This is a genomic window from Streptomyces sp. NPDC002787, from assembly GCF_053592095.1.
The window spans coordinates 56,621-97,504 of sequence record NZ_JBSFVC010000033.1 but is presented as its reverse complement, the minus strand read 5'-3'; the positions used below and the strand labels follow the sequence as shown (position 1 = coordinate 97,504).

The window sequence follows — 40,884 nt, the reverse complement described above, 5'->3', positions numbered from 1 at the left end:
GGGGCGCGCGGGCCCCCCCCCCCCCCCGCGGGCGGCCCGGCGCCCCCCCCCCCCCCCGGGGGGGGACCCCCGAAGGGTCCCGCCGCGGCGGCTCACTGCTGTCCGGGAAGGCTCCGACAGAAATTCACCTGCGCTTTTCGCCCCTCCCTTAATCACATACCGGCCCCCTTTCCCGCTCCCTAGCATCAATTCTTGTCGGAGCTCTTCGGATTACCCGGACAGGGGACACGCATGCTCAACAGAATCGTCATTGTCGGTGGGGGTACGGCGGGCTGGATGACGGCCTCGTACCTCAAGGCCGCATTCGGTGACCGAGTAGACGTCACGCTGGTGGAATCCGGAAACGTCGGCACGGTCGGCGTGGGCGAGGCGACCTTCAGCGACATCCGGCACTTCTTCGAGTTCCTGGGACTCAAGGAGAAGGACTGGATGCCGGCCTGCAATGCCACGTACAAGCTGGCGGTGCGTTTCGAGAACTGGCGCGAGAAGGGCCACTACTTCTACCACCCCTTCGAGCAGATGCGGTCGGTCAACGGCTTCCCGCTGACGGACTGGTGGCTCCAGGAGGGCCCCACGGACCGGTTCGACAAGGACTGCTTCGTGATGAGCTCCGTCATCGACGCCGGGCTCAGCCCGCGCACCCTTGGGGGCACCCTGATCGACCAGCCCTTCGACGAGGGCGCGGACGAGATGCAGGGCCTGACCATGTCGGAGCACCAGGGCAAGACCCAGTTCCCGTACGCGTACCAGTTCGAGGCGGCGCTGCTCGCCAAGTACCTCACCCGGTACTCCGTCGAGCGTGGCGTCAAGCACCTGGTCGACGACGTCCAGCACGTCTCGCTCGACCAGCGCGGCTGGATCTCGGGGGTCACGACCGCCGAGCACGGTGAGATCACCGGCGACCTGTTCGTCGACTGCACCGGCTTCCGCGGAGTGCTGCTGAACAAGGCGCTCGAGGAGCCGTTCGTCTCGTACCAGGACATGCTGCCCAACGACAGCGCGGTCGCCCTGCAGGTGCCGATGGACATGGAGAAGCGCGGCATCCTCCCCTGCACCACGGCCACCGCGCAGGACGCCGGCTGGATCTGGACGATTCCGCTGATGGGCCGTGTCGGCACCGGATACGTCTACGCCAAGGACTACCTCTCGCCCGAGGAGGCCGAGCGCACCCTGCGCGAGTTCGTCGGCCCGGCCGCGGCGGACGTGAACGCCAACCACATCAAGATGCGGATCGGCCGCAGCCGCAATTCGTGGGCGAAGAACTGTGTCGCGATCGGCCTGTCCAGCGGATTCGTCGAGCCGCTGGAGTCCACCGGTATCTTCTTCATCCACCACGCCATCGAACAGCTCGTCAAGAACTTCCCCGACGCGAGCTGGGACCCCACCCACCGGGACCGTTACAACGACGCCGTCGCCCATGTCATGGACGGGGTACGGGAATTCCTGGTGCTGCACTACGTGGCCGCGAAGCGGAATGACACGCAGTACTGGCGGGACGCCAAGAAGAGGACGCTTCCGGACGGGCTCGCGGAGCGTCTGGAGAAATGGCGGACACAACTGCCGGACAGCGAGACGGTTTTCCCGTACTACCACGGGCTGCCGCCGTACTCGTACATGTGCATCCTGCTGGGCATGGGCGGCATCGAACTCAAGCCGTCGCCGGCGCTCAGGCTGTCCGACAACGGTGCCGCGCGGCGCGAGTTCGATGCCATCCGGGAGAAGGGCCGAAGGCTCGCCGAGACACTCCCGAAGGCGTACGACTACTTCTCCTCGCTGCGCTGATGATGTACGCGTTGCACACGGCCGCGGCGCTCGCCGCGGTCTTGTCCCTCGCCGTCCTGGGGCGGGCGGCCGCCCGGCTGCTGCGGCAGCCGGAGGTCGTCGGGGAAGTCGTGGCGGGGCTGCTGGCCGGCCCCGCCGCGCTGGCCCTGCTGGACCGTGACGGCTTCGACGCGCTCCTGCCCGGTCCGGTGCTCGGGGCGCTGAAACTGGTGGCGGAGGCCGCCCTGGTCCTGTTCCTCGTCGGGCTCGCCCACGAACTGGGCGTCGCCGGGCGGGCGGACGGCACCGGCTCCGCTCCGGGCGGAGTCCCCGACCGGACCACGGCCGGCCTTCGCAGGGGTGGCCCGGGGCAGGAGCACCCGACCGGGACGCGGGCGGACGCGAGCCGGGTGACCCGGCGGGCGGCCGCCTGGGTCGCCGCCGGCGGACTCCTGCTGCCGTTGGTCACCGGAGGGCTGCTGACCGGCTGGGTGGTGGCGTACGGGGATCCGGCGGTGCGCGGCGACGCGCCGCTGCCGGCGTTCACGCTCATGCTCGCGGTCGCCCTGTCCGTCACCGCCGTACCCGTCCTCGCCCGGATCCTCACCGACCGCGGCATGGAGAGCACCCGGGCCGGACGGCTCGCGCTCGGTGCCGCCCTGGTGATCGACGCGGTGGGCTGGCTGCTGCTGACCGCCGCCCTGGCGCTCGCCTCGGGCAGCGCCACCGGAATCCTGAACGCGGGCGGCGCGCTCGCCGTCGGTGTGCTGTGCGCCCTGGGCGTACGGTACGGGCTGCGCGCGCATGTGTCGCTGCTGCTCCTGCGGCGCGCTCCCGCGGTCGCCGCCTGTCTGATCGCCGCGACGGCCCTGGTGACCGCGTTCACGATGGAGCACCTCGGCATGACGGCGATTCTGGGTGCCGCCATGGTCGGCCTCGCGATCCCCGGCGACCGGTCCGCCTCCTGGGCGCCGGCCGTCTCCCGGGTCGCGGGGGCCGGCCGGGCACTGGTCCCGTCGTTCTTCGTGGTCGCCGGCGTGACGGTGCTCGCCCAGACGTCGGTGGCGGTCTCCTGGACGCTGATCGGGCTCGTGCTCGTCCTCGGCGTGCTCGGCAAGGTGCTCGGCGGCTACGCGGGCACCCGGCTGGCCGGCGGCAGCCGGCGCGAGGCCGCCCAGGTCGGGGTGCTGCTCAACACCCGGGGACTGACCGAACTCATCATCATCCAGGTGGGGTTCACCGCCGGGTTGCTCACCGCTCCGCTGCTGCTCGCCCTGATCGTGATGACGCTGGTCACCACCGCGGCGACCGGCCCCCTGCTGCGACTTCTCGACCGCACGGCCACACGTGCCCCGAGCCCTGACCCGACGACGGCCACACCGGCCCCGAGCCCTGACCCGACGACGGCCACGGCGGTGCCCGTGCCCCTCTCCACAGAAAGCGGAGTGCGATGACCGACTCGGCCATACGAACGCCGGCGACCGTGCCCCCCGACGAGTTCCGCACCCTGATGAGCGGCTTCCCCACCGGGGTCGCCGTCATCTCGGCGACGGACCACGAGGGCGCGCCGCGCGGCATGACCTGCTCGTCGGTGTGCAGTGTGTCGCTGGAGCCGCCTGTCCTGCTGGTCTGCCTGCGGGACGAGAGCCCCACCCTCGACGCCGTGCTGCGCTCGGGAGCCTTCGCGGTGAACCTGCTGCACGCCGGGGCCCGCGAGAGCGCCGAACTGTTCGCCTCGGGCAACCCGCACCGGTTCAAGCTGGTGCCGTGGGAGTGCGACGCCCAGGCGGCGGGCCCGCACCTGGTGGCGGACGCGCACACGGTCGCCGACTGCGAGGTCGTCCTCACCCAGCGGATGGGCGACCACGTGACGGTCTACGGGGAGGCCCGCCGGGTGACCCGCAAGGCCGAGCCGGAGCCGCTGATGTACGGGCTGCGGCGGTTCCACTCGTGGCCGCCGCCGGAGGAGGAGCGGACCGCGCACCGATGACTCGGCGTCAGCGCGCGGCGGACTCCATCGGGAGGCCCGCCGCGCGCTCGGCCATGAGGTCCTCGGAGATCGCGAGCCGGCCGCTGAGCAGCGCCATACCGAGCGGGGTCACCGTGTGGACGACCTTGTTGCGCATCCTGCGGGTGGTGATCAGACCGGACTCCCGCAGCACCGCCGTGTGCTGGCTGGCGCCGGCGGACGAGATGCCCAGCCGGTCCGCCAACTGGCCGGTGGAGCAGGCCGCGGTCAGCTCCCGCAGTACGGCGGCCCGGGTCTGGCCCACCAGCGCGCTCAGTGCCTGGACGCTCGTGTCGGAGCCGCCCCACAGTTCTGCCGGGCGGGTCGTGGCCGCGGGCGCGGGGAACACCAGGGCGGCCATGCCGGTCTCCCGTTCGCACTCCACGACGAGGCCGGCGCGGCCGGGCAGGAACACGGTCGGGCACAGCAGCAGACCGCGCCCGTCGAGCCGCACCGTACGCTCGGGGCCCTGGCTGTCGTGGACTTCGAGGACGGGTGCCCGCCAGGTGATCCGCGGGTGCAAGGTGGCAAGGAGCCGCTCGACTCCCCCGGTCATGGAGATGCGGCCGCGTGCCTCGCACTCGGCCCGCAGGCGCTCGGCGATGCGGTCCCAGTACGGCGCGACACCGGCCCGCCACACCTCCAGCGCGAGGCGGCCGGCCTCGGGGCTGGGCAGGGCGGGCGCCCCGACCGCGCGCTCGGCGGCGGACGTCCGTTCGAGCAGGTACAGCAGGCCGTCCGGCGCCCCGGTCGACCGCAGCTGCTGCGGCAGCGGTGCCCCGCCGGGAGCCGGCCGGCCGCGCAGCCGCCCCAGGACCTCGCTGCGCCAGCGCGCGTAGTCGGCGTGGCCCGACCGTGCCAGGACGCCCAGCGCGAGGACACCCTCGGCGACGGGGCCGAGGGTGCTACGCAGGCGGGTACGGGCAAGGTCGGACGTGGTGAGGTGAATACTGATCATGGCTTGCTCCCCCGCTGATGGATGAGGTCCGGGACCGGACCGACCGCCCCCTGGGTCCTGTCGTCGGCTCCCGCCCGCCGGCGGCGCCGCGGCGCGGACTCCCCCGCTCGACCGCGCCCGCGCGGGGCACCCTCAGCGAGGGCGCTCCAGCGCCTCGCGATCGCGCGCTCCCCGCGCTCGGACGAACTCGTGCGGGGGTGCCCCATCGCTGCCGCCGGGCCCGCCCCTCGGGCGGACGGCGGGAGTCCGGCGAAAGAGCCTCACGTGCCGGTCGTGGTCCCGGTGAGGTGGAGGAAGACGTCGTCGAGCGTCGGCCGGCGCAGCCCGAACTCGCCGACACCGATACCGGCGTCGCGCAGCGCGGCGGCCGCACCGGCGACGTCGTCCAGGCCGTCGACGACCCGGAGCGTGACGGCGCCACGCTCCTCGTCGACCCGGGGTTCGTCGGCGGTGACCGGCGCCAGGGCGGCGAGGGCGTCCGGCAGCCGCATGGGGTCGGCGAGTGTGAACTCCAGCCGGGCGGCCTGCCCGACCTTGCTCTTGAGCTGGTCGGCGGTGCCCTCGGCGAGGACGGCGCCGTCGGCGATGACCACGATCCGGTCGGCCAGCTGGTCGGCCTCCTCCAGGTACTGGGTGGTCAGCAGGACGGTGACGCCGTCGGCGACGAGGCCGCGCACCGCTTTCCACAGCAGGATGCGGCTGGCCGGGTCGAGACCCGTGGTGGGCTCGTCGAGGAACAGCACGGCGGGCCGTACGACCAGACAGCTCGCCAGGTCCAGGCGGCGCCGCATGCCGCCCGAGTAGGTGCGCACGGGCCGGTCGGCGGCGTCCTGGAGGGCGTACTGGGCGAGCAGCTCGTCGGCGCGGCGCCGGGAGGCCGCCCGGCCGAGGTGCAACATCCTGCCGATGAGGACCAGGTTCTGACGCCCGGTCAGCAGTTCGTCGACGGCGGCGTACTGGCCGGCCAGCGCGATCCGGGCGCGCACCTGCCGCGGATCGCGCACCACGTCGTACCCCGCCACCCGCGCACTGCCCCCGTCCGGGGGCAGCAGCGTGGACAGCACGCGCACGGTGGTGGTCTTGCCGGCACCGTTGGGGCCGAGGAGGCCGAGAACGGTGCCGGCGGGCACGGCCAGGTCGAGGCCGTCGAGTGTCGTCCTGCCCTTGTGGTGTTTGCGCAGACCCGTCGCCTCGATCGCCAGTTCGACACTCATGGGGTCAGCGGCTCGGGCCGGCGGCGCTCTGCTCGCGCAGGCTGAGCGGGCGCAGGTCGGTCCAGTTGTTCTCCACGAACGCCACCGCGGCGTCCCTGGTGCCGGCCTCCATGGCGACCGTCCAGCCGTCGGGTACGGCGGCGAAGGCGGGCCAGATGCTGTGCTGGCCCTCGGTGTTCACCAGGACGAGGAAGAAGCCGTCCTGGTCGTCGAAGGGGTTGCTCATGGCGCACTCTCCGTTTCCGGGGTGGGTGTCGGTGAGTCCGGGCGTGACGCGCCCGCGGCAGCGTCACGGCGGTACGTACAGATGCTGTACCGGAGTGCTGACCTGCGGCTGACGGCTGCCTGATGGAACGCTCGGCCCCGGCTCGTACGGCGGTGCCGCTCCGGACTCTTCACCCGCCCCGGGGCGGCGTGCGGACAGGTCGGAGCCCGGCCGCCAGGGGGGATGTGTGGCGGCCGGGCTCCGGGTACGGGGATGCCGGGCGGGAGAGGCGGTCTACCGGTACGGCGTCACAGGCCCGCGGTGCGGTAGCGGCGCAGGGCCAGGGGGCAGGCGAGCAGGAACACCGCGCCGAGGGTCAGCGCGACCACGGCCACGGGGTGGTCGGCCGCGAACCCCCCGCCGGTCGCCACGGGGTTGCCCCACAGCTCGCGGCAGGACTGGGCCACGGCGCTGACCGGGTTCCACTCGGCGATCGTGCGCAGGCCGGCCGGCAGGTTCCCGGGGGCCAGGAAGGCGCTGGACAGGAACGGCAGGACGGTCACGACCAGGGGCGTGAGCGAGCTGATGCTCTCCAGGCTCCGCGAGGCCAGCCCCAGCAGCACGCCCACCCACAGCATCACGTACGAGAAGGCGGCGAGCAGCGCGAAGCCCGCGGCGACCTGGGCCGCCCCGGTGTGCGGCCGCCAGCCCAGCAGCAGCCCGAACAGGACGACCGGTACCAGGCCGGCGAGGCCGACCAGCCAGTCGGCCATGGTGTGCCCGAAGAGAACCGCGCCCCGGGACACCGGCATGGAGCGGAACCGGTCGATGACACCGCCGCGCATGTCCCCGGCGACGGCGATCGCGGTCGGTCCGATCCCGGCCAGGGAGGCCTGCACCGCCGCACCCGCGAACAGGTACTCCTGGTAGTCGCCCCCGCCGGGGACGGTCAGCGACCGCTCCAGCAGGAAGCCCAGGACCAGCATGGTCAGCAGCGGGTTGAGGGTGATGCCGAGGAACCGGCCCGGTGCCGTGCGCAGATGGCGCAGGCGCCGGCCGGCCACCGCCGACGTCTCCGCGACGACGGCGGCGAGGCCGGTGGTGCCGGAACCGGCCGGCGGGGTGGTGGCCGCCGTGGCGGTGGTCATGCCGCGCCCCCCGCGGGTGCGGACATGGACGCGGCCAGGTGGAGCCGCTGGAGTTCGGCGGCGACGGCGGTGCCGATCAGGGCCAGCGCGTCCGGATGCATCATGTAGTCGTGCGCGCAGGGCACCCGGTGGAGGTCGATGCCGCCGGTGACGTGCGGCTCCCAGACGGCGCCGCGTGCGGCGATCTCGTCCTCCGTCAGACTGGCCGAGGCCACGAAGAGCTGCATCCGGCCGTGGAAGGTGCGCGGCTCCCAGCCGCTCAGCACCTTTCCGTTGTTGCGCATGGTCTCCAGCATCGCGAGGACGCGCTTCTCGCCGAGCGCCGCCATCGGGCTGTTGCCGCGCTGGAGTACGTCCACGACGTCGGCGGCCGTCAGCTCGCGGCCGGCGAACTCGCTCTTGTCGTGGCCGACCAGCTCCACGACCCAGCCGAGCAGCGTCTGGTCGTCGCCGACCTCCTCCTGCGGGGTGCGGGGGTAGGAGTCCAGATCGGCGACGAGACCGACCTCGTCGCCGCCCTCCTCCAGCCGCACGGCGATCGCGTGGGCGAGGGAGCCGCCGAAGGACCAGCCCAGCAGGTGGTACGGCCCGTGCGGGCGCACCTGCTTGATGAGCTTCACATAGGCGGCCGCCATCTCCTCGACGCTCGTGTGCAGCGGGGCGAGTTCGGTGATGCTGGGTGCCTGGATGCCGTAGATCGGGTAGTCGTCGCCGACATGCCGGGCGATCCCGACGTACGGCAGGGCGAAGCCGACGCCGCTGTGCAGGCAGAACAGCGGGGGCCGGGTGCCGGTGGGCTTCAGGGCCACGACGGTCCCGAACGGGTCGTTCTCGCCGGGCGAGTCGGGGGAGCCGAGCTGGGCGAAGACCTCGTCGATGACCGAGCCGCGCGGCGGGTCCTGCCGGGCGGGTGCCTCCCGCCGGTCGATCTCGGCGGCGAGGGCGGCGACGGTCTGGTGGGCGAAGACGTCCGCGATGGTGATGTCGACCCCGGCCTTGCGAGCCCGGCTGACGACCTGCATGGAGCGGATGGAGTCCATGCCGTTGTCGAAGAAGTTGTCATCGACGCCGAACGCGGCGCGGCGCAGGACCTCGGCGACGACCCGGGCCAGCACCTCCTCGCGGCGGGTGCGGGGCGTGGTGCCGGCGTCGGCCTCCGGTGCCGCCGCGCTCCGCGTGGTCTTCTCCCCCTCCTCCTTCTCCGGCTCGGGCCGCGGTCGCAGGGCGGTCGGCTCGGCGGGGACGAGGGTGCCGTCCTCGCTCCAGCGCATCCGCTCGCCGGTACGGACCATCCGGGCGCCGGCCGGGCCGAACGGGGCGGCCACGAAGTGCGCGGCTGTCTGCCCCGGGCGGCCGAGGTAGCCGCGGGCCAGGAGCCCGCCCGCGAGGTACAGCTCGCCGATTCCGCCGGGCGGCACCGGTGCCAGCCGCTCGTCCAGGACGTACGCCCACGTCGGCCCCGCGGGGCGTCCGCCGTCGAAGGCACCGGCCGGGGCGCGATCGTCCGGCTCGACGGCGGGCGCGCCGTCGACGAGGGCCAGGTGCCGTCCGCCGGAGGCGCCCCGCGCAGCGTCCGGTGCGTCCAGCCGGACCGCCCGGCCCGAGACGAGTGGGGCGAACAAACCCGCGACGAGCCCGGTGAAGCTCAGCGGCGCGGGCAGAACGGCCGGCGCGTCGCCGTCCGCCGGACCGGCGGACGCCCGGGTGACATGACCGGCCAGCGCGCCGTGCTCGACGACGGTGCCGAGGAGCCGGCCGTCGGCGTCCGCGGCGTACACGACGGCGGCCTGGTGGCCGGGCAGGGGCTTTTCGGTGCGGAGCAGCGCCTCCGGCTCCTCGTCGTCGGCCGGTGAGCCGAGCACGAGCCGGGGCGTGCCCGGCGGTGTCTTCCCGGCGGCCGCGGCCGTGGTGACGACGGCGACAGGGCGGGACTGCGCGGCGAGTGCCTCGATGCGGCCCGCCGGGAGCTCCGGGTCGAACAGGGTGTAGGCGGCGCCCGAGCTGAGGGTGGCGAGGAGGGCGACGACGAGTTCGGGGCCGCGGGGCAGCGCGAGCGCCACGATCCGCTCGGGGCCGGCGCCGAGGGCGCACAGCCTGCCGGCCAGGCGGTCGGCCCGGTCGGCCAGCTCCCGGTAGCTGAGGGTGGAGTCGGCGGTCACCAGGGCCGGGGCGTCGGGGGTGCGCCGTACAGCGGCCTCGAAGAGCTCCGGCAGGGTGTCCGTCACCGTGTCGGCTTCCGTGGGATTCCAGTCGGTCAGCACGCGCTGCCGTTCCTTTCCGTCGATGAGGTCGATGGCCGAGAGCCGTACGCAGGGGTCGGCGGCCACGGTCCGGAGCACTTTCAGCAGGCGGTCGGCGAGGCCTTCGGCCGTGGACCGCTCGAACAGGTCGGTGGCGTACTCCAGGACTCCGCGCAGCCGCCCGACCCCGGTGGCGTCCGGGTGCTCCTCGTCGGGCTCGTCGAACTGGAGCCGCAGGTCGAACTTGGTCATGCGCTGCGGCACCGGTTCGGGGGACAGCTCCAGGCCGGGCAGTTCGGGCCGTGGGCCGGAGTCCGTGTTCTGGAGCACCAGCATCACCTGGAAGAGCGGGTGCCGGGCCAGGGAGCGGGCCGGCCGCAGTGCGTCCACGATCTGCTCGAAGGGCAGGTCCTGGTGGGCGTACGCGGCCAGGTTCGTCTCGCGCACCCGGTCGAGGAGCTCGCGGAACGCGGGATCGCCGGAGGTGTCGGTGCGCAGCACGAGTGTGTTGATGAAGGTGCCGATCAACTCGGTGAGGTCCTCGTCGGTACGGCCCGCGACGGGGCTGCCGAGCGGGATGTCGGTGCCGGAGCCGAGCCGGGTGAGGACGGTGGCGAAGGCGGCCTGGAGCACCATGAACAGGGTGGCGCCGGAGTCCCGGGCGAGGCCGGTGAGGGCGGCGTGGGTCGCGGGTTCCAGGTGGAACTCGACGCCGCCACCGCTGTGGTCGGCGATCTGCGGGCGGGCGTGGTCGCGTGGGAGCGGAAGCTCCTCCGGCAGGTCGGCCAGGACGCGGGTCCAGTGCTCGAGCTGGCGGGCAAGCAGCGAGTCGGGGTCGTCGGCGGAGCCGAGCAGGTCCCGGTGCCAGTGGGCGTAGTCGGCGTACTGCACGGGCAGCGGCTGCCAGGCGGGCTCCCGCCCGGTGGCGCGTGCGCGGTAGGCGCCGGTGAGGTCGCGCAGCAGCGGGCCGATGGACCAGCCGTCGAAGGCGATGTGGTGGAAGACGAGCAGCAGGACGTACGTCCCGTCCTCCTGCGCGGTGGTGAACAACCGTGCCCGCAGGGGCGGTTCGAGGGTGAGGTCGAAGCCGCGCTCGGCCTCGTCGGCGAGCGCCTGCGGCAGCCGGCCCGACCCCACCTGACGTACCGTCAGCACGGGGTTGCCGGCCGGGGCGGCCAGGACGTGCTGGTGGGGCAGGTCGTCCGGGGCGGCGAACACGGACCTGAGCACCTCATGCCGGTCCACCAGGTCGTTCAGGGCGGCCTGGAGGGCCTCCACGTCGAGGGCGCCGGTGAGGCGGAGGGCGAAGGGCACGTTGTAGGTGCCCCGCTTGCCGTTGCCCTGCTCCAGGCGGTTGGCGAACCAGAGCCGCTGCTGGGCGTGGGACAGCGGGGCCACGTCGCCGGTGCGGTCCCGCGGCGCGAGAGCCGGTGCGCCGCGCCCGCCGGCCGCCGCCTCGGCGACCCGCTCGGCGAGCCCCGCGACGGTACGGGCCTCGAACAGGGCCCGGATCGGCAGGTCCACCCCGAGCAGGGCGCGGGCGCGACTCACCACGCGGGTGGCGAGGAGCGAGTGCCCTCCCGCCGCGAAGAAGTCCTCGTCCGTACCGATGTGCTCGACGCCCAGGATCTCGGTGAAGAGCCCGGCGATGATCTCCTCGGCGGGCGTGCGGGGCGCCCGCCCGCCCCCGGCCCGGCCCATGCCCTCGGGCACGGGCAGCGCCCTGCGGTCCACCTTGCCCTGCGCGGTCAGCGGCAGCGCGTCCAGCACGACGAACGCGGACGGCACCATGTGCTGCGGAAGAACCCCGGCGACGTGCTCGCGCACGGCGTGCACCAGCGTGGGCGACGCGGGGTCCGCGACCAGGTGGGCCACCAGGCGCTTGTCGCCGGGGCTCGGTTCGTGGACGGTGACGACCGCGGCGGTGACGTCCGGATGGGTGGTCAGGGCCGCCTCGATCTCGCCGAGTTCGACGCGGTAGCCGCGCAGCTGGATCTGGTCGTCGCCGCGGCCCGTGTAGTCCAGCTGGCCGTCCGGCAGCCAGCGCACCAGATCGCCGGTGCGGTACATGCGGCTGCCGGGCGGGCCGTACGGGTCGGCGACGAAGCGGCCGGCCGTCAGACCGGGGCGGTCGAGATAGCCGCGGGCGAGGCCCCCGGCGACATACAGCTCGCCGAGGACACCGACGGGCACGGGCCGCAGGTCGCGGTCGAGGACGTACACGCGGTGGGCGTCCGTCGGGCGGCCGATCGGCGGGCGGTCGCCGGTGGTCAGCGGGCCGCCGACGGTGGAGGCGACGACCGCCTCCGTCGGGCCGTAGCCGTTGAACATCCGCACTCGGGACGACCAGCGGGCCACCACCTCGGGCGGGCAGGCCTCGCCGGCGACCGCCAGGGTCAGCCCGGCCGGCAGGGCCGCGCCCTCGGGCAGGGCGCCCGCGACGACCGGGGGCAACCCGGCGAGGGTCACCCCGCAGCCGTTGATGAGGTCCACCAGTGGCTGCCCGGGGTCACGGCACTCGTCATCGGCGATGACCAGCGCGCCGCCGTTGAAGAGGGCGAGGCCCAGCTCCCAGGCGGAGGCGTCGAAGCTGAACGACGCGAACTGCAGGACCCTGGTCTGCCGGCCGAGCCCGAACCGTTCGGTCAGCGCGGCCACCATCGCCGCGAACCCGGCGTGGTCCACCACGACACCCTTGGGGCGGCCGGTCGAGCCCGAGGTGTAGATGGTGTACGCGGCGTTCCGCGGGCTCAGCGGTGAGGTGCGCTCGGCGTCGGTGAGGTCGTCGGCGGGCAGCTCCGCCAGGGCGCCGGTCGTGGTGTCGCCGTCGAGGACGATGACGTCGGTACCGCCGGAGGGCAGGTCCAGGGCCAGCTCCGCGACCGTGACCAGGGCCGCCGGGCGGGCGTCGGCCAGCATGTAGGCGATGCGGTCGGCGGGGTAGGCGGCGTCGATCGGCAGGTACGCCGCGCCCGCCTTCAGCACCGCCAGGGCGCCGACCACCATGTCCGGGGTGCGCGGCAGAGCGAGCGCCACCAGGTGCTCGGGGCCGATGCCGCGGCCCGCCAGCAGCCGGGCCAGCCGGTTGGCGCGGGCGTTGACCTCCGCGTAGGGGATCTCCTCGCCGTCGTACAGCACGGCCGGCGCCCCGGGCGTCCGGGAGGCCCAGTCCTCGAAGAGGGCGGTGGCCGTGGTGTGCGGCACCGCTGTGGCGTGGCCCGCCCAGTCGTCGAGGAGGGTGCGCCGCTCGTCCCCGGTGAGCACGTCGAGCCGGCCGACCGGCTGCTCGGGTTGCTCCACGACGGTGCGCAGCAGCCGTACGAAGCGGGCCGTGATCTCCTCGGCCCGGCTCCGGTCGACCACGTCGGGGGCGTACTGGACCTGCAGGTGCAGGCAGTCACCGGGGTGGACGGACAGCGCGAACGGGTACTCGGCGACGACCTTGGCGTGGCTGCCGTGGAAGGTGAGCCCGGGCACGAGGCCGTCGAGGGCGCCGACGTCGGCCATCGGGTAGTTGTTGTAGGTGACGACGGTGTCGAACAGCTCCTGGGCGCCGGTCAGGCGCTGCACCTCGGCGAGCCCCAGGTGCTGGTGCTCGGCCAGCGCGAACTGCTGGTCCTGGAGGTCGGCGAGGATCTCCGGGAAGGTGCGGGCGGGGTCCAGGACGACACGTACGGGCAGGGTGTTCAGGAACGAGCCGACCATCGACTCCACGCCCGGGAGGTCGGCGGGGCGGCCGGAGTTGACGGCGCCGAACACGACGTCGCGGCGGCCGGTGAGCCGTCCCAGGAGGACCGCCCAGGCGCCCTGGACGAGGGTGTTGAGGGTCAGTCCGCGTTCCCGCGCCCACGCCGTGAGGCGGGCGGTGAGTTCCTCGTCCACCTCGGTGAGGAGCTCACCCGGGACGGCGTGGCCTTTCGCACGGGCGGGCGCGGCCGACTGGACGAGCCGGGTCGCCTCGTCCACCCCGTCGACCACGGCCTTCCAAGCGGCCCGCGCCTCGCTGTCGTCCCGCCCGGCCAGCCACGCCACATACGTCCGGTACGGGGCGGCCGCGGGCAGCGCCGCGGCGGCGGACGCGTCGTCGGCGCCCTCGGCGTACCGCGCGTACAGCGTGAACAGCTCCTGTGCGAAGACGGCCATGGACCAGCCGTCGACCAGGGCGTGGTGCACGGACCACAGCAGCCGGTGGCTCAGTTCCCCCGTGCGGACGACCGTGAACCGGACGAGCGGGGCGCTGCGGACGTCGAAGCTGCGGGTCAGTTCGGCGTCGGTGACACGGTCCAGCTCGGCGGCCCGCTCGTCGGCGGGCAGCTCGCGCAGGTCCAGCTCCCGCCAGCCGACAGTGGCGTTCTCGGGGACGACCTGCACCCGTTCGCCGCCGCCGGGGCGGTCGGGGAAGCAGGCGCGCAGGTTGGGGTGGCGGCGCAGCAGCGCGTCGACGGCCTGGCGCAGGGCGGACGGGTCGAGCGGGCCCTCGGTGTCCACGCCGATCTGCAGGGTGTACGGGTCGACGCCTTCGGTGTCGTATTCGGCGGAGAACAGCAGGCCCTGCTGGAGCGGGGAGGCGGGCAGGACGTCGGTGAGCGGGCCGAGGGCGCGCTCGAACTCCTCGATCTCCTGCTGGCCGAGGCGGACCAGCGGGAAGTCGGACGGTGTGCGGCCGTGAGCCGCGTCCGTCCCCGCCTCGGCGGCGACGGCCTCCAGGGCGCGGAACCAGCCGCGGGCCAGTTCGGCGGCGTCGTCGTCGCCGAGCAGTTCGCCGGCGTAGGCCCATTCGGCCACCAGGACGGGCCCTTCGGGGCGTTCCTCGGCGACGCAGGACAGTTCCACGACGTGCCGCAACGGCGTGTCGGGGTGGGCGCCGAGGCCGACGACCGCGTCCGAGCCGTCGAGCGACCAGTCGCCGCCCCGCTCCGCGTCCGAGGCGCCGAAGCGGCCTAGGTAGTTGAAGCCGATCTGCGGTACGGGCAGACGGGCGAGGACACCCTGGGTCTGCGGGTTGAGGTGGCGCAGCAGCCCGAATCCGATGCCGTGGCCGGGCAGTTCCCGCAGCCGCTCCTTGACCCGCTTCAGCGCGCCGCCCACGTCGGGACGGCCGGGGCCGGCGGGCGTGCCGGGGTCGAGACGGACGGGGAAGCTGCTGGTGAACCAGCCCACCGTGCGGGACAGGTCCTGCTCGTCGGTGAACTCCTCGCGGCCGTGCCCCTCGATCTCCACGAGCAGCCCGGTGTCGCTGGCCCCGCGACGGCCGCGCCACTCGGCGACGGCCAGGGCGAGGCCGGTGAGCAGCACGTCGTTGACGTCGGCGTGCAGCGCGGCGGGGGCTCCGGTCAGCACCGCGGCCGTCGGCCCGGTCGGCAGTTCGACGCGCAGTCGGCGGGCCGTGGCGTGGGTGTCGCGGACCGGGTCGAGCGGGCGGGCGCCGAGCGCCGGGTCGGTGCCGGTCAACTGGGAGCGCCACAGCGGCAGTTCGCCGACCCGGCGGGTGGTGCGGGCCTGCTCGGACAGCTCCCGGGACCAGCGTCGCAGCGAGGTCGGCACGGGGTCGAGCGCGGGGGTGCGCCCCGCGGCCAGCGCCTCGTACGCGGCCTTCAGGTCCGGGACCAGGACGCGCCAGGACACCCCGTCCACGGCGAGGTGGTGGACGACCAGGAGGAGCCGGCCGGGCAGCGCGGGTCCGCGGTCGAGGTGGACGACGCGCAGGACGGTGCCGTCCTGCGGGGCGAGGAGGGCACGGGCGGCGGTCACGTGGGCGGTGAGCTGCTCGGTGAGCGGCGCGTCGGTCGCGCCGGCACGGACGAACAGGGCGTCGGCGCGCACCTCGCCGGCTGGGCGGACCTCCAGGGTCCACAGACCGGGGACGGGCACGGCGAGCCGCAGCCGCAGGGCGTCGTGCCGGTCGAGCACGGTCTGGAGGGCGGCGGTGAGCAGCTCGGGTGTGGCCCCCGCGGGCACCTGGACGGCGACGTACTGGCTGTACTCGCGGGCGGGCGCGCCGAGCGTGGCGCTGCCGTCCGCCGGGTCGCAGGACCCCAGGTCCTCCCGCAGTTGGTGGGCGACGGGCAGCAGTTCCGTCTCGCCGATGCCGTCGTCGGCGGGCGGGGCCGTGCGGGGCGCCCGCGGCGGAGGCACGGCGGCGGCGATGCCGGCCGGGGTGCGGTGCTCGAAGACGTCGCGGGCCGTGAGGGTGAGTCCCGCACGGCGGGCCCGGGCCACGACCTGGATGGCGCTGATGCTGTCGCCGCCGAGGGAGAAGAAGTTGTCGTCCGGGTCGACCGCGGGGCGGCCCAGCACCTCGGCCATGGCGGAGGTGAGGATCTCCTCGGCGTGGCCGCGCGGCGCGGCGGGCCCCTGCGCGGGCGCCCGGAAGTCCGGTGCGGGCAGCGCCTTGCGGTCCACCTTGCCGTGCGGGGTGAGCGGCAGCACGTCGAGGACGAGGAACCGGGCGGGCACCATGTAGTCGGGCAGCCGCCGCCCCAGCAGCTCGCGCACGGTCTCCGGCCGGGCGTCCGTGTCGCGTCCGACGAGGTAGGCGGTGAGGCTCTTGCGCCCGTGCGGGTCGGTGTGGACGACGACCGCCGCGTCCTGGACGGGGTCGAGGGCGCGCAGGGCGGCCTCGATCTCACCGAGTTCGATGCGGTGGCCCCGCACCTTGACCTGGTGGTCGCGGCGCTCCAGGAACTCGAAGCGGCCGTCGGCGTGCAGGACGACCCGGTCGCCGGTGCGGTACATGCGGGTGCCGGGCGGACCGTAGGGGTCGGCGACGAACACGGCGGCGGTGCGCACCGGGTCGCCGAGGTAGCCGCGGCCGACGCCGGCCCCGGCCACGTACAGCTCGCCGGACGTGCCCTGCCGCACCGGGCGCAGCTCGTCGTCGAGGACGACGAGGCGGGTGTTGCGCACGGTCCGGCCGATGGGCGCGCCGGCGCGGCCCGCGGGCACGTCGCCGGGGCCGAGGACGGCGTGGGTGACGTCGTCGGAGCACTCGGTGGGTCCGTACGCGTTGATCAGCGGGATCTCCGGGAAGCGGGTCGCCCAGCGAGCGCACAGGTCGGCGGGGAGCGCCTCACCGGTGACCATCAGCCAGCGCAGCGTCCCCAGCCGGGGCGTGGCGCCGGTCTCGTCCCACGCGTCGAGAGCGGCCCGCAGCAGCGACGGTACGACCTCCAGGACGGTGACGCCCTCCTCGGCGGCGAGCGGGAACAGCCGCTCGGGGTCGGCGGCGGTGGCCCGGTCGACGACGCGGACACGGCCGCCGACGAGGAGCGGGGCGAGCATCTGCCAGACGGAGATGTCGAAGGAGACGGGCGCGTTCTGGACGAGGGTGTCGGCCTCGGTCAGGTCCAGGTCCTCGATCTTGGCGAGGAGGTGGTTGGCCATGCCCGCGCGGTGCACCATGGCGCCCTTGGGGCGGCCGGTGGAGCCCGAGGTGAAGATCGTGTAGGCGAGGTCGAGGTCGCCGCCGCGTGGCTCGGCGAGGGCGCCCCTCGGGTCCCGCGCACCGTCGAGGACGACGATCCGGGCCCCGGTGCCGGCGCTCTCGGCCACCCGGTGGGCCAGCTCACGGTGGGCGTCGTCGGTGACGAGGGCGGTGGCGCCGCTGTCGTGCAGCAGATCCGTCAGCCGCGCCTCGGGCGCCTGCGGGTCGAGCGGCACCCACGAGCCGCCCGCGCCCAGCGCCGCGAGGACCGCGGTGACGAAGCCGGCGCCGGGGGTGGCCAGGACGGCGGTGGTCCCGCTGTCGAGACGGCGGCTGAGGGCACTGGCCCGGCCGACCAGGTCCCGGTAGGTGAGCGTCCCCTCGTGGTCGAGCACGGCGACGCCGTCGGGGTAGGTGTCGGCGGCGCGGCGGACGCGGGCGACGACGCCTTCGAAGGGCGCGGTGTCGACGGGGCCGGTGCCGGCGGCGAGCAGCGCGCGCAGTTCGTCGGCGCGCAGGGTGCTGATCCGCCCGAGCGGCGTGTCGGAGCCGGCGGCGACGAACGCCTCGACGAACCGGCGCAGTTCGGTGGCGTGCGCACCGAGTTCCTCCGCCGTGTACAGGCCGCGGTTGCCGCTCAGATGGACGGTGGAGCCGCCGTCGGCGGAGTCGACGACGGTGAGTTCGAGGTCGTCGATGAGGCCGGTGGACAGGTTGTTGACGGTCACCTCGCAGGGGCCGATGGCCATGCTGGTCTGCTGCGGCAGGATGTTGACGAGCGGCCCGAACGGCCGCCGGTCGTCGCTGTGCAGGCCCATGGCGCGGCGGATGCGGCTGACCCGGTGGCGCTGGTGCTTCAGGACACGGGTGAACTCCCGGGACGCCTGGGCCAGCAGGTCGCCGCGGGTGGTCCAGGGGGCGATGCGCAGTGCGAGCGGCAGTGTGTTGGCGACCATGCCGGGCACGGCGCGCATGAGGGCGCCGACGCGGGTGGTGACGGGCACGGTGAGCAGGACGTCCCGCTGGCCCGTGCGCCGCTGGGTGTAGGCGGCAACCGCGGCCATGACGACGGTCGGCCAGGTGACGGAGGACCGCTGGGCGAGGTCGCGCAGGGCGCGCGTCGTGGCCTGCGGAAGGGTGAAGGCGTCACGGACGAAACCGGGCAGCGGCTCGGACGCGCCGTCCGAGAGCGTCACCAGCTCGGGCGTGACGGGGAAGCGTGCGTCCCAGTACGCGGCGTCGCGCGCGGCCGGCGCGGAGTCGGCGTACGCCCGCTCGGCGTCCAGCAGGGCGCTCAGTGGTGGCAGCGCACCGGCCCGCGGGTCCTCGCCCGCGAGCAGCGCCGCGTAGATCTCGGCGAGGCGCCGCCAGAAGACGACCTGGCTGTAGCCGTCGCACAGGAAGTGGTGGATGCACATGTAGAACAGCGCGCGCTCGTCGCCGACGTGGATGAGGGCGAGCCGGAACAGGGGGAAGTCGCTGAGGGTGAAGGGCGTGTCGAGGTCGCGCGCCATCCACTCGCGTGCGGCGGCGACGGGATCGCCCGTGTCACCGAGGTCCAGCTCCTGGTACGGCAGCCGGTCCAGCGGCTCGATCCGCTGTCCGGGCCGCCCGTCGTCGACGAACCGGGAGCGCATGCACTGCGCCTCGTCGGCCAGCCGGGCGGCGGCCTGCCGGAACAGGGTGGCGTCCAGCGGTCCGCGGATGTCGAGGTAGCCGGCGGTGTTGTAGGCGAGACCGGCGCCGGAGAGCTGCTCGTCGAACCAGATGTCCGCCTGCCCCGCGGTGAGCGGCAGTTCCTGCGGGAGCTCGGGGCGGTCGGGAGTGTTGGTCATGAGGTTCCCCTGCTCAGTAGGCTCGGGGCGGCGGTGTCCTGCCGGGTACGGTCCAGGACGCCGGCGCCGTAGATCTCCTCGACCCACTGGTCGTTGTAGATGGTGTCCAGGTAGCGGTCGCCGAGGTCGGGGGCGATGGCCACCGCGGTCAGGCCGTCGGCGCCGCCGTGGCGCTCCAGCCAGCTCACAGCACCGCTGACGACGGTCCCGGTGGAGCCGCCGAACAGGAAGCCGCGGTCGGCGAGGCCGCGGCACACCCGCAGGGTGTCCGTCTCGGCGACGTGCACGACGTCGTCGACGTACGACTCGTCGAGGATCCGCGGACGGACGCCGGTGCCCAGGCCCGGGATGGATCGGGGGCCCGGCGGCGTGCCGAAGGTGACGGAGCCGACCGAGTCGATCGCCACGATCCGCACGGACGGCTTGGTGTGGCGCAGGTAGCGGGCGGTGCCCATGAGGGTGCCGGTGGTGCCGGCGCCCACGAACACCACGTCGAGTTCCGGGAAGCTCTTGAGCAGTTCGGGCCCGGTGGTCTGGAAGTGCGCGAGCCAGTTGCCCGGGTTGAGGTACTGGTTGAGCCACACATGGCCGGAGCGGTCGGCGACGAGCCGCTTCACGTGCCGGATGCGGGCGCCGAGCAGGCCGTCCTCGGGGTGCGGCTCGGTGATGACGTGCACCTCGGTGCCGAGGGCCTCCATCAGCCGTCGGGCGCCGAGGGTGCAGCGGCTGTCCGTCACACAGGTGAAGCGGTAGCCCTTGCTACTGGCGAGCAGGCTGATGGCGACGCCCATGTTGCCCGACGAGCTCTCCACGAGCATGTCGCCGGGGTGCAGTTCGCCGTGGCGCTCGGCCCTGGCGATCATCTCTGCCGCTGCCTTGAGTTTGATCGACCCGGCGAAGTTGAAGCCCTCGCACTTGAGGTAGAGCGGACGACCGGAGATCCACTGGAGGTCGACGTAGAGGTCGTCCACGTTGAACTCCTGAGGAGCGGATATGACTGGCACAGGACGACTCCCACCCGCGGCCGCTACGCCGCAGCTCAGCTCTTCCCATAGCGATCGAGTTCATCGAAGAATCCGTCCGTGACCGCGAGTTCGCCGCCTCGGGCGACCTCCTCGTACACGAACCGGCCGACGGCGAGGTCCAGGACACCGAGTCCGAACGGCGAGAACACCAGCGGCCGCCCGCCCTCGGGCCGTACCGCCCCGGTCAGGACGTCGCACAGCGTGCCGCTGAGGAACTCCCGGTTGCCGGTGCGCAGTTCGGCCAGGTGCACGGACGTGTTGGCCTTCAGACAGTGGTCGACGTCGTCCACCACGTTGACGGCGTCGAGCACGACCTCGGGGGCGAGGTCACGCAGCGAGATGTTGAGAACCAGCGGGGCGTGCTCGAACCACGCGGGATCGTTCAGGTACGGGGCACCGGCGACGGTGGCGAGGACGACGAGGTCGCAGGACCGGATCAGGCTCTCCGCGGTGTCGTGCACCACGACGGACGTGCCGCCGTGCGTGCCTCGCCGGAGGTAGCCGCGGAACGCGTCGGCGTGCTCCGCCTTCAGATCGTGCACGCCGATCTCGTCGAACTCCCAGCCGGCGGCGGCGAGATAGGTGTGGATGAACCGGCCGATGAGCCCGGTCCCGATGAACCCGACGCGCCGCGGCCGCTCCTCGCCCCGGGCCCGGCTGAGCGCGTCCGCGGCGAGCGCGGCGGAGGCGGCCGTACGGGAGGCGCTGATGACGGACGACTCCAGGCACGCGTACGGGTACCCGGTGACGGGGTCGTTGAGGATCAGGACGGCGGAGGCGCGGGGCAGCCCGGAGGCGACGTTCGCCGGGAAGCTGGAGATCCACTTGATGCCGTCGACGGCACTGTCGCCCCCGAGCGACGCGGGGAGGGCGATGATCCGCGCGTCCGGGCGGTCGGGGAAGCGCAGGAAGTACGAGTCGGGGTTGACCGTCCCACCGGCCCCGTGCAGCCGGTAGGCCGCTTCCACCAGGTCGATGACCTGCTTCTCCCGCCCGCGCAGGACGGCGTTGACCTGCGTCCCTGGAACCACGGCGAAGGTCGGCCGGGCCACCGGCCCCGGCTCCGAGTGCGTCACCGGCATCTGCTCCACGCTCCCTGACACGGCGATACGGACACCGCACATGCTGGGCAGACCCGCTGACGGCCCGCTGACGCCCAACTGACCCGCACCGGCGGGGACAGGACGGTCAGTCCGGTGTCAGTGGTGGGTCAGCCCGGCTGCCTAGCGTGCGGCGCATGACCTCATTGGTGGCGGTGTCGAGTCATCTGCCGGAGACCGTGCCGGTGGATGCCCTGAAGGAAACCCTGGGTCTCAGCGACCAGCAGGTGCGGCGGTTCACCCGGCTCTACGGGCTGGACCGGATCTGCAAGGAGCCCGACCGGTCGGAGAGCGAGCTGCTGCTCGCCGCGGCCGAGAAGCTGGAGGGGCTGGCCGGGCAGGAGGACCGGGTCCGGTACGTCATCCGGGCCAAGGGACTGCGTACCACTGCTCCTTACCCCGTCAATCCGCTGCGGGAGGTGCGGGACGCGCTGGGGCTGCGCCACGCCCGCACGTTCGCGGTGGCCGACCACGGCTGCGCCACGGGCCTGCTCGCCCTGGACGTGGCCGGCATGCTGCTGGAGGCCGACGGCGACCCGGACGCACTCGCGCTGATCCTCGCCGGGGACAAGACACTCACGCCGTTCTCGCAGTGGGTCGCCGACGTGTCGATCATGAGCGAGGCGACGGCGGCCGTGCTGGTCGGCCCGGGCGGCGACCGCGACCGGATGGTCGGATACGCCGCCCGCATCCGCGGTCGCGAGGACGGGCTCATCGACCTCGTGGGCGACCTCGCCAAGGAGGCCGTCCGCATCTACCAGGACGCCCTGGAAGAGGTCGTCACGGCGGCACTCGACGAGGCCGGCCTCCGCGTCGGCGACCTGGCGCTCGTCCTGCCGCACAACGTCAACCGGGTGTCGTGGACGGTCGCCGCCAAGAACCTCGGCATCCCGGCCGGCGCCATGTACCTGGACAACATCGCGGCCACCGCCCACTGCTTCTGCGCCGATCCGTTCATCAACTACCGCTCCGTGCGCGACCTTGGCCTGCTCAAACCGGGCGACCACTACCTCATGACCTCGGCGGGGCTCGGACAGTCCTTCGCCGCGGCCGTATTCCAGCACTAGCGAGGGCGAGGGACGACGACATGCACGAACTGGTGGCCGGCTTCGGGAGCCGGCTGAAGCGCGCCGTGACCGGCGCCGACGACACGCCCCTGGTGTTCCTGGGCAACTTCGAGGTGGAGGAGGTGTGGGCGCGCGGCGAACACACACTGCCGCGGTTCTCCGCCCTCTCCGGCAACGCGGTGGTCAACCGCATGGACGAGTTCGCGCTGCTGCTCGCGGGCGAGGCCGACCACGTGGTGCTGAAGACCGCGCCCGACCCGGCGTATCTGGCCCACCTCGAACAGCTCGGGCTCGGCCTGCCGACCGTCCATGTCGTGGCCGTCCAGGACTCCCAGCGCAAGGTCACCGAGGACGTCCTCGCCGACCCCGCGCTCCTCGGCACCCTGCGCGGGCTCGCCGCCGACGGCGCCCGGCTCTCTCCGCACGGTGTCTCCGTTCTGGAGGAGGAGCTGTCCTCGGTCACGGGCATGGCGCTCGCCGCCCCCGGGGCCGAGCTGTGCAAGGCGGTCAACAGCAAGATCTACAGCCGCCGCGTCGCCGACGAACTGGGCGTGCGCCAGCCGGCCGGCTGGACCTGCGAGAGCGTCGAGGAGCTGGCCGAGGCCCTGGACCGGGCCCGTGAGCTGCACGCCCAAGGCCGCCGTACGGTCGTCAAGGAGGCCTTCGGGGTCTCGGGCAAGGGCATCGTGGTGCTGGAGAGCGAGCGCTGGATGGACCGGGTGCTGCGCATGGTGCGGCAGCGCGTGGAGCGCTCGGGCCGGCCCCGGATCGCGTTCGTGGTCGAGGAGTGGGTGCCCCACCAGGGCGACCTGAACTACCAGTTCACGGTGGGCCGGGACGGGTCCGTGCACTTCGACTTCGTCAAGCGCGCGGTCACCGAGGGTGGTGTGCACAAGGGGCACCGCTTCCCGGCCCGGCTCTCCCCCGCCCAGGACGCGGTGCTGCGGGAGACCGCGCAGGCGGTGGGCAAGCGGCTGGCCGCCGACGGCTACGCGGGCGTGGTCGGTGTGGACGCGCTGCTCGACGGGGACGACGCGGTGTGGCCGGTGATCGAGATCAACGCCCGCAACAACATGTCCACGTACCAGGTGCGTCTCCAGGAGCGCTTCGTCGGGGACGGACGGCTCGCCCTGGCCCGGCACTACCCGCTGCGCCTGACGCGCCCGCTCGGCTTCACCGAGCTGAGGGACCTGCTCGGCGACCTGCTCCTCACCGAGGCCGGCGGTTCGGGACTGCTGGTCAACAACTTCGCGACCGTCAACGCGGGCGGCCAGGCCGTGGCGCCCGGTGCCTTCGACGGGCGCCTCTACGGAATCGCGGTGGCGTCGTCGGCCGACGAGCTGACCGCACTGGACGAGGGCGTCACCGCCCGGCTGCTGGCAGGAGGAGTGGGCCATGCCCGTTGAACACACCGTGCAGGGCGTCGGGATCACCGAGCTGGCCGAACGGTTCGGGACCCCGCTGTACGTCTACGACGGCAACGGACTGCGCGACCGGATCACCACGATCCGGGAACGGCTGCACCCCCGCCTGGAGGTGTTCTTCTCGCTCAAGTCCAACCCGAACATCGCGGTGTGCGCGCTGCTGCACGCGCACGGCGCGCGCGCCGAGATCTCGTCGATGACGGAGCTGGCCACCGCGCGCCGCGCCGGTGTCGTCCCGCGCGACATCATCTTCCTCGGCCCGGGCAAGAGCCGGGGCGAGCTGGCCGCCTGCCTGGACGAGGGCGTCGCCTTCATCATCTGCGAGTCGTTCGGCGAGCTGGAGCTCATCGACCGGCTGGCGCGCGAGCGGTCGGTGACCGCCCGGGTCGCGCTGCGTGTGAACCCGGAGTTCTCGGTGAAGGGCTCGGGCCTGACGATGGGCGGCAAGCCCCGCCAGTTCGGCATCGACGAGGCGCAGCTGCGCGACCCGGCCGCGCGGCGGCTGCTGGGCGGCCTGACGAACGTGGCGGTGACGGGCGTCCAGGTCTACATGGGCACGCGCATCCTCAGCGAGGACGCCGTCGCCGAGAACACGCGGCGGATCCTGGACCTGGCCGAGAGCCTGTCGGCGGAGCTGGACTTCCCGCTGGAGCTGGTGGACGTCGGCGGCGGCCTCGGTGTGGCGTACTTCGAGAACGAGAAGGACCTCGACTTCGACCGGCTCGCGGAGCTGGTCAACCCGGCGCTGGACGCGTTCGCGCGGCGGCATCCGGCGACCCGGATGGTGATGGAGCTCGGCCGCTATCTGACGGCCCCGTTCGGGACGTACACGACGCGCGTCCGCTACGTGAAGACGTCCATGGGGGAGAACTTCGCGGTGGCGGACGGGGGTACCAACCACCACATGGCGGCGGTCGGCATCGGCTCGTTCGTGAAGCGCAACTTCCCGATGCGGGTCCTCAACCGGCTCGACGAGCCGGCGACCGGCGAGTGGAACGTCACGGGCCCGCTGTGCACCCCGAACGACACGCTCGGCAAGAAGGTGCCGCTGCCGGCCGTCCGGCCGGGCGACCTGATCGGCGTGGCGTGCTCGGGCGCGTACGGGCCGAGCGCGTCGCCGGTGCTGTTCCTCAGCCACGGCCACCCGGCCGAGGTGCTCGTCCTGGACGGGCGGGCGCACCTGGTGCGCGACCGGGACCGGCCCGACGACCTGCTGCGCAACCAGCGGCTGCCGGAGCGGGAGCTGCTGTCCCGGGCCGGCTCGGCCGACTGAACTCCGGGCCCCGCCGGGCCCGCCGACCCTCCCTTCACCCGTTCCGAAAGGACCGTTGTGCCATGACTGACACCGTCTCCCTCGCCCAGAACACCGCCGGCCGTACGCAGGTCGTGGCGGCCGTCTCGGCCGCGCTGGCCGAGGTGCTCGGCCACGAGTTGCCGGAGCTGACCGAGGACTCACGCCTGTTCGACCAGGTCGGCCTGGACTCCAGTGGCGTGTTCGAGCTGCTGATGGGTCTGGAGGACGCGCTCGGCATCGAGCTCGACACCGACCACCTGGAGATGAGCCACTTCGAGTCGGTGCGCACGCTGGCCGACTTCCTGCTCGCCGAGATGGGCGGCTGACCGTGTACCGCACCGCGGCGGTGCCCGCGGCGCACCTGCCCCCGGACGTGCCCGCGCTGCGCCTGGAACGGGTCGCGCACCAGGTCTTCCCGTCCGGTACGAGCCGGATCGACGACGCCTTCTCCGTACGGCACTTCACGGACATCGCCGGGGAGTACGGCCGCGCCTACCGGCCGGACCTGGCCGGGCCGGGCGCGGGCAACACGTTCGCGTCCATGGCCCGGACGCTGGTGGAGTCGCTGGGAACGGACGCGGCGGACGTGGGCGTGGCGGTCGTCGCGCACGCCACACCGGACCTGGACTGCCGGTACGCGGCGACCACGTACCTGTCGGAGGCGTGGCCTCACGGTCCGCTCGCCTTCGGCGTGTCGGAGCAGGGCGGCGTCACGCCGTTCACGGCGCTGCGGGTGGCCACCGGTTACGTCCGGCGGCACGGACTGCGGCAGGCGCTGGTGCTCGTCCTGGACCAGGGGACGCTGCCGTACGACACGGAGCACGCGACGCTCGGCGGGGACGCGGGCGTGGCGTTGCTGCTGTCGGCGGACGACGCTTCGGGGGTGCGGCCGCGGGTGCGGCAGCTGTCCGGCGTGGCGCCCGGCGAGGTGCCGGTCCTGCTGGAGCGGGAGCTTCGCCCCTACGGCGGCGACGTCACGGTGGTGGCGGGCACCGGGATCGAGCCGGCCCGCGATCTGCCGGGCGGCCTGGCGGAGGTGAGGGAGACCGCCAAGGGCTTCCCGTGCTCGGCGCTGTGGGCGCGACTGGCGGACGACCGGCCGGCGGAACGCCCGCTGGTGCTGGCCGAGTACGACCCGGTGGCCGGCGACTTCGGCGTGTGCGTGGTGGAGCCGGAGGGCGCGACCGGGGCCGTGGGGGCCCCGCGGTGAGCGGGGTGGCGGACGCCGGGGGCGGGGCGTTCTGGGAGCGCTGTCACCGCATCGCCCGCGACGAGGGGCTCGCGCCCGCGCTGGAGGCGCTGTGCCGCGAGGTGCTGCCGGGGCTGCTGCCGTGCGGGCCGCACGGGCATGCCGTGGTGACGCCGCGGACTCTGCTGAAGGCGGAGCGCGCCTGGTGCGCGGGGCGGCCCGCGGAGCTGCAGCCGGGCGGTCCCGAGGAGCTGTGGTCGGTGGATCTGCCGGGCGGCGAGGTGGTGATGGTGCGTCAGGAGATCGCCGCCACGGCGGCGTACGGTCCGCCCGACCGGCGGGCCGGCTGGTCGCTGGGGCTCGCGTGGCTGCGCCTGGGCCTGTCGGAGGCGCTGCGCGAGGCCGTGGTGGCGCATCTGCGCGGCCGTACGGCCGGTGATGTGCCGCTGTTGCAGCAGCAACTGGTGAAGGTGGCCGTGGCCGATGCGCTGGTGGAGCATCTGGAGGTCCGTGCGGTCCTGACCGGCGCACGGGAGGGGCAGGTGGCCCCGGCCGTGCTGGAGGACCTGCAGCGGCGGCTGACGGACGCCGACCGGGCGCAGGTCAGACTGCTCGGCGCGAGTGGGTATCTGGCGGACGGTCCCGGCCAAGTGGCCTATGTGTCGGAGCTGTTGGCCGAGGCGTACGCGATGGCCCCGAAGCAGGAGGAGCCGGCGGCGCGCGCCGGCGCGACCGGGGGGAGATGCTGGTAGGCACCGGTTCGGGCAGGACGGCCGGGGTGCGAACGACGCGCCCCGGCCTTTTCTTCGCCCGCTCACCGGAGCGAATACTTCCGGACAGCTTCAACCGACCCCCTTCCTACAGTTGACTACCCGAGACAACACCTGTCAGATTTGACTTACACCTCAAAGCGCGGCCTGTCAGGGCCGCAGGTGCAGGTCACCGGAAGAGCTCGAAGAGCCGGCCCCGGGGCCGACCCGAAGCGCCCACCCGAACCCCGAACCCGGAAATGGGGAGTCTGCGATGGAACAGCGGTTAACGGTCCGGACGGCGATGTGGAGCGCCCGCCACCCATGGCGGGCGCTGGCCTGCTGGCTGGTGCTCGTCGTCGCGTGCCTGGCACTCGGAGCCCAGGCCGGGACCCGGTCCGCCGACAGCGTCGACTACCGGGTCGGCGAGGCCGGCCGCGCCGAGGAGATCGCCGACCGGGGCGGCATCCTCGACCCGCTGGAGGAGAAGGTCCTGATCACCGCCCGCGAGGGCGAGAAGCTGGACCGCGACGCGGCCACCGCCGCCGCGCGGGACGTCGTCCGCCGGATGACCGGCGCACCCTCCGTCGCCAAGGTCGGTGACCCGGTGTGGGCCCCGAGCGGCCAGGCCGTCCTGGTGCCGCTGGAGACGGCCGGCGAGGACGCCGAGATCTCCGACGACATCCCCGCCCTGCTGGAGCGCACCGCCGCCGTCCAGAAGGCGCACCCCGGCGTCGAGGTCGCCCAGACCGGTCACTTCTCCATGGGCCAGGGCGTCTCCGACTCCATGGGCGAGGACCTCGCCACCGCCGAGCGCATCACCCTGCCGCTCACCCTGGTGATCCTCATGGTCGTCTTCGGCGCGGTCGTCGCCGCGGGCGTGCCGGTGCTGCTCGCCCTGTCCGCGGTCGCCGCCGCCATGGGTCTGTCACAGCTGTTCTCGCACGTCTTCCCCAGCGTCGGCGCCAACAACAGCCTGATCCTGCTGATGGGCATGGCCGTCGGCGTCGACTACTCGCTGCTGTTCATCAAGCGGGTACGCGAGGAGCGCGCCCGTGCCGGCGACCGCCTCGACCAGGAGGCCGCCGTGCGGATCGCCGCCGCCACGGCCGGCCGCACCGTCGTCGTCTCCGGCTGCGCCGTGATGGTGTCCCTCGCCGCCCTGTTCGTCGTCGGCGACGTGGTCTTCTCCTCACTGGCCATCAGCTCCATCATCGTCGTCGCCCTCGTCGTCGGCGCCTCCCTGACCGTGCTGCCCGCCCTGCTCGTCAAGCTCGGCCGTGCCCTGGACCGCCCGCGGCTGCCGCTGCTCGGCCGGCTCGCCGCCCGCTCCGGCGCCACCGGCTCCCCCGGCCGCACCTGGGAGCGGCTGCTCGGCCCGGTGCTGCGCCGCCCGGTCGCCGCCCTCGTCGCCGGTCTGGCCCTGGTCGGTGCCCTCGCCCTGCCCGCCGTGGGCATCCAACTGTCCTCCACCGAGGTCAGCACCCTGCCCAAGGTCACCGCGGTCCAGGCCCGCGACCGGCTGGTCGAGCAGTTCCCCTCCGAGCGGGCCGCGTACCTGGTGGCCGTCCGCACCGACGAGGCGCACCGCGACCAGTTGCCGCAGGCCATGCGGGAGCTGGTGAACGCCGTGGGCGAGCAGCCGCTGCTGCGCACCGCCGAGGACGGCGGCGTCGACGCCGCCCGCACAGAAATGTCCGCCGACGGACTCACCGGGACGGTCCTGCTGCGTGCCCCGTACCAGATCGACTCCGAGAAGGCCCAGGACGTACTGCGGCTGCTGCGCGACGAGCTGGTGCCCGGCACGGTCGGGAAGCTGCCCGGCACCGAGGCCGGGGTCTCCGGCGACGTGGCCCGCAACGCCGACGTCCTGGACCACCAGATGTCCGCGCTGCCCTGGGTGATCGGCGCGGTCCTCGCGCTCAGCCTGATCGTCATGCTGGTGGCGTTCCGCTCCGTGCCGGTCGCCGTCGTCTCCACCGTCCTGAACGTGGCGTCCGCCGGCGGCGCGCTCGGACTGCTCGTCCTGGTCTTCCAGTCCGACTGGGTCCAGCGCCAGCTCGACTACGACACCGACGGGTTCATCGTCTCCCGCGTCCCCCTGTTCCTCTTCGTGATCCTCTTCGGACTGTCCACCGACTACAACGTGTTCATGGTCAGCCGCGTCAAGGAGGCCGTGGAGCGCGGCCGTTCGACGACCGAGGCGCTCCTGGAGGGCATCGGCCGCTCCGCGGGCGTGGTCACCGGCGGCGCGGTGGTGATGGTGTCCGTCTTCGTGAGCTTCATGTTCACCGAGCTCCTGGAGATGAAGCAGCTCGGGTTCGGCCTGTGCGTCGCGGTGATCCTGGACGTCGTGGTCATCCGGATCGTGATCCTTCCGGCGGCGCTGAAGCTGCTCGCCCCGGTCCTGTGGTGGCCGTCCCGCCAGGGAGTGCGGGCAGCCGCAACGCAGGACCCGGCCGTCGGCACCCGCGCGGAGCGGGCCACGGCGGCCCACCCGGTGCGCTGACCGAACGGACCTCGGCCCCCGGCCCGAGTCCCTGAACGGCCCCCGGCCCGGCTCCCGCACGGTCCCGGCACCGATCCCCGCCCGGAACCCCCGGCCCGAGCGCCCCGAGCGCCCGGGCCGGGGGCCCCGCATGTGGCCGGGGTCCGCGCGCCTTCGGCCTCGGAACGTGAATCCGTCACATGGCCGGCCGAGGGCCACCCGAGTGGCAGCCGAGCACTTGATGGCTCAATGACCTGAACCGCCGCTCCGCACCCACCAGGCCGCGGAGCACGCAACGGGGAGAGTCCATGGAAGTGCAGTTGCTCGGATCAGTGACCGTCATCCACGACGACACGCACCGCCACGTCGTGTCCAAACGCGTACGTACCGTCCTCGCGCTGCTGTCTCTACCGCCCGGCACGCCCATCCTCTTCGAGCAGCTCATGACGGAGCTGTGGGGCGAGCGCGAGCTGGAGAACATGCGCAACGCGCTCCAGGCCAACGTCCTGCGGCTGCGCAGGATCCTCGGCTCGTTCACCGGCCGGCGCGGCGACGAGGTGCTGCGCACGGTCAGCGGCGGCTATCTGCTGGACCTCCCGCCGGACGCCGTCGACGCCCAGCGGTTCCTGTCACTCGCCGCCCGGGGCAGCGCCGAGCGCGACCCCGACAAGGCCGTACGCCTCCTCGAAGAGGCCCTCGGTCTGTGGCGCGGCCCCGCCCTCTTCGACCTGTACGACGGCCCACGGCTCCACTTGGAGGCCGCGCACCTGGAGGAGCAGCGGCTGTGCGCCCGGGAGGACCTGGTGGCGGCACGGCTGCGGATCGGGGAGGGCCGCGGGGTCATCCCGGAGCTGCGGCAGCTCACCGCCCAGCACCCTGGACGGGAACGGCTGAGCCAGTTGCTGATGCTGGCGCTGTACCGGGACGGCAGACAGACCGAGGCCCTCGACGTCTTCCACCGCACACGGCAGTGGCTCGTCAAGGAGCTCGGTCTGGAACCGGGTCGTGATCTGTCAAAGGTCTACCAGTCCATCCTCACGCAGGACGCGATGCTGGGCTGACCGGTGTCCGTGCGCCCGTGGAGGTACGGGGGTTCAGGCGGCCGGGGACGCGGCCGGGAAGGGCGCGTCCCGGTCGAACTTGCCGGAGGTGTAGCCCTGGAACAGGGTGAGACGCTGCATGTGCCCCGTGCCTTCCAGGAACTCCATGGCCCGGGCGTCCCGCGCCAGCTTGTCGAGGAGCGGGTGGTCGAGCCGGGCGCCGGGCCCGAAGAACGTGCACGCCTCACGGGTGGCGTCCTCGGCGAGCTGTGCCGCCCGCACCTTCGCGGCGGAGGCGAGGTGCCCGTTGGTGCTGCGCAGGTCGACGGCCGCCGCCGCGTGGTGCACGAGCGCGCGGGTGGCGGCGATACGGCGACCGAGTGTGTCGAGCCGGTCGCGGTCGGCGCGGCTCAGGGCCCGCCGGTTGGCCAGGACGTACGTGTGCGCGGCGCGGGCGATACCGATCGCGATGGCGGCCACGCCGGGCCGCAGCCGGTTGAAGGTCTGCACGAACGCCCAGGTGCCGCGCCGGGTGGCCGGCAGATGACGGCCGAGCAGGTTCTCCTCCGGGATCTCCACGCCGTCCAGCTCGATGTGACTGATCATGGCGCCCCGCAGCCCGATCATCGGCAGCGGGCGGGCCCGGAAGCCGGGCGCCCGCGCGGTGTCCACCAGGGCGGCGGTCACGCCCAGGGGGCCGGGGCGGGTGCGGGCGAAGACCACGGCGAGCTGGGCGCGGGCGGCGTTGCCGACGTACCGCTTGGTGCCGTTGAGCAGGTAACCCTCACCCCCCGCAGCGGGCGTGAGCGCGGTGGTCAGGCCGGCGGCGTCGGAGCCGCGCTCGGGCTCGGTGAGCGCGAAGCAGGTCCACAGCGGCTCGGCGACCATCCGCCCGTAGAACCACTCCTTCTGCCGCCGGTCGGCGAGTACGTCCACCAGCACGCCGGCGAGCAGCGGGCCCGGCGACGCGACCAGCACGCCGGCGTCGGCGCAGGCCAGCTCCTCCATGATGACGGCGCGTTCCAGGGCGCTCTCGCCGAGGACGCGGTGGCCCGCGATGGGCTCGGGCGCGTTGCCGTACTCCGCGGGGATGCCCATCGTGGTGAGGTAGCGCACGGCCGGCAGGTCGAGGTGGCGGCGGATCGCCTCCGGGTCCGCGTCGATCTCCAGGGCGTGCTTGCGGAAGTCGTGTCCCCACTCCCGGAATTGACTGCGCAGGCCGCGCAGCCGGTCGTCGAGGTCGGTCATCGGTCCCTCCGGTCTGTTGGGCGGACGCCTGTCATCCGCAGCCGCCCGCGTGCCCGTCGTCGGTGGCGCGGGCGCCGTCTCCGACGGCGGTGGGCGTCGGCTCCGGCAGGGCGTGGGCGGGCGGAGCGTCCGCGCGCAGGTGCGCGGCGAACCCGGGCAGCCGGTCCAGGCCCCAGTAGCGGCTGAAGCCGTGCACGAAGAACGGGACGCCGAACACCCCGTCGGCGCAGATGTCCTGGAGCGCCCGTACCCCGCGTCGGCGCAGCTCCGGGTCGTCGCAGGCGCCCGCCAGGGCGTCCGGGTCCAGGCCCAGTTCGGCGCCGAGCCCGGCGATCACCGCGCGGTCGCAGATGTCGCGGCCCTCCTCCCAGCGGGTGCGGTACGCGGCGGCGATGTAGCGGGCTCCGTACTCGGGCCCGGCGTCCCGGGCGACGAGGTACGCCAGGTGGGGCACCTCCCACACCGGCTTCCGGTCGACCGGCCACGTCATGGCGAGCCCGCGCTGCTTCACCAGCCGCCCCACGTCCTGGAGGACGTACAGGTGCTTGGCGCGGGACATCGGGGTGTACGGGAAGGAGCCGCCCGCCTCGGTGAGGAGCCGCTCGCTGGTCGCGTCGGGTTCGAAGAAGGGCCGCCACTCGACGGCCTCGACGATGTCCGGGTACCGGTCGAGGAGTTCACGGTAGGCGAGCCAGGAGTACGGGCTGCGCAGCGAGAAGTAGAAACGCGGAGCCCTGGCGGCACCGCGGCCGCGGCCACGGGTCGCAGCCGTGGGTGCCATCACAGCACCAGCCCGCCGTCGACACCGAACACCTGCCCGGTGATGTACGAGGCGCGGTCCGACGCGAGGAACGCGACGAGGTCGGCGACCTCCTCCGCGCGGCCGAACCGGCCCATCGGGATGCGCCGGGCGAGCGCGTCGCCCGCGCCGTCGGACAGCGTGGCCGTCATGTCGGTCTCGATGAAGCCGGGCGCGACGGTGTTGACGCGGATGCCGCGCGGGGCGACCTCCTTGGCGAGCGCCTTGGAGAAGCCGATGATGCCGGCCTTGGACGCCGAGTAGTTGGTCTGGGTGGCGTTGCCGTACACGCCGGCCACGGACGACATGGTGACCAGCGTGCCGGCGCGGCGCTTCATCATGGCGAACACGGCGGCCCGGCACACGTGGTACGTGCCGTCGAGGTTGACGCGCAGCACTTCCTGCCAGGACGTCTCGTCGATGAGGACGAGCGGGTTGTCGCGGACGATGCCGGCGGAGGAGACGACCGTGTGGACCGGCCCCAGCTCCTTCTCCGCCGCTTTGACGAACGCCTCGGCCTCGGACTGTCGCGCCACGTCGACGCGCCGGGCCAGTACGGCGGCACCCGCGGCCTCGGCCTCCTTGGCCACGGCCTGGGCCGCCGCCTGGTCGGACCGGTAGCAGAACGCCACGTCGTAGCCGTCGGCGGCGAGCCGGGTGACGACGGCGCGTCCGATGCCCCGGGAGCCCCCGGTCACCAGCGCGACCGGCCGGTTGTGTTCCTCTGCGGACATCATGCCCTCTCGTCGGTTGTGGGGATGGGTGCGGGCGGGGCCGAGGGGGTCGGCGCCGTCGCGGCGGTCAGCACGTCCGCGTCGCGCAGCGCCAGCGTCACCTGGCCGATCTCCAGGACGGGCGCGCCGTCGACGGTGCTGCGGCCGGTCACGAGGAACGTGTCGCCGAGGTCGCGCTCCACCCTGACCTCGTGGGCCAGGACGGAGCCCGGGTACACCGGTGCCAGGGCTCGCGCGTCGCGGACCTGGGAAAGGAGCACGACCCTGCCCTTGCGTACGTCGGGGTTGGGCTCCTCCCAGCAGGCCAGCGCCACGGCGCACTGCGCCCAGGACTCCAGGAGCAGGCCCAGCGGATAGGCGCAGTCCTCCTCGGCCGGCTCCTCGCCGAGCCGCCCGTAGCCGGGTTCGGCGACGGTGACCGCCTTGTGGGCGACCAGTCGGCGGCGGGGCTCGACCTCCACGACGCGGTCGACGAGGAGGGCGGGGCGGCGGTGCGGGATGACCGCCATGACGCGGGCGGTGTTCATCGGGGCTGCTCCTGGGTGCTGTGGTCGGGGGCCGGGGCCGACATGCGCAGTCGGATACGGGCGGCGGGGCGGCCGTCGGCCAGGACGTCGGCGTCGGTGCGTACGCCGTCCTCGTCGTGCGCGAGACGTGCCTCGACGAGGATCTCCTCGCCGGGGCGCACGGGGCTGAGGAAACGGGCCCGTTCGACGACGGCGGGCCGGTCGCGGGGTGCGCCGAGGGCGCCGATGACGAGGTCGTGGACGTACTGGACCAGGCCGAACCCGGGCACCAGCGGGAAGCCGGGGTAGTGGCCTTCGAGGAACGGGTCGCCCGCGTCCACGGTCACCGTGCCACGTACGGTGACATTCACGGGGCGACCGGCCTCACCGGCCGCGAGGGCCGACTCCCGCTCCACGTCGACGATGGTCAGAGCCTGTTCGAGCATCATGGTCGGTTCTCCTCGGACGGTCGTACGGTCACGGTGTCCAGGGCCCATGGCGCACCCGCGCGGCCTGCGGCCGAGAGTCGGGGCGAGGCCGTGAGTCGGGGCGAGGGCGAAAGTCGGGGCGAGGGCGGCACCGCGGGCCCGCCCGCACCTCCCCGCGGTGCCCGAACCGCGCGGCACCATGGCCATGCGCCTGCCACCAGGGCCGCTCGAAGAGCGCTTGAGTGGTGCGGTCCGCGCCTCACGAACGGGCTCGTGCCTGGTCGGCCGGGTCGGCCTGACCGGCCTGGCGGCCGGTCAGGAGCCGTCAGAAACGCTTTAGGCACCCAGGACGGCGACGCCCACCGTGCCGTCCCGGTCGATACCCGTGGCCAGCGCCACCTCACCCGGCGCCGGTTTCGACTCACCGGCCGCGGCCAGCAGCGCCGCCAGCTGGAAGCCGCCCGCAGCGGCCGAAGCGTCGCCCAGCAGGGGGCGGCACCGCAGCCACCGCGGCTGTGCGCCGTCGGGCAGGGCGGCCCGTACGGCCTCCTCCTCGCCCGGCGTGCCGAGCGGCGCGACGAGGCGCACGTCCCGCGGGTCCGCGCCCGCGTCCGCGAGGGCGGCGGTCACGCAGGCGGTGAGCGCGTGGCCGGCGTCCGCCGGGTCCTGATAAGCCCGGAACCGGGTGCCGAGCAGTGTGGCGAGGGGCGTGCGCCCGGCCGCCTCGGCCTCGGCGGCGGGCTCCAGCAGCCAGGCCGCGCCGCCCTCTCCGAGCGGCGGCCTGCCGTCGGCGCTGTCGCCCGCCGCGTGCCACTCGAGCCACGCGCGCTGGGTCGAGTACTCCTCGGCGGCCCCGCACAGCACCCGGGCGCAGTGCCCGCCGCGCAGCAGCCGCGCGGCGTAGCCCAGGGCGAGGAGCCCGGTCAGCCAGCCCCCCGCGATGGTGGTGTTGGGGCCCTTGATGCCGTGCCAGATGGCGCTCTGCCCGGCGGCCCGGTTCATCACGGTGTTCGGGAACCGCGCCGGGTCCACCAGGTAGGGGCGGTCCCCGGTGAGCGAGTCGCGCGTGAAGTCCATGATGCTCTGGACGCTTCCGGATCCGGTGCCCAGGACGAGGCCGACGCGCTCGGGCCGGTCGAGCAGCCCCGGCCCGGCCGCGTCGAGGAGCTGCGCCACCGTGCTCACCGCGAGCGCGGTGACCCGGTCCATGGTGCGGGTGCCCTTCTTGCCCAGCGCGGCGGCGGCGCTGAACTCCGGGACCAGGGCGCCCTGTTCGTACGGCCCGGGGTGGGCCTCGCGGTCGAGGGGGGTGACCGCGCCGGTGCCGGCCGCCAGCCCGGCGCGGAAGGCGTCCGCGCCGGTGCCGAACGGGGAGACCGCGGACCACGCGGTCAGCACCAGCGCCCCCACCGCCCCGCCCGCGGCGGGGCTCGTCGCGTCGAGTGCGGCCGGGGCGGTCATGCCGTGCCCCGGCCCGCCGTCGTTCCGGACTTGCCGTTCAGAGCGTTCAGCAGGCGGTCGTCGAAGTCGACGAGGCTCCAGTCGCGGCGGTTCTCGATGACGGCCCAGCCGTGGGTGATACGGCCCGTGGAGGTCGGCACGAGGTGGCCGTCGCGCAGCACGTAGGTGTCCTGGCGGGAGGTGTAGGTGAAACGCTTGAAGACGTTCTCGACGGTGTAGACGGTGTAGAGGGTCTCCTCCATCTTCGCCTCGTCGAGAATCTGGATGCGGGAGTGCGGCACGACCGGGATCCAGTCCTGCTCGTCCAGCAGCGTCTTGATGGAGACGCCGCGGTCGGCGAGGAACAGGTCGACGACCTCCTCCATCTGGCGCAGGTAGCCGGACATCTGCACGCGCTCGGTGAAGTGGCAGTAGAAGTACGGCATGCGCCAGGCCCATCCGAAGGCGTTGCGCCCCTCGGTCAGCAGCTCCAGCGGGTCGGTGCCCTCCGGTACCGGGATGGGTTCCGCTCCGGGGCCGAGCCGGTCGACGACGTACGGGGCGAGCGCGGCGGGCGGCTCCTCGACGGGGTGGCCGTGCGGGTCGAGCCGCAGTTGCACGGCGACCTTGGAGACGACCGCCTTCACCGCCTCTCCGTCCCGGTCCACGGTGAACTCGACGAGGAACCGCTTGCCGTCGCCCTTCTCCTTCTCCGGGGTGGGGCGCACCACGGCATGCGCGAGGTCGTCGATGTGGAAGGCGGTGAGGATCTTGGTGTCGATGTCGGTGATGTCGACGGCGAGGCCGTGGCGCTCGTAGAGCCCGCCGGCCGGGTGCCCGTGCTGCCGAAGGTGGTCGTAGACGGCTTCCTCGACCATGTAGTTGACGTGCTTGAAGCCGATCCAGGTGCAGATGTTGGAGCCCTCGTAGCGGGGCCGGATGTCCAGCCGGGTCACGCCGTCCGGGCCGGCGGTCGTGCTGTTCGTCATGACGTCTCCAGGTCGTGAAGGTCGGAGAGGAGGTGGGTGCGCAGGAAGTGGTTCACGAGCCGGGTGACCGGCCCGGGCTGCTCGACCATCGGGAAGTGGCGGCAGCCGGCGAGGAGTTCGAACCGGGCACCCGGGGTGCCGGCGGCGAGGGCCCGACCGTCCTCGGGCCGTGCCGCGATGTCCTTCTCGCCGGACAGCACGAGCAGCGGGGCGCGGATCGCCCCGAGGTCGAGGAACGGCGAGCGCAGATAGGTCTCGAAGAACCGCATCCAGCCGTACGGGCCGATCTGGTCGCGCAGCCGCAGCGCCATCCAGTCGCGGTGGACCTTGGGGTACTTGCCGGTCTCACCGACCTCCAGCGCCTCTTCGAAGACGCGGTGGAAGTCGTTGAGGTAGTAGGAGATCACCGACCAGTCGAAGTCGCGCGGACTGGACCGGTGGAAAGGGCTGATCAGCACGGTGGGGCGGGGTGGGACGCGATCGGCGGCGTACGCCTCGGTGAGCAGGTTGGCGGCGTACGAGTGGGCGACCACCGCCTCGTACCGGTCGTCGACGAGGTCGACGAGGAACCGCACCGGGTCGGGCAGGGAGCCCCACCCGTCGCTGTCGGCCATGGCCCTCCACGGCAGGTCGACGTCCCACAGCTCCAGGGAGTCGTCCGCCCTCTCCACGAGGCGGTCCCACACGGTGGCCTTGCCCCCCAGTCCGTGCAGCAGCAGGACTCTGCGGCCGCCGCCGGTGCGGGCGGCCCGGCGCAGCCGCGGCGCACCGGCCAGGTCCGCGCCCGGCGCGCTCGCGATCGTACGGACGCTCATGCCGGGGCACCGCCGGTGGCGCGGTCCGGCGCGGCCGGTGAGGTGCCCGCCCCGCCCGTACCGCCGCCCTCGTACCGTCCGACGATCAGTACGGCGTTGTTGCCGGCGAAGGCGAGGGCGTTGTTCTGCACGATCCGCACGTCGGCGGGGCGTGCCTCGTTGGGCACCGGGTCCAGGCCGCAGTCGGGGTCGGTCCGCCGGTGGTTGATGGTCGGCGGGATGAACCCCTCGGTGACGGCGAGAGCGCACGCGGCCGTGGCAAGGGCGCTGGCGGCGCCCATGGTGTGGCCGAGCATCGACTTGATGGACACGGTGGGGGGCGGCTCGGGGAACACCTGGCGGATGGCCCCGGCCTCGGTGACGTCGTTGGCCTGGGTGCCGGTGCCGTGCGCCGAGATGAAGTCGATGTCCTCGGGCTTCACTCCGGCGTTGCGGTGGGCGAGGTCCATGCAGGCGGCGAGGCTGTCCCTGTCCGGGGCGACCGGGTGGTGGGCGTCGCAGTTCAGCCCGTACCCGAGGACCTCGGCGTAGATGCGGGCGCCGCGCGCCAGCGCGGAGTCGAGGCTCTCCATGAAGAGGACTCCGGCGCCCTCCCCGGTGAGGATGCCCTGGCGGTCGACGTCGAACGGCTGGCACACCTTCGGTGCGATGGTGCCCAGCCGGTAGAAGCCGGTGAAGGTCTTGCGGCAGACCGCGTCGGCGCCGCCGGCGAGAGCCACCTCGGTCTCGCCTGTCCGGATGGCGTCGAAACCGGAGCCGATGGCGTAGTTGCCCGCCGCGCAGGCGGTCGGGATGGTCACGGCCTCGACGTCGGTGAGGGCCAGTTCGCGCACCACGCTGCTGGAGAGCAGCCCGGCCGACGAGCGTCGCGCCACGACCGGGTCGAGCCGCTCCGGCCCGTCCGCCAGCTGCCGCTCCATCAGGACGTCGAGGTCGTGCGACTCGCCGTCCGTGGTGCCGATGGCGACGAGGGCGCGGCGCTCGCGCAGCGCCTCGACGTCCACGCCCGCGTCGGCGACGGCCATACGGGCCGCCGCGACGGAGAACTGACTGGCCCGGCCGAGCTCGTCGGGGTCGATGTGCTCGATCCACTCGGCCGGGTCGAAGTCGGCTATCTCGCAGCCGTTGGCGTGGGCGTAACCGGACGTGTCGAAGGACGTGATCGGCTTGACGCCGCTTCGGCCCGTCCGGAGCCCGGCGAGGAATGCCGCCGGCCCGGTTCCGATGCTGGTGACGACGCCCAGCCCGGTGATGACGACCCGGCGCGGTGTCCGGTGCTCACTGTTCACCACTGTCTCCCGTCTGTCCTGTCCGCACACCCGGCCGGAGCGCCTACTTCGCTGCCAGTCCCTCTTCGACGACAGCCACGACACCGTCGAGGTTGACCATGCGGGTCAGCTCGGCCTGGTCGATCTCGATGCCGAACTCGCGTTCCAGGGAGGAGAGGATCTCGATGGCGCCGAGGGAGTCCGCGCCGTGGTCCTCCTTGAAGAGGCTGGTGTCGGTGACGTCGGCGACCTCGATCTCGAGGATTTCGCAGACGATCTCCTTGATCTGTGCGCGCTGCTCGGCGGTGACGATGGCGGTGCTGGGCATGACGCCTCCAGTGCGATCGTTGGGTTGAGTGGGTGTCTTCGGCGAATGCCAGAAGTCTGTTGGGGGGCGCTGACCGGGAGCTGACCGGTGGCTGACGCCGTGGGGCGCCCCGACGGGGACGCTCAGCTCGCGAGGGAGTCGATGGTGCGTCGCCCCCCGTACGCACCGGCCGCCCCGCCCGAGTCGAGGATCGGGTCCCCGGCCAGCACGGCGCGATGGAGCCGCTGGAGCCGAGGGGACGGCTCGATACCGAGGCTCCCGGTGAGCCGGGTGCGCAGGGTGGTGTACGCGGACAGCGCCTCGGAGGGGCGGCCCGCTCGGCAGAGGGCGACCATGCGCAGGGCGTACAGACCCTCGTGGAGCCCGTGGCGGCCGGTGAGGACGGCGAGTTCCGGCAGCAGCTCGGTGTGCAGTCCCATGCCGAGTTCGATGTCTATGCGCCGCTCCAGGATGCCGAGGCGGCCCTCCTCCAGCCGCACACGCTCCAGTTCGAGCAGGGTTCCGGTCCGTACGTCGGCGAGGGCGGGGCCCTGCCAGATGTCGAGGGCCCGCCGGAACGCGGCGACGGCCCTCTCCTGGTCCCCCGCGTCGAACGCGGCCTGCCCCTGGGCGGCGACCCGGTCGTATTCCTGGGCGTCGACCGTCCCGGGCAGCATCCTCAGCTGGTAGCCGCCGTGCTGGTACAGCAGGATCTCCTTGGCGACCATCCCGCTGCGGTCACCGAGCGACCCGCTGATGAGCCTGCGCAGATGGAGGATGTAGGTCTGCAGGGTCGTCGACGCACTGCGCGGAGGACCGTCGTCCCAGATCTCCTCCATCAGCATGGGCACGGGCACGGCCCGGTTGGCGTGCAGGGCCAGCAAGGCGAGCAGTTGCCGCTGCTTGGCAGCGCGCGGCATGATCGGCGTGCCCGCCGACTTGGCGTCGAGCGGCCCCAGCAGGCTGATCTCCATGGCGACTCCAGGTCGTTCAGTCGGGTGACCCTACGACCGTGGCATCCGGTCCGCGCGCGGCCCAGTGCCGACGTCCTCGATCCAAGGTGAGCCGCTCATCCGACCGACCATGAAATATTCAGGCCCGGCGATTCCGGGTGGCGTCCGACCACGGCGCCCAGAACCTGACCCACACCCGGGCGACCATGAGCCGTTGTGTACACCACCGTCATCACCCGGCGCGGCAAGCAGGTCGCCGGCGTGGTGTCCATCGAGGTGCCGCGCAAGTAGCGGGAGTGGGAAGAGCGCGAGATCAACCGGATCAGCGACGAGAGCATGGCCAACCCGGCACCCGGCATCCCTGTCGAGGACATCATGAGGGGACGCCGACGCGCCGTGAGTGAGTACCGCGCAGTCTTCCGGCCCGAGGCTCGGGCCGAGCTCCGCAAGGTCCCGCGAGACATGGCTCTTCGCGTTCCGGCCAAGCTGACCGAGCTGGAGACCGACCCGCTGAGCGCTCTGCCGTCACGAGCGAGCCCGACCCCAGGACCCGCGTGGTTGACGGACCGTCGAGGGGTGCGGGCCGCATGGCGTTGTGCAAGACCTCCCGGCAGCGGTGCCATACGCGAGGCACGAGGCGCCACAGGCGTTGCCCGTCGTCTTGATCGGCTTGTGACCGAGCCGGCACGGAACCTCGTGGATCGGCTCTCGTTCCTCGTGCTCGCGGTCCGGATCAGAATGCCGGCGCGGCTTGCCCCTGCCGCTGTCCCTGACTGCGTGCCTTGAGCAGCGCGTCCCGTAGGCGGTTGTGGGTCATGGCCAGGCAGGCGTGCACCGCGCCGCGTGCTACCGAGAGTCCCAGAACCTGGGAGACGGTCGTGATCCGGGGGACGGCCGGCAAGGTCTGTTCGAGTCGCTTGCGTACCTCGGGGAGCACCTCGTCCACCAAGGGGAGCAACCGGCCGACGAAGTAGACGGATTCGGGATCGAGTGTCACGGCGACGATGCTCACGGCTGTCGTGACCGCCGTCGTGAACGCCTTGGCTGTCGCCGCACGGGCTCGATGGTCCTGAGGTGCCAGCCACAGGTCCTCGACGCGTTCGATGTCCAGTCCGTGTTCACGAGCGAGCTTCACAAGCCCCGCGGTGCTCAGCAGCCCGTTGAGGGTGCGGTCGTCGATGCCCGAGGGGAGGGAACCTATGTCGCCGAACGCAGGAGTACGTCCGCGA

The 40,884-nt window shown here is 73.2% G+C and carries 30 protein-coding genes and 2 pseudogenes (1 of these 32 running past the window's edge); 13 read left to right on the top strand and 19 right to left on the bottom strand.

The features are described from left to right. The first annotated feature begins 231 nt into the window (after window positions 1–231). From ACWD26_RS35980 to ACWD26_RS35970, 3 genes are read left to right on the top strand one after another with little or no spacing between them, the layout of a single operon-like run. A complete protein-coding gene (locus ACWD26_RS35980) occupies window positions 232–1,782 on the top strand; it encodes a tryptophan halogenase family protein (protein ID WP_451276529.1) in 1,551 nt (516 codons plus the stop codon). Beyond that, on the top strand, window positions 1,782–3,215 hold the full coding sequence (locus ACWD26_RS35975; RefSeq protein WP_451276527.1) for a cation:proton antiporter: 1,434 nt from the start codon (window positions 1,782–1,784) through the stop codon (window positions 3,213–3,215). Before ACWD26_RS35980 ends, ACWD26_RS35975 begins: the two co-directional genes overlap by 1 nt. After that, window positions 3,212–3,751 carry a flavin reductase family protein gene (locus ACWD26_RS35970; RefSeq protein WP_451276525.1) on the top strand — a complete coding sequence of 180 codons (540 nt, stop codon included), beginning with the start codon at window positions 3,212–3,214 and terminating at the stop codon, window positions 3,749–3,751. Before ACWD26_RS35975 ends, ACWD26_RS35970 begins: the two co-directional genes overlap by 4 nt. A 7-nt stretch (window positions 3,752–3,758) precedes the next feature. On the opposite strand, the gene ACWD26_RS35965 is transcribed toward ACWD26_RS35970, so the two are convergent. From ACWD26_RS35965 to sbnB, 7 genes are all read right to left on the bottom strand, one after another. Then, window positions 3,759–4,727, bottom strand: coding sequence for an ArsR/SmtB family transcription factor (locus ACWD26_RS35965; protein ID WP_451276523.1), 969 nt, complete (start codon window positions 4,725–4,727; stop codon window positions 3,759–3,761). Window positions 4,728–4,987: 260 nt separating this feature from the next. After that, window positions 4,988–5,941, bottom strand: coding sequence for an ATP-binding cassette domain-containing protein (locus ACWD26_RS35960; protein ID WP_451276521.1), 954 nt, complete (start codon window positions 5,939–5,941; stop codon window positions 4,988–4,990). A gap of 4 nt (window positions 5,942–5,945) precedes the next feature. Beyond that, the gene (locus tag ACWD26_RS35955) at window positions 5,946–6,167 is read right to left on the bottom strand and encodes an MbtH family protein (protein ID WP_451276519.1); all 222 of its coding nucleotides are present in this window, start codon (window positions 6,165–6,167) and stop codon (window positions 5,946–5,948) included. Window positions 6,168–6,454: 287 nt separating this feature from the next. After that, window positions 6,455–7,294, bottom strand: coding sequence for an ABC transporter permease (locus ACWD26_RS35950; protein ID WP_451276517.1), 840 nt, complete (start codon window positions 7,292–7,294; stop codon window positions 6,455–6,457). Then, window positions 7,291–18,792, bottom strand: a complete 11,502-nt coding sequence (locus ACWD26_RS35945; RefSeq protein ID WP_451276515.1) for an amino acid adenylation domain-containing protein — start codon at window positions 18,790–18,792, stop codon at window positions 7,291–7,293. Before ACWD26_RS35945 ends, ACWD26_RS35950 begins: the two co-directional genes overlap by 4 nt. Further along, window positions 18,789–19,796 (bottom strand): 2,3-diaminopropionate biosynthesis protein SbnA, encoded by a 1,008-nt coding sequence (gene sbnA, locus ACWD26_RS35940; RefSeq protein ID WP_451276513.1) that lies wholly within the window; start codon window positions 19,794–19,796, stop codon window positions 18,789–18,791. The genes ACWD26_RS35945 and sbnA overlap by 4 nt, the downstream gene beginning before the upstream one ends. 35 nt (window positions 19,797–19,831) lie before the next feature. Then, the gene (sbnB, locus tag ACWD26_RS35935) at window positions 19,832–20,899 is read right to left on the bottom strand and encodes a 2,3-diaminopropionate biosynthesis protein SbnB (RefSeq protein WP_451276511.1); all 1,068 of its coding nucleotides are present in this window, start codon (window positions 20,897–20,899) and stop codon (window positions 19,832–19,834) included. Window positions 20,900–21,054: 155 nt separating this feature from the next. Between sbnB and ACWD26_RS35930 the strand changes: the two genes are divergently transcribed. The 8 genes from ACWD26_RS35930 (at window position 21,055) to ACWD26_RS35895 (ending at window position 30,189) form a co-directional block, all read left to right on the top strand. Continuing rightward, the gene (locus ACWD26_RS35930; RefSeq protein WP_451276510.1) at window positions 21,055–21,984 is read left to right on the top strand and encodes a 3-oxoacyl-[acyl-carrier-protein] synthase III C-terminal domain-containing protein; all 930 of its coding nucleotides are present in this window, start codon (window positions 21,055–21,057) and stop codon (window positions 21,982–21,984) included. 20 nt (window positions 21,985–22,004) lie between these two features. Beyond that, a complete protein-coding gene (locus ACWD26_RS35925) occupies window positions 22,005–23,390 on the top strand; it encodes a preATP grasp domain-containing protein (protein ID WP_451276508.1) in 1,386 nt (461 codons plus the stop codon). Continuing rightward, the gene (locus tag ACWD26_RS35920) at window positions 23,380–24,681 is read left to right on the top strand and encodes a type III PLP-dependent enzyme (RefSeq protein ID WP_451276506.1); all 1,302 of its coding nucleotides are present in this window, start codon (window positions 23,380–23,382) and stop codon (window positions 24,679–24,681) included. The genes ACWD26_RS35925 and ACWD26_RS35920 overlap by 11 nt, the downstream gene beginning before the upstream one ends. Window positions 24,682–24,743: 62 nt before the next feature. Continuing rightward, window positions 24,744–25,028, top strand: a complete 285-nt coding sequence (locus tag ACWD26_RS35915) for an acyl carrier protein (RefSeq protein ID WP_451276504.1) — start codon at window positions 24,744–24,746, stop codon at window positions 25,026–25,028. 2 nt (window positions 25,029–25,030) lie between these two features. Next, window positions 25,031–25,912 carry a hypothetical protein gene (locus ACWD26_RS35910; RefSeq protein WP_451276502.1) on the top strand — a complete coding sequence of 294 codons (882 nt, stop codon included), beginning with the start codon at window positions 25,031–25,033 and terminating at the stop codon, window positions 25,910–25,912. A 5-nt stretch (window positions 25,913–25,917) separates the two neighbouring features. Beyond that, window positions 25,918–26,643, top strand: coding sequence for a hypothetical protein (locus tag ACWD26_RS35905; RefSeq protein ID WP_451276500.1), 726 nt, complete (start codon window positions 25,918–25,920; stop codon window positions 26,641–26,643). A 271-nt stretch (window positions 26,644–26,914) separates the two neighbouring features. Then, window positions 26,915–29,149 carry an MMPL family transporter gene (locus ACWD26_RS35900; protein WP_451276498.1) on the top strand — a complete coding sequence of 745 codons (2,235 nt, stop codon included), beginning with the start codon at window positions 26,915–26,917 and terminating at the stop codon, window positions 29,147–29,149. A 287-nt stretch (window positions 29,150–29,436) separates the two neighbouring features. Beyond that, window positions 29,437–30,189: an AfsR/SARP family transcriptional regulator gene (locus ACWD26_RS35895; RefSeq protein ID WP_451276496.1), complete on the top strand. Its 753-nt coding sequence runs from the start codon at window positions 29,437–29,439 to the stop codon at window positions 30,187–30,189. Window positions 30,190–30,222: 33 nt separating this feature from the next. On the opposite strand, the gene ACWD26_RS35890 is transcribed toward ACWD26_RS35895, so the two are convergent. The 11 genes from ACWD26_RS35890 to ACWD26_RS35840 form a co-directional block, all read right to left on the bottom strand. Then, on the bottom strand, window positions 30,223–31,416 hold the full coding sequence (locus ACWD26_RS35890) for an acyl-CoA dehydrogenase family protein (RefSeq protein ID WP_451276494.1): 1,194 nt from the start codon (window positions 31,414–31,416) through the stop codon (window positions 30,223–30,225). Between the two features lie 31 nt (window positions 31,417–31,447). Beyond that, entirely contained in the window at window positions 31,448–32,197 is a 750-nt protein-coding gene (locus ACWD26_RS35885) for a DsbA family protein (protein WP_451276492.1), read from the bottom strand. After that, window positions 32,197–32,952 carry a 3-oxoacyl-[acyl-carrier-protein] reductase gene (gene fabG, locus ACWD26_RS35880; RefSeq protein WP_451276490.1) on the bottom strand — a complete coding sequence of 252 codons (756 nt, stop codon included), beginning with the start codon at window positions 32,950–32,952 and terminating at the stop codon, window positions 32,197–32,199. Before fabG ends, ACWD26_RS35885 begins: the two co-directional genes overlap by 1 nt. Beyond that, a complete protein-coding gene (locus ACWD26_RS35875) occupies window positions 32,949–33,476 on the bottom strand; it encodes a 3-hydroxyacyl-ACP dehydratase FabZ family protein (RefSeq protein WP_451276488.1) in 528 nt (175 codons plus the stop codon). The genes fabG and ACWD26_RS35875 overlap by 4 nt, the downstream gene beginning before the upstream one ends. Then, window positions 33,473–33,904, bottom strand: a complete 432-nt coding sequence (locus ACWD26_RS35870; RefSeq protein WP_451276486.1) for a hypothetical protein — start codon at window positions 33,902–33,904, stop codon at window positions 33,473–33,475. The genes ACWD26_RS35875 and ACWD26_RS35870 overlap by 4 nt, the downstream gene beginning before the upstream one ends. Before the next feature lie 315 nt (window positions 33,905–34,219). Next, the gene (locus ACWD26_RS35865) at window positions 34,220–35,344 is read right to left on the bottom strand and encodes a beta-ketoacyl synthase N-terminal-like domain-containing protein (RefSeq protein WP_451276484.1); all 1,125 of its coding nucleotides are present in this window, start codon (window positions 35,342–35,344) and stop codon (window positions 34,220–34,222) included. Next, complete coding sequence (locus tag ACWD26_RS35860) at window positions 35,341–36,312, bottom strand: hypothetical protein (protein ID WP_451276482.1); 972 nt, start codon at window positions 36,310–36,312, stop codon at window positions 35,341–35,343. The genes ACWD26_RS35865 and ACWD26_RS35860 overlap by 4 nt, the downstream gene beginning before the upstream one ends. Further along, window positions 36,309–37,127, bottom strand: coding sequence for an alpha/beta fold hydrolase (locus ACWD26_RS35855; RefSeq protein WP_451276481.1), 819 nt, complete (start codon window positions 37,125–37,127; stop codon window positions 36,309–36,311). Before ACWD26_RS35855 ends, ACWD26_RS35860 begins: the two co-directional genes overlap by 4 nt. Further along, a complete protein-coding gene (locus tag ACWD26_RS35850; RefSeq protein ID WP_451276479.1) occupies window positions 37,124–38,416 on the bottom strand; it encodes a beta-ketoacyl-[acyl-carrier-protein] synthase family protein in 1,293 nt (430 codons plus the stop codon). The genes ACWD26_RS35855 and ACWD26_RS35850 overlap by 4 nt, the downstream gene beginning before the upstream one ends. 43 nt (window positions 38,417–38,459) lie before the next feature. Next, window positions 38,460–38,723 carry an acyl carrier protein gene (locus ACWD26_RS35845; protein WP_451276477.1) on the bottom strand — a complete coding sequence of 88 codons (264 nt, stop codon included), beginning with the start codon at window positions 38,721–38,723 and terminating at the stop codon, window positions 38,460–38,462. Window positions 38,724–38,845: 122 nt separating this feature from the next. Then, on the bottom strand, window positions 38,846–39,676 hold the full coding sequence (locus tag ACWD26_RS35840) for an AfsR/SARP family transcriptional regulator (protein ID WP_451276475.1): 831 nt from the start codon (window positions 39,674–39,676) through the stop codon (window positions 38,846–38,848). A 195-nt stretch (window positions 39,677–39,871) separates the two neighbouring features. Here ACWD26_RS35840 and ACWD26_RS35835 point away from each other — a divergent pair. Next, window positions 39,872–40,036, top strand: a pseudogene (locus ACWD26_RS35835) (type II toxin-antitoxin system prevent-host-death family antitoxin); the annotation flags it as partial. 15 nt (window positions 40,037–40,051) lie between these two features. After that, window positions 40,052–40,168: pseudogene (locus tag ACWD26_RS35830) on the top strand (type II toxin-antitoxin system RelE family toxin); the annotation flags it as partial. 220 nt (window positions 40,169–40,388) lie between these two features. On the opposite strand, the gene ACWD26_RS35825 reads toward ACWD26_RS35830, so the two are convergent. Continuing rightward, on the bottom strand, window positions 40,389–40,884 hold the end of the coding sequence (locus tag ACWD26_RS35825) for an ROK family protein (RefSeq protein WP_451276473.1). The gene runs 677 nt beyond the window's last position; 496 of the gene's 1,173 nt are visible here — the last part of the coding sequence; its start codon lies off the right edge, out of view — the gene reads right to left on this strand; its stop codon occupies window positions 40,389–40,391.

Bases quoted from the DNA above. Each gene is read 5' to 3' on its own strand.
- ACWD26_RS35965 (WP_451276523.1), bottom strand. From the start codon at position 4,727: ATGATCAGTATTCACCTCACCACGTCCGACCTTGCCCGTACCCGCCTG.
- ACWD26_RS35870 (WP_451276486.1), bottom strand. From the start codon at position 33,904: ATGATGCTCGAACAGGCTCTGACCATCGTCGACGTGGAGCGGGAGTCG.
- ACWD26_RS35865 (WP_451276484.1), bottom strand. From the start codon at position 35,344: ATGACCGCCCCGGCCGCACTCGACGCGACGAGCCCCGCCGCGGGCGGG.
- ACWD26_RS35895 (WP_451276496.1), top strand. From the start codon at position 29,437: ATGGAAGTGCAGTTGCTCGGATCAGTGACCGTCATCCACGACGACACG.
- ACWD26_RS35915 (WP_451276504.1), top strand. From the start codon at position 24,744: ATGACTGACACCGTCTCCCTCGCCCAGAACACCGCCGGCCGTACGCAG.
- ACWD26_RS35980 (WP_451276529.1), top strand. From the start codon at position 232: ATGCTCAACAGAATCGTCATTGTCGGTGGGGGTACGGCGGGCTGGATG.
- fabG (WP_451276490.1), bottom strand. From the start codon at position 32,952: ATGATGTCCGCAGAGGAACACAACCGGCCGGTCGCGCTGGTGACCGGG.
- ACWD26_RS35945 (WP_451276515.1), bottom strand. From the start codon at position 18,792: ATGACCAACACTCCCGACCGCCCCGAGCTCCCGCAGGAACTGCCGCTC.
- ACWD26_RS35855 (WP_451276481.1), bottom strand. From the start codon at position 37,127: ATGAGCGTCCGTACGATCGCGAGCGCGCCGGGCGCGGACCTGGCCGGT.
- ACWD26_RS35960 (WP_451276521.1), bottom strand. From the start codon at position 5,941: ATGAGTGTCGAACTGGCGATCGAGGCGACGGGTCTGCGCAAACACCAC.
- ACWD26_RS35970 (WP_451276525.1), top strand. From the start codon at position 3,212: ATGACCGACTCGGCCATACGAACGCCGGCGACCGTGCCCCCCGACGAG.
- ACWD26_RS35840 (WP_451276475.1), bottom strand. From the start codon at position 39,676: ATGGAGATCAGCCTGCTGGGGCCGCTCGACGCCAAGTCGGCGGGCACG.
- ACWD26_RS35925 (WP_451276508.1), top strand. From the start codon at position 22,005: ATGCACGAACTGGTGGCCGGCTTCGGGAGCCGGCTGAAGCGCGCCGTG.
- ACWD26_RS35930 (WP_451276510.1), top strand. From the start codon at position 21,055: ATGACCTCATTGGTGGCGGTGTCGAGTCATCTGCCGGAGACCGTGCCG.
- ACWD26_RS35900 (WP_451276498.1), top strand. From the start codon at position 26,915: ATGGAACAGCGGTTAACGGTCCGGACGGCGATGTGGAGCGCCCGCCAC.
- sbnB (WP_451276511.1), bottom strand. From the start codon at position 20,899: ATGCCGGTGACGCACTCGGAGCCGGGGCCGGTGGCCCGGCCGACCTTC.
- ACWD26_RS35860 (WP_451276482.1), bottom strand. From the start codon at position 36,312: ATGACGAACAGCACGACCGCCGGCCCGGACGGCGTGACCCGGCTGGAC.
- ACWD26_RS35950 (WP_451276517.1), bottom strand. From the start codon at position 7,294: ATGACCACCGCCACGGCGGCCACCACCCCGCCGGCCGGTTCCGGCACC.
- ACWD26_RS35890 (WP_451276494.1), bottom strand. From the start codon at position 31,416: ATGACCGACCTCGACGACCGGCTGCGCGGCCTGCGCAGTCAATTCCGG.
- ACWD26_RS35955 (WP_451276519.1), bottom strand. From the start codon at position 6,167: ATGAGCAACCCCTTCGACGACCAGGACGGCTTCTTCCTCGTCCTGGTG.
- ACWD26_RS35885 (WP_451276492.1), bottom strand. From the start codon at position 32,197: ATGGCACCCACGGCTGCGACCCGTGGCCGCGGCCGCGGTGCCGCCAGG.
- ACWD26_RS35845 (WP_451276477.1), bottom strand. From the start codon at position 38,723: ATGCCCAGCACCGCCATCGTCACCGCCGAGCAGCGCGCACAGATCAAG.
- ACWD26_RS35920 (WP_451276506.1), top strand. From the start codon at position 23,380: ATGCCCGTTGAACACACCGTGCAGGGCGTCGGGATCACCGAGCTGGCC.
- ACWD26_RS35975 (WP_451276527.1), top strand. From the start codon at position 1,782: ATGATGTACGCGTTGCACACGGCCGCGGCGCTCGCCGCGGTCTTGTCC.
- ACWD26_RS35875 (WP_451276488.1), bottom strand. From the start codon at position 33,476: ATGAACACCGCCCGCGTCATGGCGGTCATCCCGCACCGCCGCCCCGCC.